Here is a 57,671-nt window from a genome sequence, read left to right as displayed (position 1 = left end):
GTCGACAGTCGTAGCAAGAAAGTGATGTGGTATGCGCACTTTCACTGCTCAGCCCAATCAGTCAGTTCGATGACGCAAGCTCATCTGAAACTGGCGCGCCTGAGATTCCTGACGGTTAAAGATCAGCTGATCCGCTCCAATGGCAAGACGGAAGGCGTAATCTTTCCCGGTAATATGAAAACGGACTTTTCCAGGAAATACTTTTTCACCCCTCTCCCACCTGGGCGTAAGGCAGAGTAAAGGATAACGATAGCCGTCCCGGAGCAAACAAGACTTGCGCCTGCAGCAATAGCAGGCGCAACTCGGGCACGAGACCCGGTTTCGAAGTTCGACACAAAACACTGGGAACGAACTCGCTCGCGAAACGTTTGGCTTCTAGCTTTTTTTCACACGCTCGATGTACCTGTTCACCGCCGGCGACTTCTCAAACCGCCGATGAATCAATGCCAACCACGACGACGCATTGCAATCCTTGATCTGCCGGTACACCACATTCGGCAGACTGACGTGGCCAACCACCGACTCCGGCACCACCGCCACCCCCTGCCCCAGCGACACCAATGCAATCACCGCCACCAATCCACCCGGCTGCGCCCCGAGCTTCGGTACGAAACCTCCTTGACTCGCAACCTGCAACGTACCGACGACTTGCTCCGGAAGAATGAAGTTTTCGTTGTGCAAATGCGCAGAGTTGATGACCTGCAACCGGGTCAGCCATGAGTCCACCGGCAACGCCAACACAAAGCCCTCGTCGCTCAGGCGCACACCCTCGACACCTTCGGGCAAAGCCATCGGGCAGCGGATGTAACCCAAATCGAAGCGCCCCTCAAGGATCATGTTCGGCAGGCTGGCCATGGGGCTTTCCCGAACGTTGAGGCTGACATCCGGGTATTGGCCGGCAAAAGCCTGCACCTGCTTTTGCAGCGCCCCGGAATACACCGCCGAGGCCACATAACCCAGTTCGATGTGGCCGATGTCGCCACGACCGGCGCGTTGGGCATTGCGCTGGGCCGACTCGAACTGGCGCACCGTGGCCTCGGCCTCGATCACCAGCGCCGTGCCGGCCTCGGTCAGGCTGACATCCCGCGCCTGGCGCAGGAACAGGCGCGCGCCCAGTTCCGCTTCCATGTCCTGGATCTGCCGGGTCAAGGTCGGCGGCGCAATGCCCAATTGCTCGGCGGCACGGGTGAAGTTGCGCTGCCGGGCGACGGCGAGGAAGTAGCGGAAGTGGCGGATGTCCATCGGTGCGTTAGCTCAAAGGTAATGAAGTGATGATGCGCGCCTAACAAAGGGACCGTCAGCCAGCGATAAGCTGCACATCACTTCACAGTAGAGAACGTCCGCCATGTCCGTCAAACCCAAGGTGAGTCCGCGCCTGACCTTGCTCACCGCCTCAGCCGTGTGTTCGTTGATCGTGCTGGACACTAATATCGTCGCCGTTACCTTGCCCAGCATCGCTCGGGATCTGGGGGCGAATTTCGCTGATATCGAATGGGTGGTCAGTGCCTACATGCTGGCCTTCGCCGCCTTGCTGCTGCCCGCCGGCAGCCTGGCCGACCGCTTTGGCCGGCAGAAAACCCTGATGTGGGGTCTGGGTATTTTCATCCTGGCCTCGCTGGGTTGCGGTGCGGCGCCGAACGCACTGTTTCTGGACATCGCACGGACGATCAAGGGCGTCGGTGCCGCGCTGCTGCTGACCTCCGCGCTGGCCTCCATCGGTCATACCTTCCACGATGAACTGGAACGGGCCAAGGCCTGGGCGTTCTGGGGCGGTTGTATGGGCGTGGCCATGACGGCGGCGCCGACCTTGGGCGGATTGATCACTGAATTCGTCGGCTGGCGCTGGATTTTCTACCTCAACCTGCCGGTCGGCCTGTTCCTCATGTACATGGTCTGGCGCGCAGTGCCGGAATCCCGCGATGCCCAGGCCGCCCGCCTCGACCCTTGGGGCAGCCTCGCCTTCAGCGCCAGCCTGTTGTGCCTGATCTGGGGCCTGATCGAAGCCAACCGGATCGGCTGGAACAACCCCGTCACCTACGCACGCCTGGTGGGCGGTGCCCTGTTGCTGGGTTTGTTCGTCGTGATCGAGCGCCTGCAACAGCGGCCGATGATCGACTTGCAATTGTTCAGGCATCCGCGCTTCATCGGTGCCTTGCTCGGCATGTTCTCCTACGCCGCCTGCGCCCAGGTGATGATGACCATGCTGCCGTTCTACTTGCAGAACGGCCTGGGCTTTACCGCCATTTCCGCCGGATTGGGCATGCTGCCGTTTGCCGTGACCATGCTGATCTTCCCGCGCATCGGCGCACGGCTGGCGGGACGCGTTCACCCGGCAAACATGATGGCGATCGGGCTGACACTGGTGGGTTGCGGCAACCTGCTGAGCGCCTGGGCGGTCAACAGCGGCGGCTACCTGCCCTTCGCCCTGGCGATTGCCGTGACCGGTGCCGGTGCCGGGTTGCTCAATGGCGACACGCAGAAAAACATCATGGCCTGCGTACCCCGAGAGCGTACCGGCATGGCGTCGGGCATGAGCACCACCATGCGTTTCAGTGCCGTGATGCTGGCGATCGGGGTCTATGGCGCCTTGCTGTCGGGCCATAGCGAACAGTTGCTGCACGACAACCTGTCGGCACAGGGCGGGCAGTGGCTGGAACACACTCAAGGCGTCGCCTCACGGGTGGTGGCCGGTGACATGCCGGCGGCCATGAGCCTGTTGCCGCAAGCCGCACAGTCGGTGGTCGAGCCGCTGGCTCGCCAGGCGTTTGTCGGGGGCTTCAGCCTGTTGCTGTGGATCGCTGGACTGGCAGGATTACTGGCTGCGCTGGTGGTCGGCACGCTGATGCGCAATCCGATTCCCGTATCCCGGTCGAACCTGGTGCTTGAGTGAGGCCATCACCCGTTCGGCATTCATCACAGGTCATGGCGTCGGACTGCTTGACATTAAAGTGAGCTTTAAGCTTAGCCTCTGTTCATCACTGATGAGGAGTCAAGCATGTCACCCTTCCAAGCCTTGAAATTGCCCAACGGCCAGACCATCGCTAACCGGGTCGCCAAAGCCGCCATGGAAGAGAACCTTGCCGATTGCGATCAGGCACCCGATCAAGCGCTGTTTCGCCTGTATCACGCCTGGGCCGAGGGCGAAACCGGACTGCTGCTGACCGGCAACGTGATGATCGACCGCCGCGCCATGACCGGTCCCGGTGGGGTGGTGCTGGAGGACGAACGCCACCTGGAACGCTTCCGCCAATGGGCCGGCATTGGTCGCGCCGGTGGCGCGCATTTGTGGATGCAACTCAATCATCCGGGCCGCCAAACCATGGCCAACCTCGGCCAGCAAGCCCTGGCGCCTTCTGCGGTGGCGCTGGATCTGGGCTCGTTTTCAAAGATGTTCGCCGAGCCAAAGCCCATGAGCGAAGCCGATATCCAAGAGGTGATCCAACGCTTCGCCACCAGCGCCGCACTGGCGGAAAAGGCCGCGTTCAGCGGCGTGCAGATCCATGCCGCACACGGTTACTTGCTCAGCCAGTTCCTCTCACCGCTGACCAATCGCCGCACCGATCGCTGGGGCGGTTCGCTGGAGAACCGTGCGCGTTTGCTGCTGGCGGTGGTCGATGCGGTACACAACGCGGTGTCGCCGCAATTTTGCGTGGCGGTGAAGCTCAACTCGGCGGACTTCCAGCGCGGTGGCTTCGATGCCGACGACGCGCGACAAGTGATCCAGTGGCTCAACGATCAGCAGATCGACCTGCTGGAGCTTTCAGGTGGCAGCTACGAAGCACCGGCCATGCAAGGCGAAGCCCGCGATGGCCGAACCCTGGCCCGTGAGGCGTACTTTCTGGAAATGGCTGGCGAACCGGCCAGCGTGGCGCGCATGCCGGTGATGGTGACAGGCGGGATCCGGCGCCTGGCAATCGTCGAGCAGGTACTCGACAGAGGCATCGCCATGGCCGGGATCGGTACGGCGCTGGCCGTCGAACCGCAGTTGGTCAAACGCTGGCGCGAAGGTGAGAACAGTCACCCACAGCTACCGCCGATTCGCTGGAAACGCAAACCGCTGGCGGCCCTGGCGAATATGGCGGTGGTGAAGTTCCAGCTGCAGCGCTTGAGTCGCGGGCGCAAGACCCGGCCGCAGGTGTCGGCGTTGTGGGCGTTGATTCTGGACCGGGTGCACATCGCCCGGCTTACACAGCGGTACCGGCAGGCGATGGGTAAGTAGTTCAAAACTTACAGTGCCTGATACACCGCTTTTGTCGGAACGCCGCCCGGAACCGGCTCGCTCCCACAGGGGATTTGTTTACACAGGAGATCCAATATGGGAGCGAGCCTGCTCGCGAAGAGGCCCGCACAGACAACACAGCACTCAGCCCGGCAGCAACTCATCGATATGCCGATACTCGGACTGCAATTGCGCCGCCAGTACCCTGCTACGCCCAAGGCGGATCGGCCCGCGCTCGATGTCGATCACCAGCCCCGGACAATCGAGTGCGGGCAACGCCGGCCACTCTTTCAACCGACCATCAGTCACCACCAGCAACCGCTGTTGCTCCGCCGGAAACCGCTTTTGCCGTGCAGCCAGCCAGCACCCCGCCTCCCCCAGCGCCGCCAGCAACGGCGTGCCGCCACCCGCGCCAAGCCCATCGAGCCAGTGGCGCAGACCGCTGGAGGCTTTCAACCCTTGCACCTGCCACTTCGGCAACGCACCACTGGCCGTCAGCAAAGCCAGGCGCGCGCGTTGACGGTAGGCGTCGTCGAACAGTTGCGCCAACAGCCCCTTCGCATCACCTAGCGCTTGATGACGACGGGTCGAGGCCGACGCGTCGACGATCACCAACCACAGTTCATGGGGCGAACGGGTGCGCAGTTGAAAAAGCAGATCCGTGCGCTGACGGGGCCGGCCGTTGAGCAAGGTGCCGGGCCAATTGACCGAACCGCTTCGAGCAGCGTGACGCTTACCCTGCTTGCCGTTGTCCAGGCGTCCGGCACGGGGTCTGGCATTCGCCCCCGCATCAGATCGAGGGCGAATGCCTAGGGCTTTTTTGGCCAACTCGGCACTTCACGTCGGGCGCCAGTCGCGAGTGCCTGGGCGGGCATTTCACCCCATTGACCCTGGCCTTCGCTCGGGTTTGAAGGCTGAACCGAAGGCGCCTGGTTTTGTTGTGGTGCAAGTGGCGACTGTTCGCGGCGACGATGGCGCAAGGCAAACTCGGCGACCGCATCGATATCTTCCTCGGCGATGGCACGCGCCCCTCTCCAGGCGGCATGGGCACGCGCCGCGCGCAACCAGACCAGATCGGCGCGCAGGCCATCGACACCGGCGGCAAAGCAGCGCTCGGTAATCTGCTCCAGCGCTGCATCGTCGAGGGGAATGTCCACCAATGCGCTACGCGCCTTATGGCAACGTTCGCGCAATGATTGCTGCTGGGTTTCCCACTCGGCGCAAAAACCTTGGGGATCGCTGTCGAAATCCAGACGCCGACGGATGATCTGGCCGCGCTCGGTGGGTGCGGTATGGCCGCTGAGGGCGACGTTCAAGCCAAAGCGGTCGAGCAGTTGCGGACGCAACTCACCCTCTTCCGGGTTCATGGTGCCGATCAGCACGAACTTCGCCGAATGCCGATGGGAGATGCCGTCGCGCTCGACCAGATTGGTGCCGCTGGCGGCGACGTCGAGCAGTAAATCGACCAGGTGATCGGGCAGCAGATTGACTTCATCGACGTAGAGCACGCCGCCATCAGCCTTGGCCAACACGCCGGGGGAAAATTGTGCGCGACCTTCGCTCAGGGCAGCATCCAGGTCGAGGGTGCCGACCAGGCGCTCTTCAGTGGTACCCAACGGCAAGGTGACGAACTGACCGCTGGCGAGCAGGTCCGCCAGGCCTCGGGCCAGGGTCGATTTGGCCATGCCGCGCGGGCCTTCGATCAGCACGCCGCCGATCTTCGGGTCAATGGCGGTCAGGTACAGCGCGAGTTTCAAGTCATCGGCGCCGACCACGGCGGATAGGGGAAAATGCGGGGTGTCGGTCATTATCAGATCTCGGTCATGGTCGGTAATCTCACAGACACCTCAGTCCCTGTGGGAGCGGGCTTGCCCGCGATAGCGGTGTGTCAGTCAATAATGATGCTGGATGTTACGGCCTCATCGCGGGCAAGCCCGCTCCCACAGGGGACTGTGCTGTTTCAGGTATCTTCTTCTATATCCAACAGCAAGTTTTCCAGCGCCTCGCGATACTCACCCGGCGCCTTCCACATCCCCCGCTGCTGCGCTTCGAGCATGCGCTCGGTCATGTCGCGCAAGGCATGGGGGTTGTGCTCGCGCACGAAATCCCGGGTGTCTGGATCGAGCAGATAGGCATCGGCCAGCAACGCGTACTGATGATCGTCGATCAACCGGGTGGTGGCGTCGAAGGCGAACAGGTTATCGACCGTCGCGGCCATTTCGAACGCACCTTTATAGCCGTGACGCTTGACGCCCTCCAGCCACTTCGGATTGGCCGCCCGGGAGCGGATGACCCGGTTCAGTTCTTCCTTCAGCGTGCGGATCTTCGGCAGGTCCGGCTGGCTGTGATCACCGTGATAACTGGCCGCCACTTCGCCGCCGAGGCTTTCCACGGCGGCCAGCATGCCGCCCTGGAACTGGTAATAATCATTGGAGTCGAGCAAGTCGTGTTCACGATTGTCCTGGTTTTGCAGCACCGCTTGCACCTGGCTCAGACGCTGGGCGAACTGATCTCGGGCCGCGGTGCCTTCGTCTGAACCGCCGTAGGCATAACCGCCCCAGTTCAAATACACCTCGGCCAGATCCTCGCGGCTCTGCCACAGACGACCATCGATGGCGCCCTGTACCCCTGCCCCATAGGCACCGGGTTTGGCACCGAAAATACGCCAGCCGGCCTGACGCCGCGCGGCGTCTTCATCAAGGCCTGCTTGCAATAACGCTTCACGTTCGGCGCGCACTTTGGCCGCCAACGGGTTGAGATCGTCCGGCTCATCCAGCCCGGCGACCGCTTGCACGGCGGCGTCGAACAGGCGGATGAGGTTGGCGAAGGCGTCGCGAAAGAAACCGGACACGCGCAAGGTCACGTCCACCCGTGGGCGATCGAGCAGGCTCAGCGGCAGAATCTCGAAGTCATCGACCCGCTGACTGCCGGTGGCCCAGACCGGACGCACCCCCATCAGCGCCATGGCCTGGGCGATGTCATCGCCGCCGGTGCGCATGGTCGCAGTACCCCACACCGACAGGCCGAGCTGGCGCAAATGATCACCGTGGTCCTGCAGGTGGCGTTCAAGAATCAGGTTGGCCGATTGGAAACCGATGCGCCATGCGGTGGTGGTCGGCAGGTTGCGCACATCTACCGAGTAAAAATTGCGCCCGGTCGGTAGCACATCCAGGCGCCCGCGACTCGGTGCGCCGCTGGGGCCGGCGGGCACGAAACGCCCACTGAGGGCATCGAGCAGACCGCGCATTTCTGCGGGACCACAGGCGTCGAGCCTTGGTGCGACCACCTCGCGCAAGTTGTCGAGGATGGCTTGTACTTCAATCAAACGCGTCTCCTGTGGGAGCCAGCCTGCTGGCGATGGAGTGTCAGTCGACATCAATGTGGCTGACAGTCCATCGCCAGCAGGCTGGCTCCCACAGGGGGCATTCAACATCTGTGAAATAAGCTGTGCAGCGAACAGTTCGAGACGTTCGCGGGTATCGCCCGTAGTGCGCCAGAGCTCTTCACTGATCGACATTAATGCATCGGGACGAGGTCCGCTCCACGGATCGGCCAACGCGCAATCGAGCGGATCGAACCCCAGCCCGAAGGCCTTGGCCAACGCCCGCAGCAGACTCGACTGCGCCCCGCGCCCATCGCCCCGGGGAATACGCAGCAGCGCAAGCAAGGTGTCAATGCGCAGACGCCCGGCCGGTGATTCGCCGAACACGTGCAAACCATCGCGGATCTGCGACTCTTTCAAGTCGCACAGGTAAGTGTCCAGGCGCGGCAGCCAGATCGCCGCATCGGCGTCGCTGTCCAGCTGCTCTTCAAGCTGCAGTTCGCGGTCGATGTGGGTCTCGCGCACCAATTGCAGGATGTCCCGTTGCAACTCCCGGGCGCGGCGCGGATCGAGCAGTTGCGCTTCGTAATACTCGTCGGCCAGCAGCTCCAGGTTGCGCAGCGGTCCATAGGTTTCGGCGCGGGTCAGGGGCGGCATCAAGTGATCGATGATCACCGCCTGGGTGCGGCGCTTGGCCTGGGCGCCCTCGCCCGGATCGTTGACGATGAACGGATAGATGTTCGGTAACGGCCCGAGCAGTGCGTCCGGCCAGCAATTCTCCGACAGCCCGACGCCCTTGCCCGGCAACCATTCGAGGTTGCCGTGCTTGCCGACGTGGATCACGCCGTGGGCGCCATAAGTATTGCGCAGCCAGAAATAGAACGCCAGATAGCCGTGGGGCGGCACCAGGTCCGGGTCGTGATACACCGCACTCGGATCGACCTGATAACCCCGCGCCGGCTGAATGCCGACGAAGGTCAGGCCGAAACGCAACCCGGCGATCATCATTCGACCACCTCGGCACATCGGATCGTTTTCCGGCGATCCCCAACGCTCTTGTACCGCCGCGCGATTGGTTTCGGGCAGTGCGTTGAACATTGTCAGGTATTCGTCCATGGCCAGACTTTGCTGGCACGGGCGTTGGTCGATTGTTTCCAGATCGTTGCTGACGCCGCCGAGCAATTGCTGGATCAGCGCAGTACCACTGCCCGGCAATTCGGCCGGCAGCGGATAACCTTCTTTATGAAGCGCTCGCAGGATGTTCAGCGCCGCAGCCGGAGTATCGAGCCCCACACCATTGCCGATGCGACCATCACGGGTCGGGTAATTGGCGAGGATCAGCGCAACCCGCTTTTCAGAATTGCGCAGGCGCGCCAGATCGATCCAGCGCCGCGCCAGTTCGGCGACGAAGTCCATGCGCTCAGGTTGTGGCCGGTAGCAGACCACGTCGGACTGACTGCGCTCACTGCGCCAGGCCAGATCCTTGAAACTGATCGGTCGGCTGATGATGCGTCCGTCCAGTTCCGGCAGCGCGATGTGCATCGCCAGATCCCGGGGCCCGAGGCCCTGCTCGCTGGCGCGCCAGCCCGGCTCGTTGTCCTGGGCACAAATCGCCTGAATCACCGGGATGTTGCGGCGAAACGGCCGCAAGTGCGGCGCTTCGGGGCTCGATTGCGCGAACCCAGTGGTGTTGAGAATCACCCCCGCCTCGACTTCATCCAGCCAGTCCTCGACCACCGTCAGGCAACCGGGTTCTTTCAAACTGGCCAGCGCAATCGGCAACGGGTTCAACCCCGCCGCCTGCAAACGCTGGCAGAAAACATCGATGAAAGCGGTATTCGCCGCTTGCAGGTGCGAGCGATAAAACAGTACCGCCGCCACGGGCTGATCGGTCTGCCAGTCAGCTCGCCAATCCTGCAGCGTCGCGGGGCTTTTTTGCGGGTGGTAAATCGCCGTGCGCGGCAGGGTTTGCGGCTCGGACCATGGGTAATCACGACCCAGCCAGCGACTGGCCAGGCAGCGAAACAAGTCCAGGGCATTGCCCATGCCACCCTGACGCAGGAAGTGCCAGAGCCGGTCGCGGTCCTCAGGGATCACGGTGCTCAGGTCGCTGAGTTCCGGGTCCGGGCGATCATCGCCCGGGACCAGAATCAGTTGCACACCACGTTGCGACAACTCCACCAGACGCTCGATGCCGTAACGCCAATAGGCTATGCCGCCATGCAGCGATATCAGAATGACTTTGGCGTGGCGCAGCACTTCATCGACGTACAGATCGACCGAGGCGTGATTCTGTACCTGCATCGGATTGGCCAGGCGCACGCTCGGGTAGTCGTCGGGCAACTGCTGCGCTGCCTCGGCGAGCAGCGCCAGGCTGGAGTCGCCGCTGCACAGGATCACCAGCTCGGCGGGGGTTTGTCCAAGGTCGGCAATGTTTTCATCCGACACAAATCCGCCGGGCTGGGTCCTGAGCAGGTGCATGGCTTACACGCTGAGCGCGGCGCGCAGTTGCGCTTCGAGCAAGGCGGCGTCCAGTTCCTGGCCGATCAGTACCAGCCGGGTGATACGCGTTTCTTCAGCGCCCCACTGACGGTCGAAGTGCTTGTCGAAACGGGTGCCCACGCCCTGGATCAGCAGGCGCATCGGTTTGTTCGGGACCGCGGCGAAGCCCTTGACCCGCAGGATGCCGTGCTGGACCACCAGTTGGGTCAGCGCATCCAGCAGCAGGCTTTCGTCAGCCTGTGGCAACTCGATGGAAATGGAATCGAAAGCATCGTGATCATGATCGTCTTCTTCGCCTTCATGATGGTGGTCGTGATGGCTGTGACGGCTGTCGATGTGCTCTTCGGAACCGGCACCGAGGCCGATCAGCACGTCCAGCGGCAGGCGACCGTTGCTGGCTTCGATGACTTTCACCGCCGGTGGCAGTTCCTCGGCGACTTCCAGGCGCACGCGGGCCAGATCTTCCGGGTTGATCAGGTCGGCCTTGTTGAGGATCACCAGGTCGGCGCTGGCCAGTTGGTCGGCGAACAGTTCGTGCAGTGGCGATTCGTGGTCCAGGTTCGGGTCGAGTTTGCGCTGGGCGTCGACCTGATCGGGGAACGCGGCAAACGTACCGGCGGCCACCGCCGGGCTGTCGACCACGGTGATCACCGCGTCAACGGTGCAGGCGCTACGGATTTCCGGCCACTGGAAAGCCTGGACCAGCGGTTTTGGCAGGGCCAGGCCCGAAGTTTCGATGAGGATGTGATCGAGATCGCCGCGACGGGCCACCAGTTCGCGCATCACAGGGAAGAATTCTTCCTGGACGGTGCAGCACAGGCAACCGTTGGCCAGTTCATAGACCCGGCCAACAGCTTCTTCTTCGGTGCAACCGATGGAGCAGTGCTTGAGGATCTCGCCGTCGATGCCCAGCTCGCCGAACTCGTTGACGATCACCGCGATGCGGCGGCCCTGGGCATTGTCGAGCATGTGCCGCAGCAAAGTGGTTTTGCCCGAGCCGAGGAAGCCGGTAACGATGGTGACGGGGAGTTTGGCCAGTGTTTTCATCGGATGCCCTTTGGCAAGGTGGCGGGCATACGGGACGAGAACCGGCAACGCGCATGCGCGCCGGAAGCGTTCGCCACCGGATCACCCCGCCCGGTTGTAGTGAGAATCTGTATCGAGGCAGGTCTCCTGGCTGACGGTGTGCCAATCATTGGACTGGCGTTCGCTGCGCCTTCCCGCGGGCTCAGGACATGAGCGTGCAGTGGCGTGGCAGCGAACATCACCGTTCACAGTTGCGGGGGCAGCCGCGGCATCGACCGCGTTCCCTTCTTAGCTCCGGCAAACGCCGAAGAACCTCGAAAGCGCAAGGCTACGCATGGTATGGGGGCGGGTCAATGTCTTGTGACACCCGCACCGGCCCCTTCGCGAGCAGGCTCGCTCCCACATTGGAATGCGGCTACCTGTGGGAGCGAGCCTGCTCGCGAAGAATTCACCTCGATTCAAGATGAGAACCCCTGCCAATTGACGCCCCACCCTTGCCCATGCTCTCCTACACGTCTTGTTACGGGTGCCCTTCACAGGGTGAAACGGGAAACCGGTGAATCATGTGCTTTACTCTAGAGCCATGTCAGTCCGGTGCTGCCCCCGCAACGGTAAGCGAGCGAAGTGTCAGATCCACTGTGTCGATGAGGCATGGGAAGGTGATGCTTGCAGGTCAAGGCGAAAGCCTGCGCCCCTCGTGAGCCCGGAGACCGGCCCGCAACACAAAGTGACCAAAACATCACTGAATGACAAACCCGCGGTGGGCGGGCGCTGTTCGAATCCCTGCGCTCGCTGGTGCGCGGGTTCTTGCATGCGCTTTTGATTCCCCGCTGACAGAACAGAGGGAAACGCCATGTCGATCATCAGCAGCACCGGCCACAGCAGCACCGCCAGCAGCACCACAACCCTGACCCAACGCCTGACCGCCGCCGTATTCGCGTCGATCCTCGGCGCCAGCCTTGTGTATTTCGCCGGTTTCTCGCACATCGAAGCGGTCCACAACGCCGCTCACGATACCCGTCACAGCGCCGCATTCCCGTGCCATTGAGACCTGCCGACATGATCAAGCGTATTGCGCAAACCGCAGGTTTCACCGGGTTGCTGGCCGCCCTGCTGCTCACACTGCTGCAAAGCCTTTGGGTTTCTCCGCTGATTTTGCAGGCCGAGACCTACGAAAAATCCGAACCCGCCGCCGTTGAAGTGCACGAACACGCCGCCGGCGTCGCCGCCCACACTCACGACGGCGAAGCCTGGGAGCCGGAAGACGGCTGGCAGCGCGTGCTGTCGACCACAGGTGGCAATCTGGTGGTAGCGGTCGGTTTCGCCCTGATGCTCGCCGGTCTCTACACCTTGCGCGCGCCGACCAAAACGTCCCAGGGCCTGCTCTGGGGGCTCGCGGGTTACGCCACTTTCGTGCTGGCACCGACCCTCGGACTGCCGCCTGAATTGCCGGGCACGGCGGCCGCCGATCTGGCACAACGACAGCTCTGGTGGATCGGCACCGCCGCGTCCACGGCTGTCGGCATCGCCCTGATCGCGTTCAGCCGCCACTGGCTGATGAAAATCCTCGGTGTGGCGATCCTTGCCGTGCCCCATGTGATTGGCGCACCGCAACCGGACGTGCACTCGATGCTCGCCCCGCAAGCACTGGAGACTCAGTTCAAAATCGCCTCGCAACTGACCAACGTCGCGTTCTGGCTCGCCCTGGGCCTGATCAGCGCCTGGTTGTTTCGCCGTAAAAGCGATGGCCAATACCACGCATGATTGATACCGGCACTGCGCCGACCCTGGTGGTCGGCCTGGGCTGCCAGCGCGGCTGCCCCGTCAGTACGCTGCGAGCGCTGCTCGATCAGGCGCTGCAGGCCAACCAGATCGAACTTCATCAGATCAAGGCCCTGGCCAGCATCGACTTGAAGCGTGACGAACCGGCCCTGATCGAACTGGCCGAACAACTCGGCTTGCAGATGATGTATTTCAGCAGCGTACAGTTGGCGGCCTATCAAGCGCAGCTCAGCCATCATTCGCAGATCGCCTTCGAACGCACCGGGTGCTACGGCGTGGCGGAAAGTGCCGCCCTGGCCATGGCCGAACAACTGGCCAATGCACCGGCAAAACTGCTGATCCCGCGACAAAAATATGCCCAGGCTACGCTGGCATTGGCCGGCGCTGCATAAAATCCCCGATAATCCCGCCTTCGATCATGAGCAATCTTCATCTGAAGCGTTGCCCATCACCTTTTTTCACAGGAACCGACGATGACCGTCTACTTCATTGGCGCAGGTCCCGGCGATCCGGAACTCATCACCGTCAAAGGCCAGCGGCTGATTCGCAGTTGCCCGGTCATAATCTATGCCGGCTCGCTGGTACCCACCGCCGTGCTTGAAGGTCATCACGCGCAAAAGGTGGTCAACAGCGCCGAATTGCATCTGGAACAGATCATCGAGCTGATCAGGACCGCCCATGCCAACGGTCAGGACGTGGCCCGGGTGCATTCCGGCGATCCGAGTCTGTATGGCGCTATCGGCGAACAGATTCGCCACCTGCGTGAACTCGACATTCCCTTTGAAATCATCCCTGGCGTCACCGCGACGGCCGCTTGCGCAGCGTTACTGGGCGCAGAGTTGACGTTGCCGGACGTATCCCAAAGCGTGATCCTGACCCGCTATGCCGACAAAACCGCCATGCCGGTGGGCGAGGAACTGGGCAGCCTGGCGCAGCATGGGGCGACCATGGCGATCCACTTGGGGGTCAATCATCTGGAGAAAATCCTTGCCGAGTTGTTGCCGCATTACGGCGCGGATTGCCCGATCGCGGTGATTCACCGGGCGACCTGGCCGGATCAGGATTGGGTGGTGGGGACGCTCGAGGATATTGCCGGGAAGGTTGCCGCCAAGGGATTTCGGCGCACGGCGTTGATTCTGGTGGGTCGGGTGTTGGGGAGTGATCATTTCAGCGAGTCGTCGCTGTACCGTGCGGGGCATGCGCATTTGTACCGCCCATAAGCCCTCTTCGCGAGCAGGCTCGCTCCCACAGTAAATCTCCTGTGTACACAGAAGCTTTGTACGACATGTTTCTAATGTGGGAGCGAGCCTGCTCGCGAAGGGGCCAGCGAATTTCACCCATAAAAAAACGGCGCTCACGGGGCGCCGTTTTTTAGTTCGCAGCGAACACCTTAGTAGTAGGCGTTTTCTTTCTGCGTGTGGTCAGTGACGTCACGGACGCCCTTGAGCTCGGGGATGCGCTCGAGCAAGGTGCGCTCGATGCCTTCCTTCAAGGTCACGTCGGCCTGGCCGCAGCCCTGGCAACCGCCGCCGAACTGCAGAACGGCGATGCCGTCTTCGACCACATCGATCAGGCTGACCTGACCGCCGTGGCTGGCCAGCCCCGGGTTGATCTCGGTTTGCAGGTAGTAATTGATACGCTCGTTGATCGGGCTGTCGGCGTTGACCATCGGTACTTTGGCGTTGGGCGCCTTGATGGTCAGCTGGCCGCCCATGCGGTCGGTGGCGTAGTCGACAACCGCGTCATCCAGAAAGGCTTCGCTGAAGTGATCGATGTAAGCAGTGAAGCTTTTGAGCCCCAGTGCGGTGTCTTCGGGTTTTTCTTCGCCCGGCTTGCAGTAGGCAATGCAGGTTTCGGCGTACTGGGTGCCAGGCTGGGTGATGAAGACGCGGATGCCGATGCCCGGGGTGTTCTGCTTGGAGAGCAGATCAGCCAGGTAATCGTGGGCGGCGTCGGTGATGGTAATAGCGGTCATGGAAACTCCTCGCAGGCTTGGGCGCAGTTTACGCCAATCATCGCGCCGGACAAAGTCCTAGTATTTTTGTCAGGAAAAGATTTCGACGATTGCGCCCCTTGTGGGAGCGAGCCTGCTCGCGAAGACGGACTGCCAGCCGACATCTTGGTCGACTGACACACCGCATTCGCGAGCAGGCTCGCTCCCACAAGGGATCAGCGGTTGATTACAGGTTTTCGTAGCGATTCATGTCCAGCACGCCCTCTTCCACCGGCTCGGTCTCGTGGATGTAGCGGCTCAAGTCATGAAAGTAAAACCAGAACTGCGGATGGCTGCGCCGAATCCCCCAGCGTTCGACGATTTTCTCGAAACGGTCGGCATCCTTGGCGTTTTCCATCGCATCCACAAATGCCGGGACCTCCCCGGCGGGAATGTTGAACATGAAGTTCGGATAACTGCTGAGTACTCCCGGGAAAATGGTCACGGTATCCAGCCCGGGCTGATAACGCAGCGACTCGCCGAGCAGAAACGCCACGTTACTGTGCGCGCGATTGCGCAGCAGGCTATACACCACACGCTGGCCGTTTGCGGTTTCGACGCGCAGCATTGACGCTTCCGGCAACTGATCGATGACCTTGAGCCCGGCCGCCGGGCGTGACGCCAGGCGACTCAAGGCCTGTTCGGCGCTCTGCAAGTCCGGGTCGATGTTCGGGCGCGAACAATAGGCGCCGTCGCAGCGATTGATCGGATCCGGCTTGGCATCAAGTTCGCCATAGCGCGCCAGCAACTGCATGGCGAAGTCGCGTTTCGGGTCTTTTTCATCGAGCTTCAGCGCGGTCGGCTTGTCGTTGTCGATGGACTCGTAATCCATCCACATCTTGAATTTGCCGCTGCTCTGATACCAGTCGTCGAGGTAGCCATCGCGCGAATCGGCGGGCATCAGGCGCAGGAAATTCTGTTCGGCGCCATTGCGGATCAGGTCGAAGTACAGGCGTGTCTGGGCTTGATGGGAGACGTTGCCGAACACATCGAAATTCACCGCCAACTGATAATAGGTGCGTTCCAGCAGTGGGAAGTCGAACAGCCACATCGTTTGCGGCACCTCGCCGATAAGGCCCTTGGTCACGGCGGCACTGTCGAAGTGCCGGAAGATGCTCAGCAGCGCATTGTCATTGCCGGCCCACAAGGTCGACCAACTGGGTGCCGGCAGGTCGGCGTAGCTGTCGCGGCGCAAGGCCTCGTACTCGTTGCGCTTGTCGCGGTAGTCGTGCCACAGGCTCAGGACACTGCCGACATCGTCGTTCTGCCCCGGCATCGCCAGCAACGGCGTGGCCTGGCCACGGTAATTCGGGTCGGTGATATAGAGGTCGTGCTCGGGCGCCTGGAACAGCGCCCAAAAGTTATCGCGGATCACGTCCGTGGCGATTTGCCCCCGGCACACCGGGCCGCGAATAAAAGTGCGCACGAAATACTCGGCGTTATCGAGCATGAATTGATAACGCGCCTGGGCCGGGATGGCCTCGAACGTGGCAAACGGATTGGCCCGACTTTCCGGCCCGTAGCCCGGCAAGGCGCTGGCCTGCCAGTTGCCGTTGTAGAACAGGCTTTTGACCCGGGCCATCTTCGCCGCGCTCAGCGGATACGTGATGTGGGTCTTGTGCACGATCACACCCTGCACCGGCCACAAGCGGTAATAAAACTGCGTGCCCGGATCATCGTTCGGGCGACGGGTATTGATCAGGTCGATGGGCTGGCCGGTCGGCGTGCGCGAGCGCACCCACTGGAAGAAGTGCCCCGGCTCGCCGTCCTTGAAGTAAAGGTGCGCGAGGAACCAGTGCTCGAACAACCAGCGCCCCACCAGACTTTGCCGGGCGCCAGGTGCGTTGAGCAGGTTTTCCCACTGCACCACCTGCAACGCTTCCCTGGCGCTGGGCACCAGGCCCTGCTCATCGATCGGCGCGCCGGACGCCAGCCAACGCTGCAGGGTCTGGTACTGCTGATCGGTGAGCCCGGTGACCGCCAGCGGCATGCCCTGATTCGGATGGGAACTGGCGTAGCTGTCGAACTCCGCCGGCATCGCGCACACATTGTCGCGATTGAGGCCGAGGGCGATGTCTTGTGGCAGTTTGGCATTGGGTTGCAGCGGCGTCCGGTGACCCAGTTCGAGCATGCGCGCCATCAGGGCAGCCTGACTGCCCTGAGCATCGAGCACCGAGTAGAAGCCCTTTTGCTGCCAGGCGCGCTTGCCGAGGGCATCATAAAACAACCGGGTTGGTGCCGCGGCCTGGCTACGGTCGCCGTCGTACACCGGGATCTTGCTCGCCCCACGGGCCACACCCTCGCCACTGCCAAGGTTGAGCTGACAGGCGGAGTCGTAGCAGGCATGGCAGGCCACGCACTTTTCAGTGAAGATCGGTTGAATGTCGCGGCTGTAGGAAATAGAAGGAGAAATAACCGGATCTTGCGCCACGGCGCCCCAGCTTAATAACAGCAATACACTGCTGATGACGACGCGATACGACATGTCCCTGATCCCGATCCTTGAAAAACGCCGCGATTCTACCGGTCCGCCGGCCCCTTCAACATGAGCGATATTCATGCAAAACCCGAACATGCTCTAAAAGCGCACAGGTTTGCTATGATCCCGGCCCTTCGTCATGGTCTTTTCGAGTAGTCCCAATGTCCGATCGCAGTGTTCGCCTTCAAGCTCTCAAGCACGCCCTCAAAGAGCGCATCCTGATTCTCGACGGCGGCATGGGTACCATGATCCAGAGCTACAAGCTCGAAGAACAGGATTACCGTGGCAAACGCTTCGCCGACTGGCCGAGCGATGTCAAAGGCAACAACGACCTGTTGGTGCTGACGCGCCCGGACGTGATCGGTGGCATCGAAAAAGCCTATCTGGATGCCGGTGCTGACATCCTGGAAACCAACACCTTCAACGCCACCCGCATTTCCATGGCCGATTACGGCATGGAAGAACTGGCCTACGAACTGAACGTAGAAGGCGCTCGCCTGGCGCGCAAGGTCGCCGATGCGAAAACCCTCGAGAACCCGGACAAGCCGCGCTTCGTCGCCGGCGTGCTCGGCCCGACCAGCCGTACCTGCTCGCTGTCCCCGGACGTGAACAACCCCGGCTACCGCAACGTGACCTTCGATGAACTGGTGGAGAACTACACCGAGGCCACCAAAGGCCTGATCGAAGGCGGCGCCGACCTGATCCTGATCGAAACCATTTTCGACACCCTCAACGCCAAGGCCGCGATCTTTGCCGTGCAAGGCGTGTTCGAAGAGCTGGGCATCGAATTGCCGATCATGATCTCCGGCACCATCACCGACGCCTCTGGCCGCACCTTGTCCGGCCAGACCACCGAAGCGTTCTGGAACTCCGTGGCCCACGCCAAGCCGATCTCGGTCGGTTTGAACTGCGCCCTGGGCGCCAGCGAATTGCGCCCGTACCTGGAAGAGTTGTCGAACAAGGCCAACACCCACGTTTCGGCGCACCCGAACGCCGGCCTGCCGAACGAGTTCGGCGAGTACGACGAACTGCCGTCGCAAACCGCCAAGGTCATCGAGGAATTCGCTCAAAGCGGCTTTTTGAACATCGTCGGCGGCTGCTGCGGCACTACCCCGGGTCACATCGAAGCCATCGCCAAGGCCGTGGCCGGTTATGCACCGCGCCAGATTCCGGAGATTGCCAAGGCCTGCCGCCTTTCGGGCCTGGAGCCATTCACCATCGATCGCAACTCGCTGTTCGTCAACGTCGGCGAGCGCACCAACATCACCGGTTCAGCCAAGTTCGCCCGCCTGATCCGCGAAGACAACTACACCGAAGCCCTGGAAGTCGCCCTGCAACAGGTCGAGGCCGGTGCCCAGGTGATCGACATCAACATGGACGAAGGGATGCTCGATTCGAAGAAGGCCATGGTGACCTTCCTCAATCTGATCGCCGGCGAACCGGACATCTCTCGTGTACCGATCATGATCGACTCCTCCAAATGGGAAGTGATCGAGGCTGGCCTCAAGTGCATCCAGGGCAAGGGCATCGTCAACTCGATCAGCATGAAGGAAGGCGTCGAGCAGTTCATCCATCACGCCAAACTGTGCAAGCGCTACGGCGCCGCCGTGGTGGTGATGGCGTTCGACGAAGCCGGCCAGGCCGACACCGAAGCGCGCAAGAAAGAGATCTGCAAACGCTCCTACGACATTCTGGTCAACGAAGTCGGCTTCCCGCCGGAAGACATCATCTTCGACCCGAACATCTTTGCCGTGGCCACCGGTATCGAAGAACACAACAACTATGCCGTGGACTTCATCAACGCCTGTGCCTACATCCGCGACGAGCTGCCGTACGCCCTGACGTCGGGCGGCGTGTCCAACGTGTCGTTCTCGTTCCGTGGCAACAATCCGGTGCGCGAGGCAATCCACTCGGTGTTCCTGCTGTACGCGATCCGCTCCGGCCTGACCATGGGTATCGTCAACGCCGGTCAGCTGGAGATCTACGACCAGATCCCGGTGGAACTGCGCGACGCCGTGGAAGACGTGATCCTCAACCGCACCCCGGAAGGCACCGACGCCCTCCTCGCCATCGCCGACAAGTACAAGGGCGACGGCAGCGTCAAGGAAGCCGAGACCGAAGAGTGGCGCAACTGGGACGTCAACAAGCGCCTGGAACACGCGCTGGTCAAAGGCATCACCACCCACATCGTCGAAGACACCGAAGAATCCCGTCAGTCCTTCGCCCGTCCGATCGAAGTGATCGAAGGGCCGTTGATGTCCGGCATGAACATCGTCGGTGACCTGTTCGGCGCCGGTAAAATGTTCCTGCCGCAGGTGGTGAAATCCGCCCGCGTGATGAAACAGGCCGTGGCCCATCTGATCCCATTCATCGAACTGGAAAAGGGTGACAAACCGGAAGCCAAGGGCAAGATCCTGATGGCCACGGTCAAGGGCGACGTGCATGACATCGGCAAAAACATCGTCGGCGTGGTGCTGGGCTGTAACGGCTACGACATCGTCGACCTTGGCGTGATGGTCCCGGCGGAGAAAATCCTCCAGGTCGCCAAGGAACAGAAGTGCGACATCATCGGCCTGTCCGGCCTGATCACCCCGTCGCTGGATGAAATGGTCCACGTCGCCCGCGAAATGCAGCGCCAGGATTTCCACCTGCCGTTGATGATCGGTGGTGCCACCACCTCCAAGGCGCACACGGCGGTGAAGATCGAACCCAAGTACAGCAACGATGCCGTGGTGTACGTCACCGACGCTTCCCGCGCGGTTGGCGTGGCCACCCAGCTGCTGTCCAAGGAACTCAAGGCCGGTTTCGTCGAGAGAACCCGCGAGGAATACATCGAAGTCCGCGAGCGTACCGCCAACCGCAGCGCCCGCACCGAACGCCTGAGCTACACTGCGTCGATTGCGAAAAAGCCGCAGTTCGACTGGAGCACCTACACCCCGGTCAAGCCGACGTTCACCGGCACCAAGGTGCTGGACAACATCGACCTGAAGGTATTGGCCGAATACATCGACTGGACGCCGTTCTTTATCTCCTGGGACCTGGCCGGCAAGTTCCCGCGCATCCTCCAGGACGAAGTGGTTGGTGAAGCCGCCACTGCGTTGTACGCCGATGCCCAGGAAATGCTCGCCAAACTGATCGACGAAAAGCTGATCAGCGCCCGCGCGGTCTTCGGCTTCTGGCCGGCCAATCAGGTGCGCGACGATGACATCGAACTCTACGGCGATGACGGCAAGCCCTTGGCCAAACTGCATCACCTGCGCCAACAGATCATCAAGACCGACGGCAAGCCGAACTTCTCCCTGGCGGACTTTGTGGCACCGAAGGACAGTGAAATCACCGACTACGTGGGTGGTTTCATCACCACCGCCGGCATCGGCGCCGAAGAAGTGGCCAAGGCTTATCAGGATGCCGGCGACGACTACAACTCGATCATGGTCAAGGCCCTGGCCGACCGCCTGGCCGAAGCCTGCGCCGAGTGGCTGCACCAGCAGGTGCGTAAAGAGCACTGGGGTTACGCCAAGGACGAAACCCTCGACAACGAGGCGCTGATCAAAGAGCAATACACCGGTATCCGCCCTGCCCCGGGCTACCCGGCGTGCCCGGATCACACCGAGAAAGCCACCCTGTTCGCCCTGCTCGACCCCGAGGCCGCCGAAATGCGTGCCGGCCGCAGCGGTGTGTTCCTGACCGAACACTACGCGATGTTCCCGGCGGCGGCTGTCAGCGGCTGGTACTTCGCCCACCCGCAGGCGCAGTACTTCGCCGTGGGCAAGATCGACAAGGACCAGGTGCAGAGCTACACATCACGCAAAGGCCAGGAGCTGAGCGTGACCGAGCGCTGGCTGGCGCCGAACCTGGGTTACGACGACTAACCCAACTCCTGGCCACAACACTGTGGCTGACAGAGATCCCTGTGGGAGCGGGCTTGCCCGCGATGAGGCCCTTCCAGTCAATATTGTTTGTGACTGCCAGTACGCCATCGCGGGCAAGTCGAATCGTCGCACCGCCGCTCCCACAGGATTGGTGTCTCCCCAGGTTGAATTTGTCTATGCTTACTTTTCACACACACGTGACGAGGGGTTTATGGACGATCCAGTCGACAACAAGCCGCCAACCTTCTGGCAGATGCTGCACAGCGTCATGGCCGCGGCGTTCGGGGTGCAGAGCGGAAAGAATCGCGCGCGGGACTTCACCCACGGCAAGCCCAGTCATTTCGTGATTCTGGGGATTTTGTTCACGACCGTGTTCGCATTGACGCTCTACGGCATCGTGCAACTGGTGGTGCATCTGGCAAAGATTTAGTGCATCAGGGTTTGCAGGCTGAACGGGTAGCGCCAGGACGTTGGTCGCCCCTTGGCCGAGAGCTTGTGAAAATCCACGCCGAAATCCTGTGCGGCGCCCATGGCCAGCAGACGCTTGGCTTGTGCCCGGTCAATCAGCTGTAACAGCGGAATCTGCCGATCACGACCACCGTACTGGCTGATGTCGATGCCCTCATCGTAGTCACGCAACTGTACCAGCGCCCAGCCCCCAGGCTGAAGTGCCCACCCAGCAACACGCTCAAGCGGTTGTCGAGCAGTGCGTGCAAGGCGGCGGGCGAGTTGTTGATCGTACCGAATAGCGCATCCTTGCCGGGTTTGCCGCCCGACTCTTCGAAGGCGCGCATCACACCAAAGCCCATTTCGTCATTGGCCGACCAGATCAGCGACGTCTGCGGGTAGCGCCTGAATAACATCTTGGCCTGCTCATAGGCCCGCTCCCGGGTCCAGCCACCGTACACCAGCTGGCGCAGACGAACCTCAGGGTGTTCGGCCAGCGCCCGGCGCATGCCCTTTTCGCGCAACTGCGCCGATGGCGTGATTTTCAGTCCGGAGAAGGCCAGCAGGTCAATGTACTGACCGGGAGCCACCGGAGGGTGCAAGCGGATCAGTTCCTTGAGCATCAGGTAGCCGCCCTCCTCGTCGTTGGGCACCAGGCTACCCACCCAGCCGGGGTATTTGTCGGGCCGGGCGCCGAGCAGGCGCATCTGGTCCGGGGTCAGGGCATTGTTGACGATGAACAGCTTCACCCCGCTGCCATGGGCCAGGCGCAGGATTTCGGGGGCGATGTATTGTTCGTTGACGAATACCAGATAGTCGGGCCGGTGTGGCCCTTGCAGCGCTTCACGCGCTTGCGCGAGGGTGATCTCGGCGTTGCGGTCGGAGTACTCGATACGCAAATCCATGCCCAGGTCCTTGGCGGCAGCCTGCATGAATTGCGAGTAACTGACCCAGAACGCTTCCCTCGTGGTTCCCGGATTGAGGAACAGCACCGACGCTGCCTGAGCGCAAGGTCCCACGACCATCGTCAGCGCCAGCAATACGCCACACAGCAACTTCAACATTGGTCGTCCGAGCCCCCGGAAATTCGCCGCGCATTATAGCCAGCGAACGCCCGCAAAACGGCGTTTATTCCGGTTTTTGTCCGACAATCGTCGGAACGAGGCCCGGACGGGGTCGTTTATTGATGGCTGACCCAAAATACCGCAGTGCCGACGACCAGAATGATCAGGAACAGAATCGCCCAGGCATCGACCGTGCTATCGCTTTTCCTTGCTTTGGTTGGGTTGCTCATTGCATCGCCTCTTGTCGGTTTTATCGGTGATTGCATAAAGACTCGACCACAGTTAAGACGATGATTGCCCGCACGACAAATGTGGGTTAAGTGACAACCGTTCTCGTTAGGCGATTTGGTTCTTTACATATACTCAAACATCACTTTTGCGCATAACTGCAAACTGGTATCTTGCCCCGGCTCCGTAGGGAGTGCGCGGCCGTGCGCGCAGAATTGCAGAGGCTCTATCGGGTTCCGGCAAGCACAAAAACGCAGCTGTATCCGAGCGACCCAAGCCTGAGAACAGGACTTATATGTACGTATACGACGAGTACGATCAGCGGATCATCGAGGACCGCGTCAAGCAGTTCCGTGATCAGACCCGACGCTATCTGGCAGGCGAGCTGAGCGAAGAAGAATTCCGCCCCCTGCGCCTGCAGAACGGGCTTTATATCCAGCGCTTCGCACCCATGCTGCGTGTGGCGGTGCCTTACGGCCAATTGACTTCGCGCCAGATGCGAATGATGGCCAAAATCGCCCGCGACTACGACAAGGGCTATGCCCATATCAGCACCCGGCAGAACGTGCAGTTCAACTGGCCGGCGGTGGAAGACATCCCGGACATCCTGGCGGAACTGGCCACCGTGCAGATGCACGCGATCCAGACCAGCGGCAACTGCCTGCGCAATGTCACCACCGACCAGTTCGCCGGCGTCGCAGCCGATGAGCTGATCGACCCGCGCCCATGGTGCGAGATTGTTCGTCAATGGACGACTTTCCACCCGGAATTCGCTTACCTGCCGCGCAAGTTCAAGATCGCCGTCAACGGTTCGACCTCCGACCGTGCCGCCATCGAAGTCCACGACATTGGCCTTGAGCCAGTGCATAACGCCGCGGGCGAACTGGGTTTCCGCGTGCTGGTTGGCGGCGGCCTGGGCCGTACCCCGGTGGTGGGCGCGTTCATCAATGAGTTCCTGCCGTGGCAAGACCTGTTGAGCTACCTCGACGCCATCCTGCGGGTGTACAACCGCTATGGCCGTCGTGACAACAAGTACAAGGCGCGTATCAAGATCCTGGTAAAAGCGCTGACCCCTGAAGTCTTCGCCCAGAAAGTCGATGCGGAAATGGAACACCTGCGCGGTGGCCAGACCACGCTGACCGAAGCCGAAGTGCAGCGCGTCGCCAGACACTTCGTCGACCCGGACTACAAGGCCCTGGACAACCAGAGCGCCGCATTGGCCGAGCTTGATAAAGAGCATCCGGGCTTCGCCCGCTGGCGCACCCGCAACACCCTGGCCCACAAGAAGCCGGGTTATGTCGCCGTGACCCTGTCCCTGAAGCCGACCGGCGTTGCGCCGGGCGACATCACCGACAAGCAGCTCGACGCCGTGGCCGATCTGGCCGACCGCTACAGCTTTGGTGAATTGCGCACCTCCCACGAGCAGAACATCATCCTGGCCGACGTCGAGCAGGACAAGCTGTTCACCCTGTGGGGCGAATTGCGCGAGAACGGTTTCGCCACGCCGAACATCGGCCTGCTGACCGACATCATCTGCTGCCCGGGCGGCGACTTCTGCTCCCTGGCCAACGCCAAGTCGATCCCGATCGCCGAATCGATCCAGCGCCGCTTCGACGACCTGGACTACCTGTTCGACATCGGTGAACTGGACCTGAACATCTCCGGTTGCATGAACGCCTGCGGTCACCACCACGTCGGCCACATCGGCATCCTCGGGGTGGACAAGAAAGGCGAAGAGTTCTACCAGGTGTCCCTCGGCGGCAGCGCCAGCCGTGACGCCAGCCTGGGCAAGATCCTCGGCCCGTCCTTCGCACAGGACGATATGCCTGACGTGATCGAGAAGCTGATCGACGTGTACATCGAACAACGTACCGAAGACGAGCGCTTCATCGACACCTACCAGCGTATCGGCATCGACCTCTTCAAGGAACGCGTCTATGCAGCGAATCATTAAGAACAACGAAGTCGTCGACGAAACCTGGCACTTGCTGCCCAAGGATTTCAACATCGACGAAATCACCAACTGCGACGATTACATCGTCCCGCTGCAACTGTGGCGCGAACACAGCCGTATGCTCCTGGCCCGCGACGGCGGCCTGGGCGTGTGGCTGGATGCCGATGAAGAAGCCGAGGAAATCGGTGAAGACGTGGCAAGCTTCCAGGTCATCGCCTTGAACTTCCCGGCCTTCACCGATGGCCGCAACTACTCCAACGCGCGCCTGCTGCGTGACCGTTATGGTTTCAAAGGCGAATTGCGCGCGATTGGCGATGTGCTGCGCGACCAGTTGTTCTACATGCACCGCTGCGGTTTCGATGCCTTTGCCATCCGCCCCGATAAAGACCCGTACGAAGCCCTTGAAGGTCTCAAGGACTTCTCGGTGACCTATCAGGCCGCCACCGACGAACCGCTGCCGCTGTTCCGTCGCCGTTAAAAAATAAAGCCCTGACTCTGCATGGAGCCAGGGCTTTATCCTTTGGGGGTTATTCGATCTGAAATGGCCGCCCCATCGCTACCCAGTCGTTATAAAGTCTGGCCCGATCTTCCAATGCCGTGAGCACTGCTATCGGGTTGTCGAAAGCGCCTCCCGGCATCGGTACATCCCGGGCTATTCGCGTCCACGACTCTTGCGACGCATCAGCGTCACTCAACAGTCGCCATACCCGTGCCTGAAGATCCAGATAGTTCACCCGGTAATCCGCAGTCAAACTCAACGGACTCATGGCCCCCAGGAACCGCCTGCTGCCTGGATTCAGGGCCAATCGTTGCCAGACTTGTATCCTTGCGTTGCGCTGCCCTTCTTCGACACCCAGCAGCCAGGGTGTCGGGCCTAAATAGTCGCTTCCCGGCGCGTCCAGCCACAGGTTCAAACCCGTTCTTTCCCGGTGCGCGACCAGCCTGCGCAAGGTGTCCTCATCGGTCAAGGGGTTGTGCCACAACAGTACGCGATCCCTGGCGACGGCCTGATTCAGGACTGCCTGCGGGACTCTTCGAATCTGGTTATCGCTTAAATCCAGGGTTGTCAGGTAGGGCTGATCCATGATCCCGACCGGGCACGACGTGATTTGCGCATTGTCGAGCCTCAGCGTACGCAGCTGATTCATTCCCATGATCAAAGGAGGAGCGTCCAACGGATTGTTGCCAAGATCCAGTGATTGCAAATTAACCAACTGACTTAACTGCCCCGCAGCATTCTCTGAGAGTCTCAAATGAGTGGAGCGTAGACTCAACGTAGTGAGGTGTTGTAACTCGGGAATAGTGGATGGCAGCACGCCCACCCATTGTCCTTGTAAATTGGGTATCCGCAGGTCAGTGCCCTCCAGGTCCAATGAACGTAATAACGGAAAGCCTTCAAGAAAGCGATCCAGGGTATCTCGCCTGGTCAAATGGAAGTTACGCAGGTTCAACTCGACCACATCATTAAGCCGGACACTCAGCGCGGGCAAGCGATGAAAGTCCTCAAAATCCATATTCATCGTGAAGCCTGTGATATGGCTTCCGGAGTAATGGCTGTTTTGTTGCGGTGCACGCTTTTGCAAGACGGCGATCAGTTCATCGGCCAGCTCTCTCCTGGTCTCACATTCGTATTCATATGCCTCCTGCAACAGCTCTGTATTACGTATTTGGATTTGTGCCTGGTCAAGACCAGCGGCTTCGGGTTCCCCCATTTGCAGGAAAGGTATATCCATCTCTACGAGGTCTTGCGCCGTTTGCTCGATCCAGGCATTTAGATCCGTGTTCAGCTGCTGTAATTGATGATTCAAACCAAAAAGATGTGCCGCAGCCCCGTCACCGAACTGCTGCAAGAAAGCATCCATCTCGGCATTGGAGAACTCAGGATACATATATTCGAGCTGTGCCCTCGTCATTACTTGCGTCAACTCCTGGGCTTGAGGGGTTCCAGGGAAGCCTCCTCCTCTCAGCCCCTGCGCCTCGAAGGGCAACGCTGAATCCATTCTGGACAGACCAAGGGCCAATTCGGAACGGGATAAGAGCTGGTCGCTGACGTTCAGTTTCAACTCAGCTGCCGGGTCACTGGATGTGAACCCCAATACGTTATGCTCGTCCCTGGTCAGCACACCGACGACAGCTTCATAAATATTCGGAGCCGCAGCGGGTTGGGTCGACAGGCCATCGAACCTGTAGCCCGCATCCGACTTGATCAAGGTCCGGCAATCAGGTGTGTCGAGCGGCCCCGCGCGATCCAGAATCCGACCGCCAATCGAACTGTCGCGTACGTCTAATCGCAACCCTTTCGGCCATCCCGGCAGATTTACCAGAGAGTGCAACGCCAGTGTGTCCGATTCAGGGTTGCTGACTGACCGCAGATAGAGACCTTCAAGAGCCCGATTGATACGCACATGCTCCTGGTATTGGCGCGCCTTGCCGTCCAGTTGCTTGAACAGGTCCTTGGCCTGGACGGGGTCGGGTGGTGCCTGGAAGTCGACACCATGACGATCCAGTACTTGCTCGACGGCAGCCTTGGGCAGATCGGGGTATGTCCGTTGAAACAGCTGGACCCATGGGTGTTCCGACTGCTGGAGCGCCTGATATCGACGGTTGAATTCAGCCTGCGCGCTCGATGGATCGTGCAGTGCCGTGACTTCCTGATCGATCCTGAAACGGTCGATGGTATCGGCCAACAGCGGGGTCGGCGCGCGTCCTGCCTGCATCAGGCGCAGCATGTCATTGTCGACTGCGCTGACCCTGCCGATCTGTGCCAGCACTTCGTCACTGAATGTACCTGCCGGGACACCCACTCCACGCAACAGATCGGTACGCGTCGGCAATGGCAAGGCCGGCGTTGCGGTGATGTCCGGCCCGTGAACCGGTCCTGCTTCTGGAGGCGTCGAGGATTCGCGACTGCGTTCCCCTGCCTTGGCGAAAGGCCCCTCCTCTGCCCCTCCGTGGCCGATCGACGCGGCCTCTGCGACCAGCGGCAACGCATTGAGCACGCCGAACACCGTGCGAGTGACACCTTGCGAACGCTTGTCGGCCGTATCACCGTTGATGGCTTGATCCAGGCCGTAGCCGGCATCGATGAGTCCGGCAAGGGCCAACAACCCTTCACCACCCGGTACGAACAACGCCAGCGGACCAAACTGGTTGACCCATTGGACGATGGGCTCGACCACGGCACTCAGGTTGTCGCGGTTGACCTGCGCATCGTCGCGGATGGTTTCGACACTGGCCTGGGCGGCCTGCTTCATGGTCAGGACCAGCTGTGCAAAGGGATCGGTTGGCGAGGGTTGAACATCCAGATCGATGTAGTCGACAGGATTCCAGTAACCATCATTGTTGAAGAAGCCCGCCTCTCGAGTCAGATGATGCTGCGCCGGAAATTGCGCCATGCCGTCCAGCGCCGTCAGTACGCCGGCGTGAAACGTCCCGTCGCGGCGATCTTCATCGATAAAGTGCGATGCCAGCGCTTGCCGGGTTACGTACGACCGCCCCTGATCGACAATCCATTGGCGCAGGTGGCTTCTGTCTGAAAACTCGTGGATCGGGGAGGAGTTGCCCGGGATATACACAATCACCCTGTCGCTGGATCGATCACGGAAGCACCAGATATCCGTCGCCGAGTACCGATAGAGCTTGAGGAAGCTTGCCTCGACATCCGGAGGCATGCGTGTCGGCGCTTGCAACGGCTGCAGTGTCAACGTTGGCCACGCCTGATCCGGCGGCAAACCGGCAGCATGCAAGGCCAGTTCCAAACCTTTTGCCGACAGACTGTTTTCATGCCGCTGCAACCAGGCCGTCATGACAAAAGCGGCTTTGGTCGAGGTTCTCAAGGGATAAGACCCAGCCCCCTTGATCGCCTTGTCAGAGGGCCAGGCTTTATCGACATAGGCTTGATACTTCTCCTTGAAAAAAAGCGTCCAGACCCACTGTTTGAAATCGGCCGGCCTCAGAGGGAGCTGGGTTTGCGGCCCATAAGTCTGGGGCGTCGTCTGGCGGTAGATACCTTCATACACTTCATGGCCGTCACTCGGCTCGATGTTTTCCATGATGTGAATGGCAGGGCCGACATCGGGAGGCGTGTAGAAACCAAATGCCGTTTCGCCAAAGCGGCCATCGCCTACGGTCTGCTCATTGGAAAGCAGTGCCTGCACGAGCGATTGCGAACGCGCGACTTGCCCCTCGTGCCTGACAACCCGGCTGGAGCTCGACCAGAAGTCGTAATGCAGCGTGACCAGTTGAGCCGTTTGCGGATCGATATCCCGACCCCACTTTTCCCGAATCAACTGCTCGCCGAATTGGGCAGGGTTTTGTGGTAGCGCGGTATCGACTGCCGCGCTCAAGTCGTCACGCATTCGAGGCGCCGGGGCTGACCCCGACGCGGAGAGGTCAATAGGCGGTGGATTGATCATTGTGCATTCCCTCGCGTATCGCCGCTGACAGATGCGCGCGGCACCGAGAGGCCTGGATGTCTGGCCAACGCCTCGGTAGTCAGACGCGTGAACAGTTGTTGGTTCTGGTTTTTATCGTTTTCAATGATCGCCCTCATGCGTTGACTGGCAGTTGCACGCGGCAAGTCGACTTGTGCCTCCAGCTGAATCAATGCTTGCGCCGTGCGCTCGGAAATGGCGGTGAACTGGTCCTGATAAGTCGCCAGCAAATATTCATGCCAGAACCCTCGCGTGATGAGCGACGCCATGACGGCTGTCGGCGTCTCTGCCTTGACGACGGCCTGGTAGGCGTTTTCCAGCTGTTGTGGGGACACCTCGACATCCAGCCGAGTATTTACTTCTCGAGGCTGGGCGAGCAGATCCAGTCGCTGCGCCAGTCCGACGCGATAAGCAAGACTGAGTTCGTATGCCTGTTCACGATTGATCGATCCGGAACTGATACGGCTGGCGACGTCAATCAAGGCTTGCCGTTCGACCTGCTGCAAGCGGAACAGACCTCTGATCAATCGAACCATTTCGCCCTCAAGGGAACGATTGCCGCTACGCGCAGCCGCCATGGCCCGGTAACACAACACCCGCACCTCCAGGTTGCTGAAGATCCTGGCCGGATCGTCGGCACTGACCCGGCCGATCCGGCTGATTCGAAACAATGAGCGGCGCAACACATCGTCTTCACCCGCCGCCTCCAGCACCTCCCATACCCGTTGCGACATGACGGTCGGTAACCGGTTGTAATCGGCGGTATTGAGCAGTTGGCCGAGCAGGTTAAAAAAATCTCCGGAGTTCGGGGAAATCGACAACGCAGTCCAGAGCGTCTGTCGGTCTGGAATTTGATCGGAGGGAGTGGAGGTCATCCAGTCGGCGCCGCCAAGATCCAGAACCGGCGCTGTGGCGGCGACGGCACGGTAGTCAGCGGTAATCACCCCCAAATTGATGCCCTGTGACTGGTGATAAGCAGCGATCGCCTGCAGACTGGACGACGACAGCGGATTGCCATCGACATGGGTGCCGCGGTTCAACGCAGTTCGAGCCTGAAACACCGATTGCGGGATCTGCTCGATGGCGTTGTCGCGCAGATCCAGAGTCTGCAGATCGGGCAATTCGCTCGTCCCCACCGGCCATTCGATAATTCCGGTGCTTCGCAGTGCAAGATGGCGCAGCTTGCTCAGCGTGGTGACCGTGAGCGGCCGTCCGAGGGTTGGATTGAAACTCAGGTTGAGCGTCTGCAGGTGGGTCTTGCCGCTCAACGATGTGATCGCTTCAGGCGTCAGATTAATCTGGTTATCGCTCAGATCCAGGCGTATCAGGTTTGGCATATCGGCCACCGCTTGAGGAATGCGCGTCAATTGGTTGCCGGTCAGGCTCAACGAATGCAATTGGGTGAAGTTACGCAGAAACGCATTCAACCCCGCACTGCTGCCCACCTGGTTCATCTCCAGCGTGCCGATGTGATCGAAATGGCCGACGATCACCGGCATGTCACCCAATGGATTGGCATCGAAGGTCAAGCGGTAGTGCATGGGCGACGCTTGAAGGGTGACATCGGTTTCCTTGCGCCAGGCGCGCAGAATCGCCTGCGCCGCCCGACTTTTGCTTTGACGGGGCACCTTGCGCCTGGGGCCGTCGCCCTCTTGATAATGGCTTTCGCGATGGATCCAGTGCTCCAGCGCAGTGCAGATGTTCTGATATTCTTGCCTGAGACTTTCAAGCGTTCTGAGCACAAGCACTTCATCCGTTCCCAGGGTCACTAGAAAACGCTCGATCTGTGCCCTTGAATGCGTTGGATACAGCTCCCGGGCTCGCTGCACCAGTGCGGGTGACCGTTGCTCCTTGGTTTCGAGGCTGGTCAAGGCTCGCAATGTAGAACGCTGGATCGGTCGATCCGCCAGTCCCATGGGCGAGCTATAACCCGCACGTACGGGCAGAATGCCGATCACCCGGGAGACGGCATCCCTTCGCTGCAGGGCCAGGTCCGTGATTTTCTGCCGCAAACCGACACCTGCATCGTCCGCTTCGACGCCCAGGCTTTTGCGGGCGTGTTCGGGCAGGCTCTCCCAAAGCGACTGGAAAAAATGTTCGCGGGTACGGTTCGCATGGGTGTACAGAACCTCGTACTGAGGATCCCTCACGTCGTAACGGTCGGCGTAGGCTTCGATGAGCACTTTATGGGTCGCGTCATCCGGACCAATTCGGGGCTTGCCTTCCGAATTCACTGCCCATTCCATCATCTGTACAGAGACATCGTTCGGCCAGCCCGGCAAGTTTTCCAGGGCATCGAGCACGAGAAAATACGTGCCTTGATCGCTGGCGGCGCCCAGGTACAGCCCTTCATAGGCCCGGTTCAAACGCAACACCTGCACATACCGCCGTGCTTCTTCGGCCAGCCGTAACGGTACGCGGTCGGCCTCCAGCGCCTCCCACTCACTGACATCGGCATGTTCCACCAGCTCATCGGCGACACAACCTGCCAGTTCGGTAAACGCTTTCTGAATAGGTGCTGCAAGTTCCAATCGGGAAACATCGGCACGGCGAACGAGCCGGTCAAAGAGAGAGAGACGCAGGTTCTGCGCACGCCCGGCTATCAGGGTGGCGAACAACGTCGGCCAGGTCGCGGTGTCGGTGGTGTCGGAACCCAGCAGTAGCGAACGCTCCTGAGCACCCAGCTTCGCCAACAGTTGTGATGGATACCGTCCATTGAGCAACAATTCATCACGGATTTTTATTGTCCGGGTAGCCGAGGCCCGTCCGTAGCGTGTGACTTCACCACCGACAATATTGGTAATGCTCACGGCCGCGTCTCGTGGCCATGTTGCCTGCGAAGTCAGTATGAACATCTGCAAATCGGCATCGGCATAGGGCGCGGATGCCGGTGAGTTCATCTGTTCGATGAAGCGTCTGGTCTCTGCATCGGCGCGAAAACGGCGTGCTGTATCGACCAAGGTCGCCATGGGTTTGCGGCGGTCAACGAACAACTGCCGCAAAGGCGCTTCGTCGACGCCAATGCTGGAAAGGATTTGCAGGGCCCGGGTGTCGGACACCTCTTCCTCGCGATAACCCAGGCGTCGGAACAGGGTCAAAAGGTTCCAGTCCTGGGGCAATTCCGAGGCGTGTCGCCATGCGCCCGCACCGTTGGTTTCAAGCAACGGTGAGTAGCGATCGGTGGTTTTCGGAGACTGAATTTCCCACAGGCCCGTATCCGGTTTCGGACGCACAGCCAAGGCATTCGCGCCAATGGGCAGATAGCGAGTGCCCTGCCTCGAAAGAAGCCCTTGCTCATTGAGCCGTACGCCGGCGCGCATCGGTATTATCCGTTGATAAGCGGCGAGGTCGGATTTCCATAAACGCAAGGAACCGGATGAAACATCCACTGCCCTCAGCCCCTGGACAAAATTCGAAGCCCTGACGGCCTTGTAGGTTTTGCCAACCGCCGAGGCACCGGCGCTGATTGCCGCCAGCAAGACCAGATTCTCGAGGGTATCGAAAAAATGATCGGTGGCTTGTTCCTGTTCACCCTTGGCCCAACTGTCGAAACCTTCGTAAATTCCTTGCAGTAACTGGAAACCGGCCACGGCAAACATGACTTCGCCAACGACAGGCACAAACGATGCAAAAAACAGCGCGATGTTGAAGCCGACAGCCTCGTAGACCTCCAGCCGGGTCAACCGCGTTTTCTCATCCTCGTCATCGGTAGGTACGACCAACAACCTCGAATCAGCCACGACTTGCGCTGCACGCTGGCGGTACATCGCCATGAACAGATCGGTTTTCACATCCGTCGGGAGGTCAAATCCGGAGATCTGCGTGTAAAGGCTTGATAGGGGAAACGGAGATTTAGGTGGGTTCAGAAGCTGCAAATCCAATGCTTTCAGGAACTTGTCGCGATCCTTCAACGCGATAAAGCGAATGAAATAATTGCGAAATTCGGGCGTTTTCAAGCGATTGCTCAATTCCACTTCGAATCGGGTAAAGGTCACGTACTCCTTCAACGGATGCAATGGATCATCCGGCATATAAATCACACAACGGTAATCATCGTCGGTGTGTTCGCCGACAGGCCCGATGAACAACGGACCATTGATCTTGACTCCGAAAATTTCCAGGCGCTGATAGCCAAGCGTGTTATTACCCAACCTGATGATCGGACTGCCCTGTGCCACCGTTTTCAGCATCTGATAAACATCAGTACTGACATGCTTTTTCATTAAAGCGATATGCCTGGCAACTTCAAATTGATCTTTCGCCAGCGCCACATACTGATCGCGCAAACTACCCGCTTGCGTTCCGTCACCGAACAGCGCTTTCACATGAACTTGATATTGCTTGCCCAGATCCAGCGTGCGGCAAAGTTGTGCAAACTCATGGGGCTTTATCGACAGCACTTTGCTGGATCGGCCGGTGATTCGCTCCGGCACATAAATCAAGGAATCGTCGTGATAGTTTCCCGCCTGGGTCTCCGGCGCTTCGAAGTTTTCGCAGGCCGCGTTCAGCAGACCCCGGTCAATGGGCAAGACCAGCTTCTTGCGCAAGCCGAGCAAGCTGGAAGTCGAGCGCACATGCTGGAAAATCACGCCCTCGACATCGAAGGGTTCGCCCAGTTTACCCGACATCGCCCTGGCCAATAATGGCGCGCAAAATGATTCCGGAGACTTGAACGTCTTTAAATCGTCCAGCACATCATGCCGCGTTTGATAACTGGCTTTGAGACTTTTATAAAGTGCGTCGCGCAGGTCAGTCGAGGACTCAAGCAGCCAGGAGGGTGTCTGCTTTTTAATCAAATCAAAAAAAACGCCTTGTTGCGCAGGCGTCATGACGGGTGGTTTGGTACTGCTCGTTTTTACATCCATGTTGAACGACCTTGAAACTGATTGGAGCACTCAGCTTAAGATCGAACCTTTTTTGTAAATAGCGCAAATACCGGATGAATACAGCCGTCAATACAACAAGATTAAGAGAGGTTGATATAGATATGTACCACCACCGATTCGACTCACCTGTAACGAGGGCCTTGTTACTGAACCACGCAACAAGACCCTTGATATGGCTTTACCAGAAACGCTGCTGGGTCAATCGGCTCCACCAACTCAACAGCACGCGGTCCACTGAACCGCTGGCCGCCATGCCGATGCGTTCCTGCAGGCTTTTGCGTTCGGCGTAGTGCAGGTGATAAAGCTCCGACTGTTTGGCACGTTCGGCCAGGTATTCGTCGCTGGTCTTGAGTTCATCGACCAGTTGCTTGTCCAGCGCCGCGACACCCAGCCAGATTTCCCCGGTGGCCACTTCGTCGATGGCCAGTTGCGGGCGGTAGCGGGAAACGAAGTTCTTGAACAGTTGATGGGTAATGTCCAGGTCCTGCTGGAATTTCTCCCGCCCCTTCTCGGTATTTTCGCCGAACACCGTCAAGGTGCGTTTGTACTCACCAGCGGTCAGCACTTCGAAGTCGATGTCGTGTTTCTTCAGCAGGCGATTGATGTTGGGCAACTGCGCCACCACACCGATCGAGCCGAGGATTGCAAACGGGGCGCTGATGATCTTCTCGCCGATGCACGCCATCATGTAGCCGCCGCTGGCCGCGACCTTGTCGATGCACACGGTCAACGGGATGCCGGCCTGACGGATACGCGCCAGTTGCGAGGAGGCCAGGCCGTAGCTGTGGACCATGCCGCCGCCGCTTTCCAGGCGCAGCACCACTTCATCCTTGGGTGTGGCCAGGGTCAGCAGCGCGGTGATTTCGTGACGCAGGCTTTCCGTGGCCGAGGCCTTGATGTCGCCGTCGAAATCCAGCACGAACACCCGGGGTTTGGCTTCGGGCTTTTTCTTCTGCTTCTTCTCGGTTTTAGCCTGGGACTTGCGCAAGGCCTTGAGTTGGTCCTTGTCGAGCAAGGTTTGCTCCAGCCGATCGCGCAGCCCTTTGTAGAAATCATTGAGCTTGCTGACCTGCAGCTGGCCGGCCGACTTGCGTCGACCTTTGCTGCGCAAGGCCGCGAAACTGGCCAGGACCACCAGAATGGCGATCACCAGGGTCACGGTCTTGGCCAGAAAAACGGCGTATTCGGACAAAAACTCCACAGGGACTCCTTAAACGTTGCGCGGCATGGAAGCGCGCGGGATACCTTCAGCATACCCATGCGCCGCCCTTGCGGCCAGCCATGAAACCTCTGGCAACAGGCCTGTAACAGGCATTTCAAACAAGCGTATGTTTTTTCATTGACAGCTCACCGCCATCCTCATAACCTCGCCAAACCTTCAACGTACCGGGACGACGCGGACGTGGGCAGCATCTACTTGATTCGACATGGCCAGGCCTCCTTTGGTGCAGACGACTACGACGTCCTGTCGCCCATCGGTGTTCGCCAGGCGGAAATCCTCGGCCAGCACCTGGCCGAACTCGGTATCAGCTTCGATCGCTGCCTGGCGGGCGACTTGCGCCGCCAGCAACATACGGCCAACAGCGCGCTGGAACAATTCGCCGCCGTGGGCCTGCCGGTACCGATCCTGGAAACCGATTCGGCGTTCAACGAGTTCGACGCCGACGCGGTGATCCGCGCGCTGCTGCCGGCGATGCTGCCGGACGAACCCGAAGCCCTGAACATCCTGCGCAACGCCGCGCAAAACCGCGCCGAGTTCCAGCGTATCTTCGCCCTGATCATCGAGCGCTGGCTGGCCGGCACCTACGACACACCGGAGCTGGAAAGCTGGCTGGGGTTTGTCGAGCGGGTCCGGGCCGGTCTTCACAGAATTCTTGAAAGCGCCGACAACACCCAGAAAATCGCGGTGTTCACCTCCGGCGGCACCATCACCGCCCTGCTCCACCTCATTACGCAAATGCCTGCCAGGCAGGCCTTTGAATTGAACTGGCAAATCGTCAACACCTCGCTCAACCACCTGAAGTTCCGTGGTCGCGAGGTGGCCCTGGCTTCCTTCAACAGTCATGCGCACCTGCAACTGCTGAAGGCCCCGGAACTCATCACGTTTCGCTGAGTCCGGACTATTGTGACCCTGGCTGTAATCACCCAGCTCTAATTACCAAAAAAGGATCAAACCATGACCTCCGTAGCTGATGCCGTACAAGCAATGAAAGCCAAGTTCAACCCAGCCGCTGCTGCCGGTCTGGACCTGGTCTTCGGTTTCCGCATCGACGACACCAAGAACTTCTCGCTGATCGTCAAGGACAGCACCTGCGAGCTGCAAGAAGGCGAGAACCCGGACGCCCAAGTGACCCTGGTGATGGACGGCGAAACCCTGGAAGGCATCGTCAGCGGCGAAACCGACGGCATGCAGGCTTTCATGGGCGGCAAGCTGCGCGCTGAAGGCGACATGATGCTGGCCATGAAACTGTCCGAGCTGTTCCCGGCCTAAGACTGCGGCTCCCTGCTTCGGGAGTCTCGCTGGCTGCACACGAATCCCGCCCCTTGTGGCGGGATTCGTCGTTTTCGGCACCTGAAAACCGCCCGCCACGGATTTGCCGTCTATATTCCTTCTGGCCGCCTGGGTCAGCCAGCGGCTGTTTGTCCTCGACTCAAGTTGCGGAGAGCACCGGCATGAGCCCATCTGACGACCACAACGGTTTGAACCGCCGCCACGTACTGCAAGGCTTGTCCGCGGGCGCCATCGGTGCCTGGATCAGTCCGCTGTTCGCAGGCAGTAAAACGATGCCGGAAACGCCCGCCGACCTCATCCTGTACAACGGACGACTGCACACCGTCGACCGCAAGAAACCCCAGGCCAGTGCCGTCGCGATCAAGGACGGGCGTTTCGTGGTGGTGGGCAGCGATGCCCAGGCCATGGCCGTGCAAGGACCTGCTACACAAGTCATCGACCTGCACGGACGCACGGTGATTCCTGGCCTCAACGACTCGCACTTGCACCTGATCCGTGGTGGCCTCAATTACAACCTCGAACTGCGTTGGGAAGGCGTGCCCTCGCTGGCCGATGCACTGCGCATGCTCAAGGAGCAGGCCGACCGTACCCCGACGCCGCAATGGGTGCGGGTTGTCGGTGGCTGGAACGAGTTCCAGTTCGCCGAGAAACGCCTGCCCACCCTTGACGAACTGAACAAGGCCGCCCCCGACACCCCGGTGTTTATCCTGCACCTCTACGACCGCGCCCTGCTCAACCGCGCAGCCTTGAAGGTGGTGGGCTATACCCGCGACACGCCGAACCCGCCCGGCGGCGAAATCCAGCGCGATGCCAATGGTGACCCCACCGGCCTGCTGATCGCCCGCCCCAATGCGATGATTCTCTACTCGACCCTGGCCAAGGGGCCGAAGCTGCCGCTGGAGCACCAGGTCAACTCGACGCGCCAGTTCATGCGCGAACTCAATCGCCTGGGGGTCACCAGTGCGATCGATGCCGGCGGCGGCTATCAGAACTACCCCGACGACTATCAAGTCATCCAGCAACTGGCCCAGGACCAACAGCTCACAGTGCGCATCGCCTACAACCTGTTCACCCAGAAACCCAAGGAAGAACTGGCGGATTTCCGCAACTGGACCGGCAGCGTCAAGTTGCATCAGGGCGATGACTTCCTGCGCCACAACGGTGCCGGGGAAATGCTGGTGTTCTCCGCCGCCGACTTCGAAGACTTCCTCGAACCGCGCCCGGACCTGCCGTCCGGCATGGAGCAGGACCTGGAACCGGTGGTGCGCCATTTGGTGGAGCAGCGCTGGCCGTTCCGCTTGCACGCGACCTACAACGAATCCATCAGTCGCATGCTCGACGTGTTCGAGAAGGTCAATCGCGACATCCCCTTTGCTGGATTGCCCTGGTTTTTCGACCACGCCGAAACCATCTCCCCTCGCAACATCGAGCGGGTCAAAGCCCTGGGCGGTGGCATCGCGATTCAGGATCGCATGGCCTTCCAGGGCGAATACTTCGTCGAGCGCTATGGCGCCAAGGCCGCCGAACACACGCCGCCGATTGCCCGCATGCTGGCCGAGGGCGTGCCGGTGGGCGCCGGCACCGACGCCACGCGGGTGTCGAGTTACAACCCCTGGACGTCACTGTACTGGCTGGTCAGCGGGCGCACCGTCGGCGGTCTGGAGCTGTACCCACAAGGCTTGAGCCGCGATACCGCACTGGAAATCTTCACCCACGGCAGCGCCTGGTTCTCCTCCGAGCAAGGCAAGAAAGGCCAGATCAAGGTCGGGCAACTGGCGGATCTCATTGCACTGTCGGCGGACTACTTCCACATCGAGGACAACGGGATCAAGGACATCGAAGCGGTACTGACCATCGTCGACGGCAAGATTGTCTACGGCAGCGCCGAGTTTGAAAAACTCGGGCCACCGCCTATCCCGGTGGTGCCGGAGTGGTCGCCGGTGGCCAAGGTGCCGGGGCACTGGAGAGCAACGCCGCTGACGGCACAGGTTCATCAGTGCGTCGGGGCCTGTGCGGTGCATGCGCACAGTCATGAGCGGGCGCGATTGTCGAATGCGCCGGTCAGTGATTTTCGAGAGTTCTGGGGAGCGTTTGGCTGTTCGTGCTTTGCGTTTTGAATTCCGGGTCAGCGAAAAAACCTGTGGTTAGGGGGGATACCTGTGGCGAGGGGATTCATCCCCGTTCGGCTGCGAAGCAGCCGTAAATTCAGGCGACGCGGTCTGCCTGATGAGTGTCGGGGGCCGCTGCGCGACCCAACGGGGATGAATCCCCTCGCCACAGTTAAATCCCCTCGCCACAGGGTAAGCGGTGTTCTTACAATGCGGGCACCTCCCACACCGGCCACCCCATGGACATCGACCTCGCCCGCACCTTTCTGGAAATCGTCCGCCACGGCAGCCTTGCCGCGGCTGCCGAGAAGCTTCACGTCACTCAGACCGCGATCACCGCGCGGGTTCAGAAACTCGAAAGCCAGCTGGGCAGCACCCTGTTTGTGCGCAATCGTGCCGGGGCGCGCCTGACACCCAACGGCGAAGCCTTCGTGGTGTACGCCAATCAACTGGTGGAAACCTGGGAAGCCGCGCGCCGGGACCTGCCGCTGCCCGAGGGATACCACGACGTGCTGCACATCGGTGGCGAGGTCAGTCTGTGCAATCCGTTGATGCTCAGTTGGGCCGGCGAACTGCGGGAAAAAATCCCCAGCCATGCGCTGCGCATGGAGATCCGCGACGGTGAAAACCTGCTGCGCCAACTGGAACTCGGGGTGCTGGATGCGGCACTGGTCTATCAGCCCGAATACTGGCCGCGCCTGCAAGTCGAGCAGATTCTGGAAGAGAAACTCATCCTCGTGCGCCAACCCGGACGCGCCGATCCCTATGTGTACATCGATTGGGGTCAGGATTTCCGTCGCCAGCACGATGCCGCCCTGCCGGAAAAAGCCAAGGCGGCCCTGAGCTTCAACCTGGGCCCGCTGGCTTTGCAGTACATCCTCGAAAATGGCGGCAGCGGCTACTTCCGCACCCGCGTCGTGCAGAGTTATCTGGAAAGCGGCGTGCTGGAGCAAGTGCCCAAGGCCCCGGAGTTCAGTTACCCGACGTACCTGGTCTACTCCCGCGACCGCGATTCGGAAACCCTGCAACGGGCCTTCGATCTGCTGCGCGAAGTCATCAAGATCGATGACGACTGGTCGCAACGCTGGAACCCGCTGACCTGAGTCCGGTTTGCACCGGATCATGGCCGTTGTGTCCTCAAGGTTCATCCAACCAAAACGCCGGGATCGACTAATCTGCTGGAGATAACAATAACGACAGGTGATTGCAGTGAGGCAGACCACCGAAGCATTCCGCAGCCGTTACCGCGCCAACATTCACCCGCTCTACAACCCGTGGCTGCATGGCGCCTTCGTGCTGCTGTTCGGCATTTTGGCCATTGCGGCATTCTGGAGCACCGTGCACCGGGTGCAACCGCTGGCGTGGCTGGCGGTGCCACTGACCTTGTTGCTCTTCAACCTGGGTGTGTACCTGGTGCATCGACACCTGGGCCATCACAAAAAAGCCTTCGCGCGGATGTTCTACGCGCGCCATGCCGGCGACCATCACAGTTTTTTCGCACCCGGGTACATGACCTACGACAGCGCCCGCGACTGGCGGGTGATTCTGTTTCCGGCCTGGTTGATCGTCTTGCACACGCTGGTCATCACCTTGCCGATCTGGTGGCTGCTCAAGCAGTTCGATGCCAACGTCGCCGGGCTGGTCGCAGGCTGCCTGGTCCTCGGCTACCTGGCCTATGAGGTGTTTCACGCCTGCGAACACCTGCCGCCGCACAATCCGTTGACGCGCCTGCCGTGGATCCGCCAGATGCGGCGCCTGCACGAATTGCATCACCGCCGCGAAATGATGCAGGAGCGCAATTTCAACATCGTTTTCCCGCTGATGGATTATCTGTTCGGCACCCTCTACTGGGAGCCGGAGCAGGCCACCCCGTACCCGACGAGAACGCCCATGACGCGCATGAAGCATCAGATCGAGATTGCTGGAAATCCCATCGACGTACTCGCCTACGCCAGTTCCGTAACCCGTTGGCCGGAGTGGCATCCGTCATCGCTCAAGATCAACGGACAGCGAGGCCCCCTGCATGCCGGCGCGCGGTTCGAAGAGGACATCCGGGCCGGCGGGCGTGACGGGCATCTGAGCTGGGTGGTGGACGAGTACCTGCCGGGGCGGCGCTGGATTGCCCAGGCCCAGGGCGACCACGGTCTGTCTTTGATACTGACCTATGAGTGTGAAGCCAAGGGCGACGGCACGCTGTTTATCCGCACGCTTGAGTATCAGTTCAACGGCCTGGGGATGCGCGTCGCCAACAAACTGCTGCTCAGGCGCCGGATCGATCGTGAGTCGGCGGCGTCGATGCTGGCACTGCGCGAAATGGCGCAAAAACACCTGGCGCAGTGCGGAGTCAACGCGTGAGGCGACGGATCAGATTTCACCACTGCCTGTTGCTGGTGATCATTGCCATTGGCGCGTTCCTGCTGCTGATGCCGACCAAAGTGCAACCGGTGGCCTGGACGCCGCAGCCCGCGCCGTCTCTCAGCAGCGGCGTCTATGCCGATAATCACCGTCTCAAGGGCGTGGAGCGGGTCGGCGCCGCGAACATCGACGGCCCGGAGGCGCTGCTGCTGGAAGGCGATGCGCTGATCACCGGTTTGCATGACGGTCGGCTGATCCGCACCAGTCTCGACGGCAAGGTCACCAAAGTCCTGGCCGATACCGGGGGCCGGCCCCTGGGACTGGCTCGGCACCCCAATGGTTTGCTGGTGATCGCCGACGCGGTCAAGGGCTTGCTGTCGCTGGATGCCCAGGGTCGCCTGGTGGCAATGACCACGACAGCCGCCGGCGTACCCTTCGGTTTCACCGATGACGTGGCCATCGACAAATCCGGGCACTACGCCTATTTCAGCGACGCCTCCAGCCGCTTCGGCTACGGCGAGGACGGCGAGGCCATCATCGAGCACGGTGGTGACGGACGCTTGTTGCGTTATGACTTCCAGACAGGCAAGACCACAGTCTTGCTGGACAAGCTGGAGTTTGCCAATGGCGTCACCCTGGGGCCGGACGATGCCTTTGTGCTGGTCAACGAAACCGGCGCCTATCGCATCAGTCGTTACTGGCTGAGCGGCCCCAAGGCCGGCACCCACGATCTGTTCATCGACAACCTGCCGGGGCTGCCGGATAACCTGGCATTCAATGGCCGCGACCGTTTCTGGGTGGCGTTGTACGCGCCGCGCAACGCACTGCTCGATGCCACGGCGGCGCATCCGTTCGTGCGCAAGATGATCGTGCGGGCCATGACGATCCTTCCCAAACCGGTAGAGAAACGCGCGTTTGCCCTGGGCCTGGACATCGAGGGCAAGGTGATCGCCAACCTGCAGGATGGCAGCAGCGGCAATTACTCGCCGGTTACCACGGTACGTGAGTATGGGGAGTGGTTGTATTTCGGCTCGCTGAAGGCGAAGAACATGGTGCGGTTGCCATTGAGTACCGCCTTGGAGAAATAACCCGGATAACCCTGTGGGAGCGAGCCTGCTCGCGAAGAGGGTGTGTCAGTCGACACAGATGTATCTGACACGCCGTCTTCGCGAGCAGGCTCGCTCCCACAGGGATTGTTGGTTTTTTTCGCGGGGTATTTTTGCTTCATGTGGCACCTCGCATGGAGCCCGATGTTCGGACTCTGAACACTCGAGGTGCCGGTTTTAATCGCCGTTCCAACGGTTCAATCACCGGTCGTCGGTGACTCATTACGCTGAATCAGGACGACGACTGGAGTTGTTTGACGATCTTGTCCTTGACCTCCAGGCGCTTCGCCTTGAGCTTGGTCACCGCGTCATCGCTGGATTTGGCTTCCTCTGCCTCCACCACAGCTTTATCCGCCTGGGAATACTTGTTGATCAGTGAATCCAGTAACGGATCCTCGGCGCGTTTCTTCTGGATTTCTTCCTTTGTGCGTTTCAGATCCTGAAAAAGGTCGTGGGGCACCGGCATGGAACACCTCCGTTTGTTAATCGGTAGCAAACGCGACTGATTGCGTTCGCCAACTATCAGAATGGCCTTGGTTGGCCGGTTCTGTCGACCATCTGTCTGACCAGCGGTGTCCGTTCGTCGCCCTGTATCAAAAACGATAAAACCTTTGCCCGGGCGCCAGCCTCCACAGGTTAACGATCACCTCGATCACTTGTGTGGAGAAGCACCTATGGACGGATTCAACTTGCGCCACCTCGCTCTGGCCGTTGCCTTGAGTACCAGCATCGGCACGGCATTCGCAGCCACCTCCAACGACTTTGTCGACAAGGCCGCCGCCGGTGGTATCGCGGAAATCGAAACCAGCCGCCTGGCGCTGGAAAAGAGCCAATCGGCAGACATCAAGGCATTCGCCAACATGATGATCACCGACCATGGCAAGGCCAACGATGAACTGGCGACCATCGCGAAAAAGAATGACATCGAAGTGCCAGACGACACGACGCTGGTAAAGCAGGCCAAGGAAAAAATCCTCGACATGCGTGACGAGTCCTTCGACGCGGCCTACGCCAACAATCAGGTCAAGGCCCACGAAGACGCCATTGAGCTGTTCGAGAAGCAAGCCAACACGGTGACGGATGACAGAACCAAAGGCGCTACCGAGCTGAAAGGCTTTGCGCAGAAAATGTTGCCTGGGCTGGAAAAACATCTGGATATGGCGAAAAAACTCCAGGCTGCCCATCCGGGCAAATAATGGAGCTGTGATCCTTGTGGCGAGCGAGCTTGCTCGCGCTGGGCTGCGCAGAGCAGCCCCAAAAATCTGACAACCTTTGCGATCTCAGTGCGATTTTTGTGAGTGCTGCGCACTCAAGCGGGAGCAAGCTCCCTCGCCACATATTTTGTGTCTGCCTGCCAGTTTTATGTCCGCCACCTAGCCACCATCCGTGTCGATATCGGCATCCGTGTCATCGCTGGGCTTGGGTCGATCCGGGTTGGGCTTGAAGCCCGGACTGAATTCATTGTCGTTATCGGTATGGCGGTTTTTCTGGTCAACCGCCGTATCACCGCTCTGTGGCTCCGGGGTGCTTTGCGGGGGTTCGCCAAGATTTTTCTCTTTCATAAGAACCTCGTTCATCACTGCAAGTACGCGGCCGAAACACTCGGGCCTTGTAGTTTCGAAGTCACGACGCGGTCAACGTTCCCTTCATCAGCCTCCTACCGGACAATTGTGAACGCCAAAGACCCATTGTGGGAGCGAGCCGGCTCCGGGCGGCGATCCGACGAAGAGGCCAGCAGATTCACCGCCCATTCAAGCCAAGCCCAAAGTCCTGGCAAGGAACGGCGCCGTCCGGCTCTTTTTGCTCTTGGCCACTTTCTGCGGTGCGCCCGCCACGACAATCTTGCCCCCCTGATCCCCAGCCCCTGGACCAATATCGATCACCCAGTCACTCTGCGCCACCACGCGCATTTCATGTTCGACAACGATCACCGTGTGCCCCGCCTCCACCAGGTTGTTCAACTGTTCAAGCAAGCGATCGACGTCCCGCGGGTGCAACCCGGTGGTGGGTTCATCGAGCACGTACAGCGTCGCCCCGCGCTGATTGCGTTGCAGCTCGGTGGCCAGCTTGATGCGCTGGGCTTCGCCGCCGGACAGCTCCGTCGCCGGTTGGCCGAGACGCAGGTAACCCAGGCCGATATCGCGCAGTACCTCCAACGAACGACGCACGGCTGCTTGCTCGGCGAAGACCTCGACCGCCTGGTCCACGGTCAGTTGCAGTACCTGGGCAATGTTGCGCCCCTGCCAGGTGATTGCCAGGGTTTCTGGGTTGTAGCGGGCGCCGTGGCAGGTCGGGCATGGTGCATAGACACTGGGCATGAACAGCAACTCGACGCTGACAAAACCCTCGCCTTCGCAGGTCGGGCAGCGGCCCTTGGCGACGTTGAAGGAAAACTGCCCGGCGTCATAACCCGCCGCCTGGGCCTCGGGCGTGGCGGCGTAGAGCTTGCGCACGTTGTCGAACAGCCCGGTGTAGGTTGCCAGGTTGGAGCGCGGGGTGCGGCCGATGGGTTTCTGGTCGACTTGCACCAGACGTTTGATCGACGCCAGTCCCGCCGTCACCTGGCCACCGCTGACTTGCGGCGCATCGTCTTCCAGGCTCGGCTCTTGCGAGTCGGTGTCAGTGGACGGGCGACCGAGGTGCGCGCCAACCAGCTCCAGCAAGGCCTGGCTGACCAGGCTGGATTTGCCCGAACCCGAAACCCCGGTCACCGCGGTAAAACACCCCAGCGGAAACTCGACGTCGAGGTTGTTCAGGTTATTGCGGGTGATGCCTTCCAGACGCAGCCAATCGCTTGGCTTGCGCAAGGTTCGGGATGTGGCGATGTGTCCGGCGAATAGATAAGCGCGGGTTTGTGAATCAGTGACATCGGCCAGCCCCATGGGTGCGCCGCTGTACAGCACCCGACCGCCATGCTCACCCGCCGCCGGTCCGACATCGATCAACCAGTCGGCGCGGCGCATGGTTTCCAGGTCGTGTTCGACCACGAACAAGGTGTTGCCGGCGGCTTTCAAGCGTTGCAGGGCCTCGAACAACGCCTCGCCATCGGCCGGGTGCAAGCCGGCCGATGGTTCGTCCAGCACGTAGATCACACCGAACAACTGCGAGCCCAACTGTGTTGCCAGGCGCAGGCGCTGCAATTCGCCGGACGACAGTGTCGGGGTGCTGCGCTCCAGTGCCAGGTAACCGAGGCCGAGGTCAGTCAATGTGCTGACCCTTTCCAGCAGGTCCTGGGCGATCCGTTGCGCGGCCAGGCGTTTTTCCACCGACAGGTTCGGCGTGTGCCGTACATCCGGCGCATTGGCGTGACCACTGGCGCCGTGGGCGACGCGCTGTTCTCGGGCTTCGCGGGTCTGGCGGTGGGTCAGCACCTCACCCGCCTCCTCGCCCTCCTGCAGATAATGCTCGGCGGCCACCGGCCTGAGTACGTCGGCCACTTGCAGCAATGGCATCTGCGACAACTCACCGATGTCGTAGCCGGCGAAGGTCACCGACAAGGCCTCGCGCTTGAGGCGTTTGCCGTCGCACAACGGGCAAGGGCTGCCGAGCATGAATTGCGAGACGCGCTTCTTCATCAGCGCACTTTGCGAATGGGTGAAGGTGTGCAGGATGTAGCGCCGTGCGCCGGTGAAGGTGCCTTGGTAACTCGGCTCCATCTTGCGCTTGAGGGCGACCCGGGTTTCTTCCGGGGTGAGCCCGGCATACACCGGCACCGTCGGGGTTTCTTCAGTGAAGAGAATCCAGTCGCGCTGTTTTTTCGGCAGTTCACGCCAAGGGATATCGACGTCGTAGCCCATGGTCACGAGGATGTCCCGCAGGTTCTGGCCCTGCCAGGCCAATGGCCAGGAAGCGACCGCACGCTGGCGAATGCTCAGGCTCGGGTCCGGTACCATCAGCGCTTCGGTGACTTCATACACCCGACCCAGGCCATGGCATTCGGCGCAGGCGCCCTGGGGTGTGTTCGGCGAAAAGTCTTCGGCGTACAGCATCGGCTGCCCCGCCGGATAACTGCCGGCGCGCGAATACAGCATGCGGATCAGGCTCGACAGGGTCGTGACGCTGCCCACCGAAGAACGCGTACTCGGCGTACCCCGTTGTTGCTGCAAGGCCACTGCCGGCGGCAAGCCTTCGATGGAGTCGACATCCGGCACCCCGACCTGATCGATCAGGCGCCGCGCATAAGGCGCCACAGATTCGAAATAACGCCGTTGCGCCTCGGCGTACAGGGTCGAAAACGCCAGGGAAGACTTCCCCGAACCCGACACCCCGGTGAACACCACCAGGGCATCGCGGGGGATATCGACATCGATGTTCTTGAGGTTGTGTTCCCGGGCGCCGCGCACCCTGACCATGCCTGAGGGGGGAGTTGAGGTGCGCGTTGAAATCATCGGGTCGCCTTACATAAATTACTGAAAAAACACCATTCCCCTGTGGGAGCGAGCCTGCTCGCGAATGCGATCTGTCATTCAACATAGATGTTGCCTGACACTCCGCTTTCGCGAGCAGGCTCGCTCCCACAATGGGTTTTCTTAACCGTTGAGGACGGTGCGGATCATCTGGGTCAGCGCTTGTGGGCTGTAGGGCTTGCTCAGCAAATGGGTGTCGGGGCTGAGTTGGTGGTTGCGCGAGATAATGTCACGGGTGTGACCGGAGGTGAACAGTACGGCCAAAGGTGGGTTCTGCACTTTCGCCCACGCCGCCAGGTCAGAGCTCTTGATCAGGCCGGGCATGACCACGTCGGTGAAGATCAGGTCCACCACCACGCCCTCCAGCAACATCTGCATGGCGACGTCGGCATTGGCCGCCGTCAGCACCTGATAACCCTCTTCGCGCAGCAACTCCACCGTCGAAGTGCGCACGGCTTCATTGTCCTCGACCACCAGAATCCGTTCGTGCCCACCCCGTTGCGGAATATCAAGGACTGCTGCCTCACTGTCCGCTGTACGCAGGCTGCGCGGGAAATACAGCTGCACCCGGGTGCCCTCCCCGACGGTGCTGGACATCTCGACATGCCCACCGCTCTGCTTGACGAAACCGAACACCATGCTCAGGCCCAGCCCCGTGCCCTGGCCGTCGGGCTTGGTGGTGAAAAACGGTTCGAAGGCTTGTGCCAGCACTTGCGGCGGCATGCCGGAGCCGGTATCGGCCACCGTCACACGCACATAGTCGCCGGCGACGATCCCCTTGCCCGCGCAGAACGTGCGGTCGAGGGTGACGTTGTCGGCGCTCAACTCAATGATCCCCTCACCCTTCATCGCGTCCCGGGCATTGATCGCGAGGTTGAGGATGGTGTTTTCCAGTTGATTGCGATCGACAAACACTGCCCAGGGATCTTCGGCAGCGCTCATCTGGATCTGCAGGGTTTCCCCCAGGGCACGCTGCAACAGCTCGCCCAGGCCGTCGAAAATCTGCTGCGGCGTGCAAATCGCCGGGGACAGCGGCTGGCGCCGTGCGAAGGCGAGCAATTGCGAAGACAGTTTGGCGCCGCGCTCCACGGCAGCAATCGATGCCGCCACACGGCGCTGCACGTTGGCATTGCCCGGCTCATGACGCGCCAGCAAGTGCAGGTTACCGGCGATCACTTGCAACAGGTTGTTGAAATCGTGGGCCACGCCACCGGTCAAGCCGCCGATGGCTTCGAGTTTCTGTGACTGACGCAGTTGCTCTTCCGCCGCCAGCCGCGCGTCGACTTCGTCGGCTACGCGCTGCTCCAGATTACGGGTGAACCTGAGCAGGGACTCTTCGGCAGTCTTGCGTTCATGGATGTCAATCAATACCCCGGGGAACCGAAACGGTTCGCCCTGCTCATCAAACTCGCAGCAACCGCTGGCGAGCACCCACAGGTAAGTGCCATCGGGGCGCAGCACCCGGTATTCGGCGTTAAAGGGTGCGGCGGTTTCCATGGACTGTTTGACTTGCTCCTGAACCCAGCTGCGATCATCGGGATGGATGCGCGCTTCGGCGATGTCCTGGGGCAGGTTGTCCAGGGCTTGCCCGGCAGGATAGGAAAAGGTGCGGGCAAAGCGTTCATCGCCGCTCAGCACGTCAGCCTTGATGTCCCAGACAAACGAGCCAAGCAAGGCTCCGGCATTGAGTGCCAGGCGCACCCGTTCGTTGTCGGCGCGATAAGCATTTTCGGCGGCCTGGCGCAGGCGTTCGGAAATCACGAATTCGGTGGTTTCGACCACCATTGCCATGACGCCTGCAGGGCAGCCGTCATCGTTGGCGACCGGGCTGTAATACAGATCCAGCCAGACGTCTTCGGGCACTCCATCGCGCAGCAGCACCAGCACTTTGTTACGGTAGGACAAGGTGCCGCCGGCGAGGCAGGTATCGACCACATGCCGGTTGAAATCGGCGACTTCCGGCCAGCCCAGCTCCACCGGCGAACCCAACAGGTAGGGATGGCGCCCGCCGGCAAATTTCGAATAGGCGTCGTTGTAGATCATGTAGCCGGGCCGGCCCCAAAGCATCACCATCGGCAGCGGCGAGGCGAGCATCAGCTGTACCGTGCTGTTCAGGCTCCTGGGCCAGGTTTCGATGGCGCCAAGCTCGGTGTGGCTCCAATCGAACGCACGAATGCGCCCGGCCATTTCGCCGCTCCAGCCGGCACACCCGTGGCTATCGTCTAGAAACTGCATTGGCTGGCTCTGTATCCGGTGACTGCACCCGTTTGTTTCGAGCATCGCGGATGCCAATGGTTTCATAGAGGTATAGCTGATTCTCGCGGGACCCATGGCCACCGCAGATCCCGGTGGGAGCGAGCCTGCTCGCGAAGGGGCCGGCACATTCAACATCTATGGCGACTGACACTCCGCCTTCGCGAGCAGGCTCGCTCCCACAAGTTGCTAGCCGTGCGGCTACACCTCAATCAAATGCTTGAGCGGGTTGTAGCTGGTTTTCAAGGTGGCAGCGACATCGAGAATCGCTTTCTCAATGCCATTCAAGTGCATGCAAGTCAGTTCGATCGCCGCGCTCTGGTTGCCCGCTTCGATGTATTCGATCAAGCGCAAATGTTCGTCGTCGCGACAGGCTTCGTGGCTGTCGTCATCCAGGGCGGCGGCGTACAGCGAAGCCCGGGAAATCAGTTTCTGGAACCAGTCCAGCAATACCGGATTGTTCAAGCTGCGGGCGAGTTTGATGTGGAACTCACCGAGCAGATGAATCAACCGCTCATGGTCGCCGCTTTGGTGCGCTTCGTCCTCCAGCAACAGGTGATCGCGCAAGTCCTGGGTCACGGCGGTATCTCGCCGACGGCACAACTCGCTGACAATGCCGATCTCGACCAGGCGCCGGGTTTCGAACAGCGAACGGATCTCTTCGTCGCTGGGCAACGAGACCGACGCACCTTTATTGGGCTCGGTGGTGACCAGGCCATCGGCTTCCAGTTGCTTGAGCGCGGCACGAACCGACGTGCGGCTGACATTGAAAAGTTCAGCCAGCGAGGCCTCGCCGAGCTTCATGCCGGGCCGCAGGGTGCGCTTGCTGATCGCCTCGTAAACCCCTTGGTAGACGCGGTCGACCGTGGTTTCCAGTTTCTTTTCCGCCATTCGATGACTCCTTGAGCGCTATGCGACCGGTCCCAGGCGAATGAACAGCCTTGAAAAAGGGGGTTGCACGAGCAGGTTAATCCGGGTATCTCTAAATTGCATCCAGATTTTGCATACAATAATTAGAGGAATGCACCATTATGGGTCATCCAGTTGCAATTGAAGTGCGTAACGTCTCCAAGCGATATTCCGACGATCCCGGCCTGGCACCGGCCCTCGATCATGTATCGGTCGATATTGCCGACAACGAGTTCTTCACCCTGCTTGGCCCCTCCGGCTGTGGCAAAACCACCCTGCTGCGCACCATCGCCGGCTTCGAGCACGTCAGCGACGGTGAAATCCGCCTCGCTGGCGAACCCGTCAACGACTTGCCGCCGTTCAAGCGGCGGGTCAACACAGTGTTCCAGAGTTACGCGTTGTTTCCGCACATGAGTGTTGCGCAGAATATCGCCTTCGGCCTCGAGATGCAGGGTCTTGATCGCAAGCTGATCCCGCAGCGGGTCGATGAAATGCTGGCGCTGGTGCAAATGCAGCACCTGGCCCGACGCAAACCGGCAGAACTGTCCGGCGGCCAGCAGCAACGGGTGGCTCTGGCCCGGGCCTTGGCGCCGAAACCCAAAGTGTTGCTGCTCGACGAACCACTGTCGGCGCTGGACCTCAAGCTGCGCAAGGAAATGCAGGTTGAGCTCAAGCGTGTGCAAAAGGAAGCGGGCATCACCTTCATTTTTGTCACCCACGATCAGGAAGAAGCCCTGACCCTGTCCGATCGCATTGCCGTGATGTCCGCCGGCAAGATCCTGCAGATCGGTACGCCCAACGACATCTACGAACGGCCGCAGCATCAATTCGTCGCCCAGTTCATTGGTGACATCAACTTCCTGCCCGGGCACCTCAAACGCGGGCAAAACAACGAACACCTGTTCGTGCCCAGCGGTATGCCGGTGGAAATCCCCTGCCCGGCCCAAGGCATCGACGGCAAGGTGCAGCTGGCGTTCCGCCCGGAACGTTCGCAACTGGTGGACCCGGCGCAACCGCATCACCTGCGCGGGGTGATCGAGGCCGTGCTGTACGTCGGCACCGCAACCCTCTACCAGTGCCGCTTGAACAACGACATCAAGGTCATGCTGCGTGAAAACAACGAAGGCCTGAACCGCAGCCGTGGCGTCGGTGATCGCGTGGCGGTCAACCTGCCGCCTCACGCCTGCCTGTTGATGGAGGCCTGAGATGAGCGTCAGCAGCACTTCTCCCGCCCTTAACCGCGCGCTGTTGCTCAGCCCGGTGGTTCTGACCCTGCTGGCCCTGATCGCCATTCCGCTGGGCATCATGGGCTATATCAGCCTGCTGCCGCGCAACGTCTACGGTGGCGTCGACTGGCAGGCCGACTGGCAATTGCAAAGCTACGTGCAGTTGTTTTTCCAGGAAGGTTTCGACGGTGAGCTTGAGCTCAATTGGGTCTACGCCCAGGCACTGTTGCGCTCGGTGTTCCAGGCCGGTGGTACCACGGTGCTGTGTTTCCTGTTCGGCTTTCCGGTGGCGCTGTGGATGTCGAGCCTGACACCCCGTCGACGCAACCTGATGGTTCTGCTGATCACCATCCCCTTCTGGACCAACCTGCTGATCCGCAATTACGCCTGGCTGATCATCCTGCGCGAACAGGGCTGGGTCGCCCAGAGCCTCAATGCGCTGTTCCCCAGCGCCGGCGGCATCACCCTGCTCTACAACGACTTCGCCGTCAGCGTCGGGCTGGTCTACAGCTTCCTGCCGTTCATGATTCTGCCGATCTACTCGACCCTTGAAAAACTCGACTGGCGTCTGGTGGAAGCGGCCTATGACCTGGGCGCCAACCGCTGGCATGCGCTGCGGCGGATCATCCTGCCGCTGTCGATGCCGGGAGTGATTGCCGGTTCCCTGCTGGTATTCGTGCCCAGCCTCGGCGCCTTCATCACGCCGGCAATTCTCGGCGGCGGCAAGACCCTGATGATCGGCAATCTGATCCAGCAACAGTTCGGCACCGCGCGCAACTGGCCGCTGGGCAGTTCTCTGTCGTTCCTGCTGCTGGGGATTCTGCTGCTGTCCCTGGTGCTGTATGCCCTCTACAGCCGCAGTGCCGCCAACACTCTTCGTCGGGGAGCCACCGCATGATCGCCCTGCACCTGAAAAAACTGCCGATAACCCGGGAAGTCAGCCTGCTGATCCTGGCCTACCTGTACCTGCCGATCTTCGTGCTGATCGCCTACAGCTTCAACGCCAACCGCTCGGCGACGGTATGGACCGAGTTTTCGTTCGACTGGTATGGACGCATCCTGGCCAACCCGTCGATCCAGACCGCCGCGCTGAACTCGATCATCGTCGCCGGTATCGCCACAGTGTGCGCCACGGCGATTGCCTTGCTCGCGGCACTGGCAACTTACCGGCCGTTCTACGGGCAGAAGATGGTCGAAGGCGGGATCAACCTGCCGCTGATCCTGCCGGAAATCGTCACCGCCGTCGCCACCCTGCTGCTGTTCATGGCGCTGGGGATCAAGCTCGGTTTGCTGACGGTGATCGTCGCCCATATCGGCTTCTGCATTCCCTTCGCCTACCTGCCGATCCGCGCGCGGCTCAATGACCTGGACAAGAGTCTGCTGGAAGCGGCGAACGATCTGTACGCCAATCCCTGGCAGGTGTTCCGGCGGGTGACGCTGCCGCTGTTGTGGCCGGCGGTGCTGTCCGGTTCGGTGCTGGCGTTCGTGGTCAGCCTGGACGATTTCATCATGACCTTCTTCGTCGCCGGCCCCGGTTCCACGACCCTGCCGGTGTACATCTTCTCGGCGATCAAGGCCGGCGTGACGCCGGAGATCAATGCGATCTCGACCCTGATGCTGGTGATTTCCATCGTGCTGGTGGTGCTGGCCTTCTGGCTGGGACAGCGCGGTAAAAACCAATAAACCCTGGAGCCCGCTGTTATGAATAAAAAGCCCATGAAAAAGAACATCAAAAACATGTGTTTCGCCGTCACCGGTCTGGCCCTGAGTTGCTTCACCGCCATCAGCGCCCAGGCCGCCGAGCCCAAGCAACTGTTCTTCTACAACTGGACCGATTATTACCCGGTGGACCTGCTGGCCAAGTTCGAGAAGGAGACCGGCATCAAGGTCACCATGGACGGCTACGACAGCAACGAAACCCTGCTGGCCAAGTTGCAGGCCGGTGGCGCCGCCTATGACGTGATCGTGCCGTCGCAGTCGATCATGCGCACCCTGATCAACCAGAACCTGTTGCTGGAAATCGACGCGCCGACCCTGCCCAACTTCCAGTACGTGAAGCCGGCGTTCCGCGACCCGAGCTTCGACCCCGGCCGCAAATTCTCGGCACCGTACCTGTGGGGCACCACCGGGTTCTCCTATGACAGCGCGCGGGTGCCCGGCGGCAAGCTCGATGACTCGTGGAAAGAGTTCTTCGAGCCGCGCAAGGAACTGCAAGGCCAACTCGCCGCCCTCGACACGTCCAGCAGCGTGATCAACGCCGCCAGCCATTACCTGAACGTCGACGAATGCACGGAAAACCCGCAGGACGCCAAGCGCATTCTGGAACTGCTGCAAAAGCAGAAACCGTTCCTGAAGATGTACAGCTCGGACAACACCGTCGACCGCATGGCCTCCGGTGAGGTGATCATGATGCAGAACTGGAACGGTTCTACCGCGCGGGCCACCTTGCAGAAGAGCACCATCAAGTACGTGTATCCGAAAGAAGGCCTGGCGATGTTCCAGGACAACTTCGCCGTACCGAAAAGCGCACCGCACCCCGGCAACGCGAAAATCTTCATCGACTGGATGATGAAACCGGAAAACGCCGCGGCCGTGTCCAACGCCATCGCCTACGCCAACGGCATCCAGAGCGACAAGCTGATCGATGCCAAATGGCGGGTCATGGACGCCATCAACATGCCCGACGAGTTCGCCTCGCGCCTGCGTCCTGAAAAGGAATGCAGCAACAAGGCGCGGGAACTGCAGGACCGGATCTGGGCGAAGCTCAAGGGCTGATCTGAAACCCAGTCGCGGCCTTCGCGAGCAGGCTCGCTCCCACATTTGAAATGCATTCCCCTGTGGGAGCGAGCCTGCTCGCGAAGAGGCCCTCCCACACAACACCGAATTTGAGGTACGCAATGACTCCCCCCCGCTGGCTACGCAACGTGCGCCCCTACGGCGCCGCCGCCGAAGACCTGCTGATCGAAAACGGCCGCTTCACCCAGCGTCGCCCGGCCTCGACCAGCGAACTGCTCGCCACCGACATCGACGGCCAGAACCAATTGCTCACCGCAGCCCTGGTGGAAAGCCACGTGCACCTGGACAAAACCCTCTGGGGCCAGCCCTGGCGTCCGAACAGTGCCGGTCCGAACCTCAAGGACTACATCGCCAACGAGCGTCGTGTACTGCGCGAAGTCGAAGCCCCCATTGCACAACGGGCCGGCGCCCTGCTGGAGAACTGCATCGCCCGTGGTTCGCTGACCCTGCGTTGCCACGTCGACATTGACCCGGAATTCGGCCTGCGCCATGTCGAGGCCATGCAGCAACTGCGTGAAAAATACCGCGACTTGATCGACCTGCAACTGGTGGTCTTCCCGCAAACCGGCCTGATCAGTCGCCCCGGCACCGCCGAGCTGATGTGCGAAGCCATGGCGTTGGGCGTGGAGAACGTCGGCGGCCTCGACCCCTGCGGCATCGACAACGACCCCATCGCGCAACTGGACTTCGTGTTCAAACTGGCCAGCGAATTCGACCGTGGCGTCGACATTCACCTGCACGACAAGGGCGAGTTGGGCCTGTGGCAGATCAAACTGATCGCCGACTACACCGAGCGCTTCGGGCTTCAGGACCGGGTGATGATCAGCCATGCCTACTGCCTCGGCATGTTGCCGTGGAGCCAGGTCAAACCGGTGGCCGGACGCCTGGCGACACTGGGGATTTCGTTGATGAGTTCGGCGCCGGCCGATTGTGCGGTACCCCCATTCCTCGCCCTGCGCGAAGCCGGGGTGAATGTGTGCCTGGGCTCGGACGGTATTCGCGACGCCTGGTCGCCCATGGGCAACGGCGACATGCTGGAGCGGGCGATGTTGCTGGCGTTCCGTTTCGACTTGAACAAGGACGAGGAACTGGCGGCGGCGTTCGACGCAGCGACTGTGAATGGTGCCCGGGCCCTGGGCTGTGATGGATATGGCGTGGAAATCGGCCGGCCTGCGGACTTTCTGCTGATGCCGGTACAGACCCTGGGTGAAGCCGTGGTGTCGCGCCCCCTGCGTCAGGTTTATCGCGGCGGGCAGTTGATCGCTTCGGGTGGCCGTTTGCTGGACAGCCGTTTGTGAAGCGCATCGGCCTCAAAAGCAGCTGCGTGGTCGGCTTCGACGGCACCAAACACGTGCTCTGGCGCAACGGTGAGGTGGTGTTCGAAGGCGCGCACATTGTGTTTGTCGGCCGCGATTACCCGGGACCGGTGGATCAGTGGATCGACTACGGCAACGCGTTGATCGGCCCCGGTTTCATTGACCTCGATGCTTTGGGCGATCTCGATTCCACGGTGTTGACCCTGGACAACGGCGACGAGCGCGATATGGGCCGGATGTGGTCCGCCGAATACCTGGCGCGTGGCCCCCGGGAGAGCTACAGCCCGGACGAAGAAGTCTTCAAGTACCGCTACGCCTTCACGCAGCTGATCCGCAACGGCATCACAACGGCCATGCCGATTACCTCGATGTATTACCGCGAATGGGCGGAAACCTATGACGAGTTTGCAGCAGTGGCCGGTGTAGCCGCCGAACTGGGGCTGCGCACTTACCTCGGCCCCTGCTACATGAGTGGCATGAGTTACTGGCAAGCCGACGGCACGCTGGCCCACCACTGGGACGAAGCCCGGGGCATGGCCGGACTCGACGCGGCGCAACGGTTTTTCAGGGATTTCGACGGCACGAATGACGGCCTGATCCGCGGTGCGCTGCTGCCGGACCGCATCCAGACCTGCACACCGGCGCTGTTACTGCGCACCGCTGCGCTGAGCCGGGAACTCAATGCGCCGATGCGTCTGCATTGCTGCCAGGGCCTTGGCGAAGTGGCGATGGTCGAGCAATTGCGCGGTGCGTCACCGTTGGGCTGGTTGCAGCAACTTGACCTGCTGACCCCGCGCAGCCTGCTGCCCCACGGCATTTACACCCGTGGCGATGATGACCTGCAAAGGGTGGTGGACGGCGGCGCCAGCCTGGTGCATTGCCCGGTGGTGTTCGCCCGGGACGGCGAGGCATTGGACTCGTTCGGTCGCTATCGGGCCAAGGGCATCAACTTCGCCCTGGGCACCGACACCTGGCCGGCGGATTTGCTGGACAACATGCGCCAGGGCTTGAACATCGCGCGACTGATGGAGGGCGGCAACACGCTGACCAGCACCCTCGATCTGTACAACGCCGCCACCCTCGGCGGTGCCAGGGCCCTGGGCCGCGATGACCTTGGGCGACTGGCGCCGGGAGCAAAGGCCGACATCACCGTGTTCAACCTGCGTGGCCTGCACCTGGGGCCGCTGTTCGATCCCTTGAAAAACCTGATGCTGGCCGGGCGCGGTGACGACTGCATCGCCAGTTGGATCGACGGCCGCTGTGTGATGCAGGACGGTCAGGTCAACGGAGTCGACTACCCCGCCCTGCAGCGCCAGGCCCAACGACAATTCGAAAAACTGATGCGCAGTCACAGCGACCGGGCCTTCGGCCAACCGGACTGGAAAACCCTGTTCCAACCGGCCATTCCCTTCGCCGACGACTACAGCGCACAGGCGCCGCTGAGTGCCATTGATCCACTTCCTTAGAGAATGCCGCCCATGCAAAGCTTCGATTTCAGCACCCTGAGTGCGCGGGACAAATACAAGATTCTGATCGGCAGCGTGGTGCCACGACCTATTGCCCTGGTCACCACTGTCGACGGCGAAGGCCGCGTCAATGCCGCGCCGTTCAGCTTCTTTAATGCGCTCTCGGCCGATCCGCCGATCCTCGCGTTGGGCGTGGAGAACTACGGTGATCAGAGCCCCAAGGACACCACGCGCAACATCCAGCTCAACCAGGAATTCACCGTCAACATCGTCAGCGATGCCCTGGTGGAAGCAATGAATGTCTGCGCCGTGCCCTTCGCCCCCGGTTTCGACGAGCTGACCGCCGCCGGCCTCACCGCCATTCCCGGCACCACGGTCAAATGCCCGCGCATCGGCGAAGCCCCGGTGGCACTGGAATGCCGGCGAATGATGGCGCTGTCCATCGGCCAGTCGCGGGAGATCATCTTTGGCGAAGTGCTGATGGCCCATGTGCGGGACGAACTGATCGACCCGAAAACCCTGTACATCGATCAACTGGGGCTCGATGCGATTGGGCGCATGGGTGGCCATGGCTATGCGCGTACCCGGGATTATTTCGATTTGCCGACCCGGTCGTTGCAGGCGTGGACGGATGCACCGGGGGGTGGGGAACGGTTTTGGCCGGTGGGTAAATAGTCCGCGGTTGCACAATACCTGTGGGAGCGGGCCTGCTCGCGAAGGCGGTCTGTCAGTTGACATCAATACTGAATGTGCCGGCCCCTTCGCGAGCAGGCTCGCTCCCACACTGATTGCGGGATCAATGAAAAATCCCGGCTGCGCACGGTGGGGAACGGTTTTGGCCGGTGGGTAAATAGTCCGCGGTTGCACAATACCTGTGGGAGCGAGCCTGCTCGCGAAGGCGGTCTGTCAGTTGACATCAATACTGAATGTGCCGGCCCCTTCGCGAGCAGGCTCGCTCCCACACTGATTGCGGGATCAATGAAAAATCCCGGCTGCGCACGGTGGGGAACG

The 57,671-nt window shown here is 60.7% G+C and carries 40 protein-coding genes, 1 pseudogene and 2 riboswitches (1 of these 43 running past the window's edge); of the genes and pseudogenes, 25 read left to right on the top strand and 16 right to left on the bottom strand.

The window, feature by feature from the left end:
• A protein-coding gene (locus CKW21_RS14765; protein ID WP_095194688.1) for a dermonecrotic toxin domain-containing protein crosses the window boundary here: on the top strand, window positions 1-240 show its final stretch. The gene continues 4,662 nt to the left of window position 1, outside the view; only the last 240 of its 4,902 coding nucleotides appear in the window; the start codon falls outside the window, past its left edge; the stop codon is at window positions 238-240.
• Between the two features lie 135 nt (window positions 241-375).
• On the opposite strand, the gene CKW21_RS14760 is transcribed toward CKW21_RS14765, so the two are convergent.
• Entirely contained in the window at window positions 376-1,242 is an 867-nt protein-coding gene (locus CKW21_RS14760; protein ID WP_095194687.1) for a LysR family transcriptional regulator, read from the bottom strand.
• 103 nt (window positions 1,243-1,345) lie between these two features.
• On the opposite strand from CKW21_RS14760, the gene CKW21_RS14755 reads away from it, so the two are divergent.
• Both CKW21_RS14755 and CKW21_RS14750 read left to right on the top strand, forming a co-directional pair.
• Window positions 1,346-2,890, top strand: a complete 1,545-nt coding sequence (locus CKW21_RS14755) for an MFS transporter (RefSeq protein ID WP_095194686.1) — start codon at window positions 1,346-1,348, stop codon at window positions 2,888-2,890.
• A 105-nt stretch (window positions 2,891-2,995) separates the two neighbouring features.
• Window positions 2,996-4,219: an NADH:flavin oxidoreductase/NADH oxidase family protein gene (locus tag CKW21_RS14750; protein WP_095194685.1), complete on the top strand. Its 1,224-nt coding sequence runs from the start codon at window positions 2,996-2,998 to the stop codon at window positions 4,217-4,219.
• A gap of 144 nt (window positions 4,220-4,363) precedes the next feature.
• Here CKW21_RS14750 and CKW21_RS14745 read toward each other — a convergent pair whose 3' ends face one another.
• From CKW21_RS14745 to cobW, 4 genes are all read right to left on the bottom strand, one after another.
• Window positions 4,364-4,909, bottom strand: coding sequence for a VWA domain-containing protein (locus CKW21_RS14745; protein WP_170948674.1), 546 nt, complete (start codon window positions 4,907-4,909; stop codon window positions 4,364-4,366).
• Window positions 4,910-5,028: 119 nt separating this feature from the next.
• On the bottom strand, window positions 5,029-6,027 hold the full coding sequence (locus CKW21_RS14740) for an ATP-binding protein (protein ID WP_095194684.1): 999 nt from the start codon (window positions 6,025-6,027) through the stop codon (window positions 5,029-5,031).
• Window positions 6,028-6,179: 152 nt separating this feature from the next.
• Complete coding sequence (gene cobN / locus CKW21_RS14735) at window positions 6,180-10,022, bottom strand: cobaltochelatase subunit CobN (RefSeq protein WP_095194683.1); 3,843 nt, start codon at window positions 10,020-10,022, stop codon at window positions 6,180-6,182.
• Between the two features lie 3 nt (window positions 10,023-10,025).
• Window positions 10,026-11,090 carry a cobalamin biosynthesis protein CobW gene (gene cobW / locus CKW21_RS14730; RefSeq protein WP_095194682.1) on the bottom strand — a complete coding sequence of 355 codons (1,065 nt, stop codon included), beginning with the start codon at window positions 11,088-11,090 and terminating at the stop codon, window positions 10,026-10,028.
• A 98-nt stretch (window positions 11,091-11,188) separates the two neighbouring features.
• A riboswitch (cobalamin riboswitch) is annotated at window positions 11,189-11,401 on the bottom strand.
• Window positions 11,402-11,576: 175 nt separating this feature from the next.
• Window positions 11,577-11,803, top strand: a riboswitch (cobalamin riboswitch).
• Between the two features lie 119 nt (window positions 11,804-11,922).
• On the opposite strand from cobW, the gene CKW21_RS14725 reads away from it, so the two are divergent.
• The 4 genes from CKW21_RS14725 (at window position 11,923) to cobM (ending at window position 14,071) form a co-directional block, all read left to right on the top strand.
• Window positions 11,923-12,117, top strand: coding sequence for a CbtB-domain containing protein (locus CKW21_RS14725; RefSeq protein WP_095194681.1), 195 nt, complete (start codon window positions 11,923-11,925; stop codon window positions 12,115-12,117).
• Window positions 12,118-12,128: 11 nt separating this feature from the next.
• On the top strand, window positions 12,129-12,833 hold the full coding sequence (locus CKW21_RS14720) for a CbtA family protein (protein ID WP_095194680.1): 705 nt from the start codon (window positions 12,129-12,131) through the stop codon (window positions 12,831-12,833).
• Window positions 12,830-13,243 (top strand): cobalamin biosynthesis protein, encoded by a 414-nt coding sequence (locus CKW21_RS14715; RefSeq protein WP_095194679.1) that lies wholly within the window; start codon window positions 12,830-12,832, stop codon window positions 13,241-13,243. Before CKW21_RS14720 ends, CKW21_RS14715 begins: the two co-directional genes overlap by 4 nt.
• A gap of 81 nt (window positions 13,244-13,324) precedes the next feature.
• The gene (gene cobM / locus CKW21_RS14710) at window positions 13,325-14,071 is read left to right on the top strand and encodes a precorrin-4 C(11)-methyltransferase (RefSeq protein WP_095194678.1); all 747 of its coding nucleotides are present in this window, start codon (window positions 13,325-13,327) and stop codon (window positions 14,069-14,071) included.
• A 170-nt stretch (window positions 14,072-14,241) separates the two neighbouring features.
• On the opposite strand, the gene nfuA is transcribed toward cobM, so the two are convergent.
• Both nfuA and CKW21_RS14700 read right to left on the bottom strand, forming a co-directional pair.
• Window positions 14,242-14,826, bottom strand: coding sequence for a Fe-S biogenesis protein NfuA (gene nfuA / locus CKW21_RS14705; protein ID WP_008059275.1), 585 nt, complete (start codon window positions 14,824-14,826; stop codon window positions 14,242-14,244).
• A gap of 205 nt (window positions 14,827-15,031) precedes the next feature.
• Window positions 15,032-17,329: a fatty acid cis/trans isomerase gene (locus tag CKW21_RS14700; protein WP_095194677.1), complete on the bottom strand. Its 2,298-nt coding sequence runs from the start codon at window positions 17,327-17,329 to the stop codon at window positions 15,032-15,034.
• A 155-nt stretch (window positions 17,330-17,484) separates the two neighbouring features.
• Here CKW21_RS14700 and metH point away from each other — a divergent pair, with 155 nt between their 5' ends.
• Together metH and CKW21_RS14690 are read left to right on the top strand one after the other, a co-directional pair.
• A complete protein-coding gene (metH, locus tag CKW21_RS14695) occupies window positions 17,485-21,195 on the top strand; it encodes a methionine synthase (RefSeq protein ID WP_095194676.1) in 3,711 nt (1,236 codons plus the stop codon).
• Between the two features lie 211 nt (window positions 21,196-21,406).
• Window positions 21,407-21,625 carry a DUF2970 domain-containing protein gene (locus CKW21_RS14690; RefSeq protein ID WP_095194675.1) on the top strand — a complete coding sequence of 73 codons (219 nt, stop codon included), beginning with the start codon at window positions 21,407-21,409 and terminating at the stop codon, window positions 21,623-21,625.
• Here CKW21_RS14690 and CKW21_RS14685 read toward each other — a convergent pair.
• A pseudogene (locus tag CKW21_RS14685) lies at window positions 21,622-22,706 on the bottom strand (ABC transporter substrate-binding protein). The gene CKW21_RS14690 and the pseudogene CKW21_RS14685 sit on opposite strands and share 4 nt — an antisense overlap.
• Window positions 22,707-23,229: 523 nt before the next feature.
• On the opposite strand from CKW21_RS14685, the gene CKW21_RS14680 reads away from it, so the two are divergent.
• Together CKW21_RS14680 and CKW21_RS14675 are read left to right on the top strand one after the other, a co-directional pair.
• Window positions 23,230-24,888: a nitrite/sulfite reductase gene (locus tag CKW21_RS14680; RefSeq protein WP_095194674.1), complete on the top strand. Its 1,659-nt coding sequence runs from the start codon at window positions 23,230-23,232 to the stop codon at window positions 24,886-24,888.
• Entirely contained in the window at window positions 24,872-25,366 is a 495-nt protein-coding gene (locus CKW21_RS14675) for a DUF934 domain-containing protein (RefSeq protein ID WP_095194673.1), read from the top strand. Before CKW21_RS14680 ends, CKW21_RS14675 begins: the two co-directional genes overlap by 17 nt.
• A 49-nt stretch (window positions 25,367-25,415) precedes the next feature.
• On the opposite strand, the gene CKW21_RS14670 is transcribed toward CKW21_RS14675, so the two are convergent.
• The 3 genes from CKW21_RS14670 to sohB all read right to left on the bottom strand — a co-directional run bounded on the left by CKW21_RS14670 (window position 25,416) and on the right by sohB (window position 35,408).
• A complete protein-coding gene (locus CKW21_RS14670; RefSeq protein ID WP_256590230.1) occupies window positions 25,416-29,246 on the bottom strand; it encodes a leucine-rich repeat domain-containing protein in 3,831 nt (1,276 codons plus the stop codon).
• A 53-nt stretch (window positions 29,247-29,299) separates the two neighbouring features.
• The gene (locus tag CKW21_RS14665; protein WP_095194671.1) at window positions 29,300-34,186 is read right to left on the bottom strand and encodes an NEL-type E3 ubiquitin ligase domain-containing protein; all 4,887 of its coding nucleotides are present in this window, start codon (window positions 34,184-34,186) and stop codon (window positions 29,300-29,302) included.
• 199 nt (window positions 34,187-34,385) lie between these two features.
• Entirely contained in the window at window positions 34,386-35,408 is a 1,023-nt protein-coding gene (gene sohB, locus CKW21_RS14660; RefSeq protein ID WP_095194670.1) for a protease SohB, read from the bottom strand.
• Window positions 35,409-35,609: 201 nt separating this feature from the next.
• Here sohB and CKW21_RS14655 point away from each other — a divergent pair, with 201 nt between their 5' ends.
• The 6 genes from CKW21_RS14655 (at window position 35,610) to CKW21_RS14630 (ending at window position 42,270) form a co-directional block, all read left to right on the top strand.
• Window positions 35,610-36,320 carry a histidine phosphatase family protein gene (locus CKW21_RS14655; RefSeq protein WP_095194669.1) on the top strand — a complete coding sequence of 237 codons (711 nt, stop codon included), beginning with the start codon at window positions 35,610-35,612 and terminating at the stop codon, window positions 36,318-36,320.
• 63 nt (window positions 36,321-36,383) lie between these two features.
• Window positions 36,384-36,698, top strand: a complete 315-nt coding sequence (locus CKW21_RS14650) for an SCP2 sterol-binding domain-containing protein (protein WP_008154977.1) — start codon at window positions 36,384-36,386, stop codon at window positions 36,696-36,698.
• A 293-nt stretch (window positions 36,699-36,991) separates the two neighbouring features.
• Window positions 36,992-38,836 (top strand): amidohydrolase, encoded by a 1,845-nt coding sequence (locus tag CKW21_RS14645; RefSeq protein WP_095194893.1) that lies wholly within the window; start codon window positions 36,992-36,994, stop codon window positions 38,834-38,836.
• 230 nt (window positions 38,837-39,066) lie between these two features.
• Complete coding sequence (locus CKW21_RS14640; RefSeq protein ID WP_095194668.1) at window positions 39,067-39,930, top strand: LysR family transcriptional regulator; 864 nt, start codon at window positions 39,067-39,069, stop codon at window positions 39,928-39,930.
• A 106-nt stretch (window positions 39,931-40,036) separates the two neighbouring features.
• Window positions 40,037-41,182, top strand: coding sequence for an SRPBCC family protein (locus CKW21_RS14635; protein WP_095194667.1), 1,146 nt, complete (start codon window positions 40,037-40,039; stop codon window positions 41,180-41,182).
• Complete coding sequence (locus tag CKW21_RS14630; protein ID WP_095194666.1) at window positions 41,179-42,270, top strand: SMP-30/gluconolactonase/LRE family protein; 1,092 nt, start codon at window positions 41,179-41,181, stop codon at window positions 42,268-42,270. The genes CKW21_RS14635 and CKW21_RS14630 overlap by 4 nt, the downstream gene beginning before the upstream one ends.
• 250 nt (window positions 42,271-42,520) lie before the next feature.
• Here CKW21_RS14630 and CKW21_RS14625 read toward each other — a convergent pair whose 3' ends face one another.
• Entirely contained in the window at window positions 42,521-42,754 is a 234-nt protein-coding gene (locus CKW21_RS14625; protein WP_008059225.1) for a DUF465 domain-containing protein, read from the bottom strand.
• 208 nt (window positions 42,755-42,962) lie between these two features.
• Here CKW21_RS14625 and CKW21_RS14620 point away from each other — a divergent pair, with 208 nt between their 5' ends.
• On the top strand, window positions 42,963-43,484 hold the full coding sequence (locus CKW21_RS14620; RefSeq protein WP_095194665.1) for a DUF4142 domain-containing protein: 522 nt from the start codon (window positions 42,963-42,965) through the stop codon (window positions 43,482-43,484).
• A gap of 177 nt (window positions 43,485-43,661) precedes the next feature.
• Here CKW21_RS14620 and CKW21_RS14615 read toward each other — a convergent pair whose 3' ends face one another.
• From CKW21_RS14615 to CKW21_RS14600, 4 genes are all read right to left on the bottom strand, one after another.
• A complete protein-coding gene (locus CKW21_RS14615) occupies window positions 43,662-43,850 on the bottom strand; it encodes a hypothetical protein (RefSeq protein ID WP_095194664.1) in 189 nt (62 codons plus the stop codon).
• 189 nt (window positions 43,851-44,039) lie between these two features.
• A complete protein-coding gene (locus tag CKW21_RS14610; protein WP_095194663.1) occupies window positions 44,040-46,676 on the bottom strand; it encodes an excinuclease ABC subunit UvrA in 2,637 nt (878 codons plus the stop codon).
• Between the two features lie 141 nt (window positions 46,677-46,817).
• The gene (locus CKW21_RS14605) at window positions 46,818-48,929 is read right to left on the bottom strand and encodes a PAS domain-containing sensor histidine kinase (RefSeq protein ID WP_170948670.1); all 2,112 of its coding nucleotides are present in this window, start codon (window positions 48,927-48,929) and stop codon (window positions 46,818-46,820) included.
• Window positions 48,930-49,148: 219 nt separating this feature from the next.
• Complete coding sequence (locus CKW21_RS14600) at window positions 49,149-49,838, bottom strand: GntR family transcriptional regulator (RefSeq protein ID WP_095194661.1); 690 nt, start codon at window positions 49,836-49,838, stop codon at window positions 49,149-49,151.
• Between the two features lie 140 nt (window positions 49,839-49,978).
• On the opposite strand from CKW21_RS14600, the gene CKW21_RS14595 reads away from it, so the two are divergent.
• The 7 genes from CKW21_RS14595 to CKW21_RS14565 all read left to right on the top strand — a co-directional run bounded on the left by CKW21_RS14595 (window position 49,979) and on the right by CKW21_RS14565 (window position 57,335).
• On the top strand, window positions 49,979-51,061 hold the full coding sequence (locus CKW21_RS14595; protein ID WP_095194660.1) for an ABC transporter ATP-binding protein: 1,083 nt from the start codon (window positions 49,979-49,981) through the stop codon (window positions 51,059-51,061).
• A gap of 1 nt (window position 51,062) precedes the next feature.
• Entirely contained in the window at window positions 51,063-51,980 is a 918-nt protein-coding gene (locus CKW21_RS14590) for an ABC transporter permease (RefSeq protein WP_095194659.1), read from the top strand.
• Complete coding sequence (locus tag CKW21_RS14585) at window positions 51,977-52,765, top strand: ABC transporter permease (RefSeq protein WP_095194658.1); 789 nt, start codon at window positions 51,977-51,979, stop codon at window positions 52,763-52,765. The genes CKW21_RS14590 and CKW21_RS14585 overlap by 4 nt, the downstream gene beginning before the upstream one ends.
• 18 nt (window positions 52,766-52,783) lie before the next feature.
• A complete protein-coding gene (locus CKW21_RS14580) occupies window positions 52,784-53,857 on the top strand; it encodes an extracellular solute-binding protein (protein ID WP_256590228.1) in 1,074 nt (357 codons plus the stop codon).
• 122 nt (window positions 53,858-53,979) lie between these two features.
• Entirely contained in the window at window positions 53,980-55,176 is a 1,197-nt protein-coding gene (locus tag CKW21_RS14575; protein WP_095194657.1) for an amidohydrolase family protein, read from the top strand.
• Entirely contained in the window at window positions 55,173-56,660 is a 1,488-nt protein-coding gene (locus tag CKW21_RS14570) for an amidohydrolase family protein (protein WP_095194656.1), read from the top strand. The genes CKW21_RS14575 and CKW21_RS14570 overlap by 4 nt, the downstream gene beginning before the upstream one ends.
• A gap of 12 nt (window positions 56,661-56,672) precedes the next feature.
• Entirely contained in the window at window positions 56,673-57,335 is a 663-nt protein-coding gene (locus CKW21_RS14565; RefSeq protein WP_095194891.1) for a flavin reductase family protein, read from the top strand.
• The last annotated feature ends 336 nt before the right edge of the window (window positions 57,336-57,671 follow it).

The organism is Pseudomonas sp. Irchel 3A7 (genome assembly GCF_900187565.1).
In the GTDB taxonomy this organism is placed as follows: domain Bacteria; phylum Pseudomonadota; class Gammaproteobacteria; order Pseudomonadales; family Pseudomonadaceae; genus Aquipseudomonas.
Note: the sequence above shows the minus strand (reverse complement) of the source record. Positions and strands in the feature narration are given on the sequence as shown.

Bases quoted from the DNA above. Each gene is read 5' to 3' on its own strand.
- CKW21_RS14620 (WP_095194665.1), top strand. From the start codon at position 42,963: ATGGACGGATTCAACTTGCGCCACCTCGCTCTGGCCGTTGCCTTGAGT.
- CKW21_RS14640 (WP_095194668.1), top strand. From the start codon at position 39,067: ATGGACATCGACCTCGCCCGCACCTTTCTGGAAATCGTCCGCCACGGC.
- CKW21_RS14590 (WP_095194659.1), top strand. From the start codon at position 51,063: ATGAGCGTCAGCAGCACTTCTCCCGCCCTTAACCGCGCGCTGTTGCTC.
- CKW21_RS14575 (WP_095194657.1), top strand. From the start codon at position 53,980: ATGACTCCCCCCCGCTGGCTACGCAACGTGCGCCCCTACGGCGCCGCC.
- CKW21_RS14720 (WP_095194680.1), top strand. From the start codon at position 12,129: ATGATCAAGCGTATTGCGCAAACCGCAGGTTTCACCGGGTTGCTGGCC.
- CKW21_RS14610 (WP_095194663.1), bottom strand. From the start codon at position 46,676: ATGATTTCAACGCGCACCTCAACTCCCCCCTCAGGCATGGTCAGGGTG.
- CKW21_RS14675 (WP_095194673.1), top strand. From the start codon at position 24,872: ATGCAGCGAATCATTAAGAACAACGAAGTCGTCGACGAAACCTGGCAC.
- CKW21_RS14670 (WP_256590230.1), bottom strand. From the start codon at position 29,246: ATGCGTGACGACTTGAGCGCGGCAGTCGATACCGCGCTACCACAAAAC.
- CKW21_RS14665 (WP_095194671.1), bottom strand. From the start codon at position 34,186: ATGGATGTAAAAACGAGCAGTACCAAACCACCCGTCATGACGCCTGCG.
- CKW21_RS14700 (WP_095194677.1), bottom strand. From the start codon at position 17,329: ATGTCGTATCGCGTCGTCATCAGCAGTGTATTGCTGTTATTAAGCTGG.
- CKW21_RS14595 (WP_095194660.1), top strand. From the start codon at position 49,979: ATGGGTCATCCAGTTGCAATTGAAGTGCGTAACGTCTCCAAGCGATAT.
- CKW21_RS14585 (WP_095194658.1), top strand. From the start codon at position 51,977: ATGATCGCCCTGCACCTGAAAAAACTGCCGATAACCCGGGAAGTCAGC.
- CKW21_RS14605 (WP_170948670.1), bottom strand. From the start codon at position 48,929: ATGCAGTTTCTAGACGATAGCCACGGGTGTGCCGGCTGGAGCGGCGAA.
- CKW21_RS14600 (WP_095194661.1), bottom strand. From the start codon at position 49,838: ATGGCGGAAAAGAAACTGGAAACCACGGTCGACCGCGTCTACCAAGGG.
- cobM (WP_095194678.1), top strand. From the start codon at position 13,325: ATGACCGTCTACTTCATTGGCGCAGGTCCCGGCGATCCGGAACTCATC.
- cobW (WP_095194682.1), bottom strand. From the start codon at position 11,090: ATGAAAACACTGGCCAAACTCCCCGTCACCATCGTTACCGGCTTCCTC.
- metH (WP_095194676.1), top strand. From the start codon at position 17,485: ATGTCCGATCGCAGTGTTCGCCTTCAAGCTCTCAAGCACGCCCTCAAA.
- CKW21_RS14645 (WP_095194893.1), top strand. From the start codon at position 36,992: ATGCCGGAAACGCCCGCCGACCTCATCCTGTACAACGGACGACTGCAC.
- nfuA (WP_008059275.1), bottom strand. From the start codon at position 14,826: ATGACCGCTATTACCATCACCGACGCCGCCCACGATTACCTGGCTGAT.
- CKW21_RS14615 (WP_095194664.1), bottom strand. From the start codon at position 43,850: ATGAAAGAGAAAAATCTTGGCGAACCCCCGCAAAGCACCCCGGAGCCA.
- CKW21_RS14650 (WP_008154977.1), top strand. From the start codon at position 36,384: ATGACCTCCGTAGCTGATGCCGTACAAGCAATGAAAGCCAAGTTCAAC.
- CKW21_RS14755 (WP_095194686.1), top strand. From the start codon at position 1,346: ATGTCCGTCAAACCCAAGGTGAGTCCGCGCCTGACCTTGCTCACCGCC.
- cobN (WP_095194683.1), bottom strand. From the start codon at position 10,022: ATGCACCTGCTCAGGACCCAGCCCGGCGGATTTGTGTCGGATGAAAAC.
- CKW21_RS14740 (WP_095194684.1), bottom strand. From the start codon at position 6,027: ATGACCGACACCCCGCATTTTCCCCTATCCGCCGTGGTCGGCGCCGAT.
- CKW21_RS14690 (WP_095194675.1), top strand. From the start codon at position 21,407: ATGGACGATCCAGTCGACAACAAGCCGCCAACCTTCTGGCAGATGCTG.
- CKW21_RS14680 (WP_095194674.1), top strand. From the start codon at position 23,230: ATGTACGTATACGACGAGTACGATCAGCGGATCATCGAGGACCGCGTC.
- CKW21_RS14580 (WP_256590228.1), top strand. From the start codon at position 52,784: ATGAATAAAAAGCCCATGAAAAAGAACATCAAAAACATGTGTTTCGCC.
- CKW21_RS14750 (WP_095194685.1), top strand. From the start codon at position 2,996: ATGTCACCCTTCCAAGCCTTGAAATTGCCCAACGGCCAGACCATCGCT.
- CKW21_RS14565 (WP_095194891.1), top strand. From the start codon at position 56,673: ATGCAAAGCTTCGATTTCAGCACCCTGAGTGCGCGGGACAAATACAAG.
- CKW21_RS14725 (WP_095194681.1), top strand. From the start codon at position 11,923: ATGTCGATCATCAGCAGCACCGGCCACAGCAGCACCGCCAGCAGCACC.
- CKW21_RS14760 (WP_095194687.1), bottom strand. From the start codon at position 1,242: ATGGACATCCGCCACTTCCGCTACTTCCTCGCCGTCGCCCGGCAGCGC.
- CKW21_RS14715 (WP_095194679.1), top strand. From the start codon at position 12,830: ATGATTGATACCGGCACTGCGCCGACCCTGGTGGTCGGCCTGGGCTGC.
- CKW21_RS14625 (WP_008059225.1), bottom strand. From the start codon at position 42,754: ATGCCGGTGCCCCACGACCTTTTTCAGGATCTGAAACGCACAAAGGAA.